47 protein-coding genes (2 of these 47 running past the window's edge) are annotated in these 57,671 nt (G+C 66.8%); 12 read left to right on the forward strand and 35 right to left on the reverse strand.

From position 1 onward, the window contains the following. Nucleotides 1–1,014, reverse strand: partial view of an MFS transporter gene (locus ACQVDU_RS00570; RefSeq protein WP_443476020.1) — the 5' portion only. Its footprint begins 192 nt before the window's first position; only the first 1,014 of its 1,206 coding nucleotides appear in the window; its start codon is at nt 1,012–1,014; its stop codon lies beyond the left edge, outside the window. 401 nt (nt 1,015–1,415) lie between these two features. On the opposite strand from ACQVDU_RS00570, the gene nrdH reads away from it, so the two are divergent. The 6 genes from nrdH to ACQVDU_RS00600 all read left to right on the forward strand — a co-directional run bounded on the left by nrdH (nt 1,416) and on the right by ACQVDU_RS00600 (nt 8,355). Further along, on the forward strand, nt 1,416–1,649 hold the full coding sequence (nrdH, locus tag ACQVDU_RS00575) for a glutaredoxin-like protein NrdH (RefSeq protein WP_292709002.1): 234 nt from the start codon (nt 1,416–1,418) through the stop codon (nt 1,647–1,649). Between the two features lie 3 nt (nt 1,650–1,652). Continuing rightward, a complete protein-coding gene (gene nrdI, locus ACQVDU_RS00580; RefSeq protein WP_292709000.1) occupies nt 1,653–2,090 on the forward strand; it encodes a class Ib ribonucleoside-diphosphate reductase assembly flavoprotein NrdI in 438 nt (145 codons plus the stop codon). Continuing rightward, a complete protein-coding gene (gene nrdE, locus ACQVDU_RS00585; RefSeq protein WP_443476021.1) occupies nt 2,072–4,228 on the forward strand; it encodes a class 1b ribonucleoside-diphosphate reductase subunit alpha in 2,157 nt (718 codons plus the stop codon). Before nrdI ends, nrdE begins: the two co-directional genes overlap by 19 nt. A 34-nt stretch (nt 4,229–4,262) precedes the next feature. Beyond that, on the forward strand, nt 4,263–5,237 hold the full coding sequence (gene nrdF / locus ACQVDU_RS00590) for a class 1b ribonucleoside-diphosphate reductase subunit beta (RefSeq protein ID WP_292708996.1): 975 nt from the start codon (nt 4,263–4,265) through the stop codon (nt 5,235–5,237). 106 nt (nt 5,238–5,343) lie between these two features. Further along, on the forward strand, nt 5,344–5,604 hold the full coding sequence (locus ACQVDU_RS00595; protein WP_363498570.1) for a hypothetical protein: 261 nt from the start codon (nt 5,344–5,346) through the stop codon (nt 5,602–5,604). A 3-nt stretch (nt 5,605–5,607) separates the two neighbouring features. Further along, the gene (locus tag ACQVDU_RS00600; protein ID WP_443476022.1) at nt 5,608–8,355 is read left to right on the forward strand and encodes a DNA methyltransferase; all 2,748 of its coding nucleotides are present in this window, start codon (nt 5,608–5,610) and stop codon (nt 8,353–8,355) included. A 26-nt stretch (nt 8,356–8,381) separates the two neighbouring features. On the opposite strand, the gene ACQVDU_RS00605 is transcribed toward ACQVDU_RS00600, so the two are convergent. Together ACQVDU_RS00605 and ACQVDU_RS00610 are read right to left on the reverse strand one after the other, a co-directional pair. Further along, the gene (locus tag ACQVDU_RS00605; protein ID WP_443476023.1) at nt 8,382–9,512 is read right to left on the reverse strand and encodes a class I SAM-dependent methyltransferase; all 1,131 of its coding nucleotides are present in this window, start codon (nt 9,510–9,512) and stop codon (nt 8,382–8,384) included. A 32-nt stretch (nt 9,513–9,544) separates the two neighbouring features. After that, complete coding sequence (locus ACQVDU_RS00610) at nt 9,545–9,697, reverse strand: DUF4287 domain-containing protein (protein ID WP_443476024.1); 153 nt, start codon at nt 9,695–9,697, stop codon at nt 9,545–9,547. A 185-nt stretch (nt 9,698–9,882) separates the two neighbouring features. Here ACQVDU_RS00610 and ACQVDU_RS00615 point away from each other — a divergent pair, with 185 nt between their 5' ends. After that, entirely contained in the window at nt 9,883–11,199 is a 1,317-nt protein-coding gene (locus ACQVDU_RS00615) for an acetyl-CoA hydrolase/transferase family protein (RefSeq protein ID WP_443476025.1), read from the forward strand. Between the two features lie 24 nt (nt 11,200–11,223). On the opposite strand, the gene ACQVDU_RS00620 is transcribed toward ACQVDU_RS00615, so the two are convergent. Continuing rightward, nucleotides 11,224–11,463, reverse strand: coding sequence for a hypothetical protein (locus tag ACQVDU_RS00620; RefSeq protein ID WP_300590412.1), 240 nt, complete (start codon nt 11,461–11,463; stop codon nt 11,224–11,226). 151 nt (nt 11,464–11,614) lie between these two features. On the opposite strand from ACQVDU_RS00620, the gene ACQVDU_RS00625 reads away from it, so the two are divergent. The 4 genes from ACQVDU_RS00625 to ACQVDU_RS00640 all read left to right on the forward strand — a co-directional run bounded on the left by ACQVDU_RS00625 (nt 11,615) and on the right by ACQVDU_RS00640 (nt 14,266). Next, entirely contained in the window at nt 11,615–12,058 is a 444-nt protein-coding gene (locus ACQVDU_RS00625; RefSeq protein ID WP_443476026.1) for a MarR family winged helix-turn-helix transcriptional regulator, read from the forward strand. Beyond that, a complete protein-coding gene (locus tag ACQVDU_RS00630) occupies nt 12,055–12,441 on the forward strand; it encodes a DoxX family protein (protein ID WP_443476027.1) in 387 nt (128 codons plus the stop codon). The genes ACQVDU_RS00625 and ACQVDU_RS00630 overlap by 4 nt, the downstream gene beginning before the upstream one ends. Before the next feature lie 62 nt (nt 12,442–12,503). Continuing rightward, nucleotides 12,504–12,809, forward strand: a complete 306-nt coding sequence (locus tag ACQVDU_RS00635; protein WP_443476028.1) for a DoxX family protein — start codon at nt 12,504–12,506, stop codon at nt 12,807–12,809. A 65-nt stretch (nt 12,810–12,874) separates the two neighbouring features. After that, on the forward strand, nt 12,875–14,266 hold the full coding sequence (locus ACQVDU_RS00640; RefSeq protein WP_443476029.1) for a DUF222 domain-containing protein: 1,392 nt from the start codon (nt 12,875–12,877) through the stop codon (nt 14,264–14,266). A gap of 35 nt (nt 14,267–14,301) precedes the next feature. Here ACQVDU_RS00640 and ACQVDU_RS00645 read toward each other — a convergent pair whose 3' ends face one another. After that, nucleotides 14,302–15,282, reverse strand: coding sequence for a Gfo/Idh/MocA family protein (locus ACQVDU_RS00645; RefSeq protein WP_443476030.1), 981 nt, complete (start codon nt 15,280–15,282; stop codon nt 14,302–14,304). Nucleotides 15,283–15,329: 47 nt separating this feature from the next. Here ACQVDU_RS00645 and ACQVDU_RS00650 point away from each other — a divergent pair, with 47 nt between their 5' ends. Further along, complete coding sequence (locus ACQVDU_RS00650) at nt 15,330–16,658, forward strand: M20/M25/M40 family metallo-hydrolase (RefSeq protein WP_443476031.1); 1,329 nt, start codon at nt 15,330–15,332, stop codon at nt 16,656–16,658. A gap of 10 nt (nt 16,659–16,668) precedes the next feature. On the opposite strand, the gene ACQVDU_RS00655 is transcribed toward ACQVDU_RS00650, so the two are convergent. From ACQVDU_RS00655 to ACQVDU_RS00800, 30 genes are all read right to left on the reverse strand, one after another. Further along, entirely contained in the window at nt 16,669–17,985 is a 1,317-nt protein-coding gene (locus ACQVDU_RS00655) for an O-acetylhomoserine aminocarboxypropyltransferase/cysteine synthase family protein (protein WP_443476032.1), read from the reverse strand. Nucleotides 17,986–18,061: 76 nt separating this feature from the next. After that, a complete protein-coding gene (gene hrpA / locus ACQVDU_RS00660) occupies nt 18,062–21,925 on the reverse strand; it encodes an ATP-dependent RNA helicase HrpA (protein WP_443476033.1) in 3,864 nt (1,287 codons plus the stop codon). 61 nt (nt 21,926–21,986) lie between these two features. Next, the gene (locus ACQVDU_RS00665; RefSeq protein WP_443476034.1) at nt 21,987–23,636 is read right to left on the reverse strand and encodes a DUF7937 domain-containing protein; all 1,650 of its coding nucleotides are present in this window, start codon (nt 23,634–23,636) and stop codon (nt 21,987–21,989) included. Between the two features lie 25 nt (nt 23,637–23,661). Then, nucleotides 23,662–25,284: a variant leucine-rich repeat-containing protein gene (locus ACQVDU_RS00670; RefSeq protein ID WP_300590405.1), complete on the reverse strand. Its 1,623-nt coding sequence runs from the start codon at nt 25,282–25,284 to the stop codon at nt 23,662–23,664. Nucleotides 25,285–25,384: 100 nt separating this feature from the next. Beyond that, nucleotides 25,385–25,747, reverse strand: coding sequence for an FHA domain-containing protein (locus ACQVDU_RS00675; RefSeq protein WP_300590404.1), 363 nt, complete (start codon nt 25,745–25,747; stop codon nt 25,385–25,387). A 756-nt stretch (nt 25,748–26,503) separates the two neighbouring features. Continuing rightward, entirely contained in the window at nt 26,504–27,160 is a 657-nt protein-coding gene (locus ACQVDU_RS00680; RefSeq protein ID WP_443476035.1) for a 4Fe-4S single cluster domain-containing protein, read from the reverse strand. Next, nucleotides 27,150–28,796: an AAA family ATPase gene (locus ACQVDU_RS00685; protein WP_443476036.1), complete on the reverse strand. Its 1,647-nt coding sequence runs from the start codon at nt 28,794–28,796 to the stop codon at nt 27,150–27,152. Before ACQVDU_RS00685 ends, ACQVDU_RS00680 begins: the two co-directional genes overlap by 11 nt. Next, nucleotides 28,789–29,574 (reverse strand): hypothetical protein, encoded by a 786-nt coding sequence (locus ACQVDU_RS00690; protein ID WP_443476037.1) that lies wholly within the window; start codon nt 29,572–29,574, stop codon nt 28,789–28,791. The genes ACQVDU_RS00685 and ACQVDU_RS00690 overlap by 8 nt, the downstream gene beginning before the upstream one ends. Continuing rightward, on the reverse strand, nt 29,571–30,068 hold the full coding sequence (locus ACQVDU_RS00695) for a hypothetical protein (protein WP_443476038.1): 498 nt from the start codon (nt 30,066–30,068) through the stop codon (nt 29,571–29,573). Before ACQVDU_RS00695 ends, ACQVDU_RS00690 begins: the two co-directional genes overlap by 4 nt. Beyond that, on the reverse strand, nt 30,065–30,280 hold the full coding sequence (locus ACQVDU_RS00700; protein ID WP_443476039.1) for a DUF2997 domain-containing protein: 216 nt from the start codon (nt 30,278–30,280) through the stop codon (nt 30,065–30,067). Before ACQVDU_RS00700 ends, ACQVDU_RS00695 begins: the two co-directional genes overlap by 4 nt. Nucleotides 30,281–30,290: 10 nt before the next feature. Then, on the reverse strand, nt 30,291–31,061 hold the full coding sequence (locus tag ACQVDU_RS00705; RefSeq protein ID WP_443476040.1) for a hypothetical protein: 771 nt from the start codon (nt 31,059–31,061) through the stop codon (nt 30,291–30,293). Further along, nucleotides 31,061–31,774, reverse strand: a complete 714-nt coding sequence (locus ACQVDU_RS00710) for a hypothetical protein (RefSeq protein ID WP_443476041.1) — start codon at nt 31,772–31,774, stop codon at nt 31,061–31,063. The genes ACQVDU_RS00705 and ACQVDU_RS00710 overlap by 1 nt, the downstream gene beginning before the upstream one ends. A gap of 5 nt (nt 31,775–31,779) precedes the next feature. Next, complete coding sequence (locus ACQVDU_RS00715; RefSeq protein ID WP_443476042.1) at nt 31,780–32,517, reverse strand: hypothetical protein; 738 nt, start codon at nt 32,515–32,517, stop codon at nt 31,780–31,782. Between the two features lie 105 nt (nt 32,518–32,622). After that, nucleotides 32,623–32,919 (reverse strand): WXG100 family type VII secretion target, encoded by a 297-nt coding sequence (locus ACQVDU_RS00720; RefSeq protein WP_292725642.1) that lies wholly within the window; start codon nt 32,917–32,919, stop codon nt 32,623–32,625. 116 nt (nt 32,920–33,035) lie between these two features. Then, nucleotides 33,036–33,710 carry a GPP34 family phosphoprotein gene (locus ACQVDU_RS00725; protein ID WP_300591547.1) on the reverse strand — a complete coding sequence of 225 codons (675 nt, stop codon included), beginning with the start codon at nt 33,708–33,710 and terminating at the stop codon, nt 33,036–33,038. 7 nt (nt 33,711–33,717) lie between these two features. After that, the gene (locus tag ACQVDU_RS00730; RefSeq protein WP_292725646.1) at nt 33,718–34,386 is read right to left on the reverse strand and encodes a hypothetical protein; all 669 of its coding nucleotides are present in this window, start codon (nt 34,384–34,386) and stop codon (nt 33,718–33,720) included. Continuing rightward, complete coding sequence (locus tag ACQVDU_RS00735) at nt 34,383–34,802, reverse strand: hypothetical protein (RefSeq protein WP_292725648.1); 420 nt, start codon at nt 34,800–34,802, stop codon at nt 34,383–34,385. The genes ACQVDU_RS00730 and ACQVDU_RS00735 overlap by 4 nt, the downstream gene beginning before the upstream one ends. 140 nt (nt 34,803–34,942) lie before the next feature. Further along, the gene (locus ACQVDU_RS00740) at nt 34,943–35,206 is read right to left on the reverse strand and encodes a hypothetical protein (RefSeq protein ID WP_292725650.1); all 264 of its coding nucleotides are present in this window, start codon (nt 35,204–35,206) and stop codon (nt 34,943–34,945) included. Further along, nucleotides 35,199–36,407, reverse strand: coding sequence for a hypothetical protein (locus tag ACQVDU_RS00745; protein ID WP_300591549.1), 1,209 nt, complete (start codon nt 36,405–36,407; stop codon nt 35,199–35,201). Before ACQVDU_RS00745 ends, ACQVDU_RS00740 begins: the two co-directional genes overlap by 8 nt. 10 nt (nt 36,408–36,417) lie before the next feature. Then, nucleotides 36,418–36,708 (reverse strand): hypothetical protein, encoded by a 291-nt coding sequence (locus ACQVDU_RS00750; protein WP_292725654.1) that lies wholly within the window; start codon nt 36,706–36,708, stop codon nt 36,418–36,420. Nucleotides 36,709–36,750: 42 nt separating this feature from the next. Beyond that, nucleotides 36,751–41,268 (reverse strand): FtsK/SpoIIIE domain-containing protein, encoded by a 4,518-nt coding sequence (locus ACQVDU_RS00755; protein ID WP_300593772.1) that lies wholly within the window; start codon nt 41,266–41,268, stop codon nt 36,751–36,753. Further along, nucleotides 41,265–42,035, reverse strand: a complete 771-nt coding sequence (locus ACQVDU_RS00760) for a hypothetical protein (protein WP_443476043.1) — start codon at nt 42,033–42,035, stop codon at nt 41,265–41,267. The genes ACQVDU_RS00755 and ACQVDU_RS00760 overlap by 4 nt, the downstream gene beginning before the upstream one ends. A 50-nt stretch (nt 42,036–42,085) precedes the next feature. After that, on the reverse strand, nt 42,086–43,633 hold the full coding sequence (locus ACQVDU_RS00765; protein ID WP_443476044.1) for a protein kinase domain-containing protein: 1,548 nt from the start codon (nt 43,631–43,633) through the stop codon (nt 42,086–42,088). Further along, nucleotides 43,630–44,940, reverse strand: a complete 1,311-nt coding sequence (locus tag ACQVDU_RS00770; RefSeq protein ID WP_443476045.1) for an FHA domain-containing protein — start codon at nt 44,938–44,940, stop codon at nt 43,630–43,632. The genes ACQVDU_RS00765 and ACQVDU_RS00770 overlap by 4 nt, the downstream gene beginning before the upstream one ends. Then, complete coding sequence (locus tag ACQVDU_RS00775) at nt 44,937–45,776, reverse strand: PP2C family protein-serine/threonine phosphatase (protein WP_300593760.1); 840 nt, start codon at nt 45,774–45,776, stop codon at nt 44,937–44,939. Before ACQVDU_RS00775 ends, ACQVDU_RS00770 begins: the two co-directional genes overlap by 4 nt. A 14-nt stretch (nt 45,777–45,790) precedes the next feature. Further along, nucleotides 45,791–46,960 carry a DUF5684 domain-containing protein gene (locus tag ACQVDU_RS00780; protein ID WP_443476046.1) on the reverse strand — a complete coding sequence of 390 codons (1,170 nt, stop codon included), beginning with the start codon at nt 46,958–46,960 and terminating at the stop codon, nt 45,791–45,793. After that, nucleotides 46,957–49,512, reverse strand: a complete 2,556-nt coding sequence (locus ACQVDU_RS00785; RefSeq protein WP_443476047.1) for a transglutaminase domain-containing protein — start codon at nt 49,510–49,512, stop codon at nt 46,957–46,959. The genes ACQVDU_RS00780 and ACQVDU_RS00785 overlap by 4 nt, the downstream gene beginning before the upstream one ends. Next, on the reverse strand, nt 49,509–50,864 hold the full coding sequence (locus ACQVDU_RS00790) for a DUF58 domain-containing protein (protein WP_443476048.1): 1,356 nt from the start codon (nt 50,862–50,864) through the stop codon (nt 49,509–49,511). Before ACQVDU_RS00790 ends, ACQVDU_RS00785 begins: the two co-directional genes overlap by 4 nt. Then, nucleotides 50,861–51,826: an AAA family ATPase gene (locus tag ACQVDU_RS00795; protein ID WP_292725671.1), complete on the reverse strand. Its 966-nt coding sequence runs from the start codon at nt 51,824–51,826 to the stop codon at nt 50,861–50,863. Before ACQVDU_RS00795 ends, ACQVDU_RS00790 begins: the two co-directional genes overlap by 4 nt. A gap of 25 nt (nt 51,827–51,851) precedes the next feature. After that, nucleotides 51,852–57,671 carry the 3' portion of an Ig-like domain-containing protein gene (locus ACQVDU_RS00800; RefSeq protein WP_443476049.1) on the reverse strand. It continues 126 nt past the right edge of the window, so only the last 5,820 of its 5,946 coding nucleotides appear in the window; its start codon lies off the right edge, out of view; its stop codon occupies nt 51,852–51,854.

Consider the following 57,671-nt stretch of genomic DNA (forward strand, 5'->3'; position numbering starts at 1 on the left):
ACCGATGAGCTGTCCGGTTCCAATCCAGCCGTAGGCCTCGGCGGTCTCGCTGAACTTGACGCTCGCAGATGTCATCGCGAAGATCACTGCGAGTGCTGGCGCTACACCGAGTCCCGCGACGGCGAGTGTCGCGCCCAGCCACCAGGCGTTGAGCGAGATCATCGTGAGGCTGAGTCCTGCCGCAACGATCAGCATCCGTCTGGCCGTCGCCCATGGTCCGATCGGGATATGCCCGAAGGAGAGACCGCCGGCGAGGCTTCCGATGGCGAAGACGGCAAGCACAAGGCCCGCCTCGATCCCCTCGTGTCCGAAGGTGGCGACCACGCCGACCTCGACGGCGGCACAGGCACCGATCAAGAGGAAGCCGACGACCGTTGCCAGCAGCACCGCGGGCTTGCCGAGCACCTTTCCGAAGCTGCGCCGACTGCGAGGGATGCGCACCCGGCCGACCTCGGGGGAGAGGATGAACCACGCGCCGCCGCCCAGCAGCACGATGACGATGAGCGCGAGGGCTTGGACCGTGCCGATCTGCGTCGCGACGAACGTGATGAGCACGGGAGCGACGACCCAGATGATCTCCTGCAGCGAGGCATCCAGCGAGTACAGGGGAGTCACCTGTCGCGAGTTGACCATCTTCGGGTAGATCGTTCGAACCGCTGCCTGAACCGGCGGTGTTGATAGACCCGCGATGAGCCCCAGCACCATATAGGCGGGCAAGGGGAGGGCGAACGCCGCGATACACGCGATCGCGGCAGCGCAGATGGCGAGGGTCACGGTCAACACCCGCCGCATGCCCCACAGGCCCATCCACCTGCTCGTGATCGGACCCGCGACAGCCTGCCCGACGGAGGTCGCCGCCAGCACGAGCCCAGCGGAGCCGTAAGAGCCCGTGACCTGCTCAATGTGCAGCAGGATCGCCAGGCTCGTCATCCCGTTCGGGAACCGCGCTGTCAGCTGCGCTGCGATGATGCGCGCGACCCCCGGAGTGCGCAGCAGTTCTCCATATCCCGCCACCCTCCTACGGTAGTCGCGCCGAACCGGTTGGGCGATATCGGAGCGCGGACCACGCGGTGCGTGGACGGATGCTGCGACACGCCGCGACACGCCGGAAACGCAATCCACAGGCGAATTCGATGTCGGTGGATCGCCGTAGCGTCGCGCTGTGGAGGGATGACGGATGCAGGCACCCGGACCCGCGTGATTTCAGGCTTCTCCCAGGTTTCGCGGGTTGGTCGATCTGTGGATGAAACGGTGGACAAATCGCGTTGTATCTGAGGAGAGCGGTGGAAAACTACACGAATGTAACTACTACCCCTTGTGGTGCTATCTGATGTCGGCACCCATATGTAGTATTGGACTCCCGGTGGGGGAGCTGCCGGTTCGACGAAGGATTTTGAGGGGACAACGGATCTAACATGGCGATCACGGTCTACACCAAGCCGGCCTGCGTGCAGTGCACTGCGACCTACCGCGCGCTGGATTCCAAGGGCATCGATTACGAAGTTCTCGACCTCTCGCAGGACCCCGCGGCCCTCGAGCAGGTCAAGGCGCTGGGCTACCTGCAGGCCCCCGTCGTCATCACCGACGAGGACCACTGGTCGGGCTTCCGTCCCGACAAGATCGACGAGCTCGCGTCTCGCCTCGCCTGAGCCATGAGCACGGCGATCGCGACAGAGACGCCGTTGCTCGTGTACTTCTCGAGCGTTTCGCAGAACACGGCGCGCTTCATCGAGAAGTTGGGATTGCGCGCTGAGCGCATCCCGCTCTTCGCATCCGAGCCGATGCTCCTGGTCGATGAGCCCTTCGTCCTGGTCACCCCCACCTATGGGGGAGGCCAGGGTCGCGGCGAGGAGCGAGGCGCGGTGCCCAAGCAAGTCATCCGGTTCCTCAACGTCGAGCAGAACCGCACCCTCATCCGCGGCGTCATCGCCGCGGGAAACACCAATTTCGGCGACGCTTTCTGCGCCGCCGGCGACATCATCAGCCGCAAGTGTCACGTGCCGCACTTGTACCGGCTCGAATTGTTCGGCACGTCGGAAGACGTCACACGCGTAAGCGAAGGATTGGAACGATGGTGGAAGCTGCAGTGACAGACACGGCATTCAAGACCGAGGCCCGCTTCGATGGGCTCGACTATCACGCCCTCAACGCCATGTTGAATCTGTATGGGCCCGACGGCAAAATCCAGTTCGACGCCGACAAGCGTGCTGCGCGGGAGTACTTCCTGCAGCACGTCAACCAGAACACCGTCTTCTTCCACTCGCTGAAGGAGAAGCTCGACTACCTGGTCGACAAGCAGTACTACGAGCCCGCCGTGCTCGAGAAGTACTCGTTCGAGTTCATCTCGTCGCTGCACGACCACGCGTTCGAGAAGAAGTTCCGCTTCGAGACCTTCCTCGGCGCCTTCAAGTACTACACGAGCTACACCCTGAAGACCTTCGACGGAAAGCGCTACCTCGAGCGTTTCGAGGACCGCGTCGTGATGACGGCCCTCGGTCTTGCCGACGGTGACGAGGCCCTCGCGACGCAGCTGGTCGACGAGATCATCTCGGGTCGCTTCCAGCCCGCGACCCCGACGTTCCTGAACACCGGCAAGGCCCAGCGCGGGGAACTGGTCTCGTGCTTCCTGCTGCGCATCGAAGACAACATGGAGTCGATCGCCCGTGGCATCAACTCCGCGCTGCAGCTGAGCAAGCGCGGCGGTGGCGTCGCACTCCTCCTGTCGAACATCCGCGAGGCGGGTGCTCCCATCAAGCAGATCGAGAACCAGTCCAGCGGCATCATCCCCGTCATGAAGCTGCTCGAAGACAGCTTCAGCTACGCCAACCAGCTCGGGGCACGTCAGGGAGCGGGCGCCGTCTACCTGTCGGCCCACCACCCCGACATCCTGAAGTTCCTCGACACCAAGCGCGAGAACGCCGACGAGAAGATCCGCATCAAGACCCTCTCGCTCGGGGTCGTGGTTCCCGACATCACGTTCGAGCTGGCCAAGAACGGCGAGGACATGTACCTCTTCTCGCCGTACGACGTCGAGCGCGTCTACGGCGTGCCGTTCGGCGACATCTCGGTCACCGAGAAGTACCGCGAGATGGTCGATGACCCGCGCATCAAGAAGAGCAAGATCAACGCGCGCGAGTTCTTCCAGACCCTCGCCGAGATCCAGTTCGAGTCGGGCTACCCGTACATCATGTTCGAAGACACCGTGAACCGGGCCAACCCCATCAAGGGCCGGATCAACATGTCGAACTTGTGCTCCGAGATTCTGCAGGTCAACACCCCGACGACCTACAACGAGGACCTCTCGTACGACCAGATCGGCAAGGACATCTCCTGCAACCTCGGGTCGATGAACATCGCGCTGGCGATGGATGGCGGCGACCTGGGTCGCACGGTGGACACCGCAATCCGCGCCCTCACCGCGGTGAGCGACCAGAGCCACATCGCCTCGGTCCGCTCGATCGAGGACGGCAACGACCGCTCGCACGCGATCGGCCTCGGCCAGATGAACCTGCACGGCTACCTCGCTCGCGAGCACGTCCACTACGGCTCCGAAGAGGGCATCGACTTCACGAACATCTACTTCTACACGGTGCTGTTCCACGCACTGCGGGCCTCGAACAAGCTCGCCATCGAGCGGGGGACGGCGTTCGAAGGCTTCGCCGACTCGACCTACGCGTCGGGGGAGTTCTTCGACAAGTACACCGAGCAGGAGTGGGTGCCCCAGACCGAGCGGGTGCGCGAGCTGTTCGCCGGCCACCACATTCCCACGCAGGATGACTGGCGTGAGCTGAAGGCGTCGGTGCAGGCGCACGGCATCTACAACCAGAACCTGCAGGCCGTGCCCCCGACAGGCTCGATCTCGTACATCAACAACTCGACGAGCTCGATCCACCCGATCGCCTCGAAGATCGAGATCCGCAAGGAAGGCAAGCTCGGCCGCGTCTACTACCCGGCGCCGTTCATGACCAATGACAACCTGGAGTACTACCAGGATGCCTACGAGATCGGTTACGAGAAGGTCATCGACACCTACGCCGCTGCGACGCAGCACGTCGACCAGGGCCTGTCTCTGACGTTGTTCTTCAAGGACACCGCGACCACTCGTGACATCAACCGGGCACAGATCTACGCCTGGAAGAAGGGCATCAAGACCATTTACTACATCCGTCTGCGTCAGATGGCCCTCGAGGGAACTGACATGACGGAGTGCGTCAGCTGCATGCTCTGAGCACCGCCGATTCGACTCTGCGAGAAAGACGACAATGACCGAGAAGCTCAAGCTGATCGACCACGTACAGGCGATCAACTGGAACCGCATTCAAGACGACAAGGACCTCGAAGTCTGGAACCGTCTCGTGAACAACTTCTGGCTGCCCGAGAAGGTGCCTCTCTCCAACGACGTGCAGTCGTGGAACACCCTCACCCCCGAGGAGCAGACCCTCACGATGCGCGTGTTCACGGGGTTGACGCTCCTGGACACGATCCAGGGCACCGTCGGTGCGGTGTCGTTGATCCCGGACGCGATCACACCGCACGAAGAGGCGGTGTACACGAACATCGCGTTCATGGAGTCGGTGCACGCGAAAAGCTACTCGTCGATCTTCTCGACCCTGTGCTCGACGAAGGAGATCGACGAGGCGTTCCGCTGGTCGGTCGAAAACCCCAACTTGCAGCGCAAGGCGCAGATCGTCATGGAGTACTACCGGGGCGACGAGCCGCTCAAGCGTAAGGTCGCCTCGACCCTGCTGGAGTCGTTCCTCTTCTACTCGGGCTTCTACCTGCCCATGCACTGGTCGAGCCGTGCGAAGCTCACCAACACTGCCGACCTCATCCGCCTCATCATTCGTGACGAGGCAGTGCACGGGTACTACATCGGCTACAAGTTCCAGAAGGGGCTCGAGCGGGTCGATGAAGCCAAGCGTCAGGACATCAAGGACTACACGTTCTCGCTGCTGTACGAGCTCTACGACAACGAGGTGCAGTACACGCAGGACCTCTACGACGGCGTCGGCCTGACCGAAGACGTGAAGAAGTTCCTGCACTACAACGCGAACAAGGCGCTCATGAACCTCGGCTACGAGGCGATGTTCCCCGAGTCGGTCACGAACGTGAACCCCGCGATCCTGTCGGCCCTGTCGCCGAACGCCGACGAGAACCATGACTTCTTCTCGGGGTCGGGCTCCTCGTACGTCATCGGCAAGGCTGTCGCGACCGAGGACGAGGACTGGGACTTCTAGATCCGGTTGTGGAGAAACGGTGATGTCCACAGATCCTGCGTCGGCGTCTGGCGACGTCGCAGGCGGGGCATACCGTGAAGCTCACGCTGCATCGGAAGGGGACGAGATGGCACAGCAGGTGACCGACAGCGTGGCCGCCGAAGAGCGGGCGCGCGAACAGGCCATGGGCGAGGTGTCGGATGTGCTGACGAACCTCGACTACGCACTGGAGCGCGCACGCAAGGCGCTTGAGCGCATCCGCAAGTCGGGCGCTCACCCGAACGCTGAGGCAGCTATGAAGGATCTCGTTGACGCCCTGCAGGCTGAGCGCAAACGGTTCGTGCAGCAGACGTACTTCAGCGTTCCGAACAAGACCCGGATGTTCTGACCGGTGACGGGTGCGGTCCGCAGCGGCGCGGAGCTTCAGCGAGCACTCACCGACTTCGTGCGCCGCTGGTCGGGATACTCCGGCTCGGAGCGGGCAGAGGCTCAGACCTTCCTGAACGAGTTGTTCGCTGCGTACGGCAGTGATCGCCAGTCCGTTGGTGCACGGTTCGAAGATTTTCGCAGTTCTGCGGGCTTCATGGACCTGCACTGGCCGGGCATCATGATCGTCGAGATGAAGGCTCCCGGCATTGCGCTGGAGAAGGCCGCCGATCAACGCGATCGGTACTGGCGCGAGTCGAGTGATCCCGCCACCGACACGCCGGCTGCCCGGTGGGTCGTGCTCTGCAACTTCCAGGAGTTCGAAGTCTGGGAGCCGGGTCGTTTCCCGAACCGACCGCGTTCGCGGTTCACGCTCGCGGAGCTTCCCGAGCACTACGACGCCCTGCTGTTCCTCCAAAACGAGTCGTTGGAGCCGGTCTTCAGCGAGCATCGACGTGAACTGACCGAGGATGCCGCCCGCCACGTCGCAGAGCTCTACCGCTCGATGCTCGACCGATCGGCGGCCCCGGTCGATGAGATCCAGCGCTTCACCATGCAGTTGGTCTGGTGTCTCTTCGCTGAAGATCTCGGGATGCTCGAGGGGTATCCGCTGCAGGCGACCGTCGAGGCGCTGCTCAAGGAAGACGATCCCGACTCCGCGAAGGAGATCGGCTATCTTTTCCAGCTGCTCAATCAAAAAGGCGACCACAACCGGAAGGGTCGCTTCGCGGGTACGCGATACGTCAACGGTGACCTGTTCGCCAGGCCTGCCGCCGTCTACCTTGATCGAGCGGAACTTCTTCACCTGAAGCAGGCCGCCGAGTTCAACTGGCGCGAGGTCAACCCGACAATCTTCGGTTCGCTCCTCGAAGGAGTGCTCGGCGATGACCGCCGCTCCGAGATCGGCGCGCACTACACGCACGAGGCCGACATCATGAAGATCGTTGCGCCGACGATCGTGCGCCCCTGGCGTGAGCGCATCGAGACGACCGGATCGGTCACCGAGGCGGTTGCGCTTCTCGATGAGCTGTGCGCCTTCCGCGTCCTTGACCCCGCCTGCGGGTGCGGCAACTTCCTCTATGTTGCGTATCGCGAGTTGCGCGGGCTCGAGTTCGATCTCAAGCAGCGCATCGATCGCCTCGCCGCCGAAACCGGTTCCCCGCGTCCCACTGGCACGCTTCCCTTCTATCCGCTCTCGAATCTGTTCGGGATCGACATCGAGCGGGTCGCCGTCATGATCGCGAGGGTCACGCTCTGGATGGGGCACCGGCAGATGATCGAACGGTACGGCGAGGCTGAGCCCGTGCTGCCGCTGGTCGACCTCTCCCGCATCGCGCAGGCCGACGCGCTGCAGACCGACTGGCCCGAGGTGGATGCGATCATCGGCAACCCGCCGTTTCTGGGAGCTAAGCTCTTACGCCCCAGCCTTGGTGACGACTACGTGGATTGGCTCGTCCGTCAGTTCGGCGTTGGGGTCAAGGATCTCTGCGTGTACTGGTTCCGGCGCGCTCACGAGCATCTTCAGCCTGAACAGCGGGCGGGACTCGTGGGAACGAACTCGATCAGCCAGACAACCGGACGTCTGGCATCGCTTGCCTACATTGCCTCGACTGGTGGGGTGATCACCGATGCGGTCTCCTCGCAGAAGTGGCCGGGGGACGCGAAAGTCCACGTCAGTATCGTGAATTGGGTGAAATCGCCGTCTCGGAACCCTACAGATTTCACCCTTGACGACCAGGTCGTATCTGGGATCGCACCGAACCTGCGCGCCGGTGACGCGGCAGGTCTCGAGGTCGGCTCGATCGCTGAGAACAGAGGGCGTTGCTTTGCCGGAGTAGTTCCGCAGGGCAAGGGATTCCTCCTTGACGACTCGGTGGCGAGCGCGCTCTTGGCTTCGGATGACGCCGCCTACGAGCAGGTCGTTCGTCGATTCCTTACGGGCGCCGACATCGCGGAAGACGTCAGGCAGGCACCGTCTCGATGGGTCATCGACTTCGGTTCTCTGCCACTCGAGCGCGCTCTCACCTTTCCCGCCGCTGTCGACATCCTCCGCTCGTCGGTCAAGATCGAGCGCGAGACTTCGACAAACCGTGCGGTCGAACGTCGATGGTGGCTCTTTGGTCGACGTGTGGAGGACATGCGGGCGGCGATTGCACCGCTTCGTAGATACGCCGCGGCGGCGGCAACGGGCAAGCGACTGCTGCTTGCCTGGGTAGAACGGACGGTGGTTCCGAACAACGCGGTCGTCGTGTTCGCGTTCGATGATGATTACTCAATGGGCGTCCTGCTATCCAGCGCACACGAAGCATGGGCGAGGGCGCAATCTTCGACACTCGAGACGCGCCTCCGCTACACGAACGCGGCGGTCTTCGACACCTACCCGTGGCCGGATCCCGTCACGCCCGAGCAGCGGGAAGCGATTGCTGCCGCATCCCGGGCGCTCTATGCCCGTCGAAGCGAACTCTGTATCGAGCACAGCATGGGCCTTACGAAGCTGTACAACCTCATGGACGAGGGTGGTTTCGCCGATCTCGCCGCACTGCACCGCCGCCTCGACGAAGCTGTGGCAGCCGCCTACGGCTGGCCGAAGTCGGTGGCGCAGGATCCCGAGCAGATCGTGAGCCGACTCACCGCGCTCAACCGTGAGATCGTCGACGGCGGCCGGGCGTACGATCCGTTCGCGGCGCCGATGCCGACCGAGCGGGAGAGCTGAGGGCTGGAACCTCTTGAGCCGGCCCCTCAGCGACGCGTCGAGGCCGTGACTGTGAACTTTGGGGTGCGGGCGATCTGACGGGTCGGGCCGACGAGCTTCTCGAGCGACGGGCGGTAGCGCAGGGCCGAGTTCCAGACGGTCCATAGTTCGCCGCCGGGGCGCAGCACGCGAGCCGCATCGGCGAACAGGTGCCGGGCGATCGTTTCGTCGATCGCGGCTCCCCGGTGAAACGGTGGGTTCAGGGCGATGAACGACGCACTCGCGTCGGGCAGGGTCGACAGCGCATCATCGCGAGCCACTGTCATCCGGTCGGCGATTCCGTTGGCGGCGGCGGTCGCCCGAGCCGATGCGACGGCGGCGGCCGACTCGTCCGACGCGTAGACACGCAGCCCCGGATGCCGCAGAGCGAGGGTCGCAGCGACGATGCCGTTCCCGCACGCCAGATCAACCGCCGGATCGTCGGCGTGCCCGGGAATCGTGTCTGGCAGGTTATCGATCAACAGGCGCGTTCCGATGTCAAGCGTTGCCCCGGCGAACACGCCGCCGAAGGCGCGGACCTCGACATCCGTGTCACCGATGCGCAGCCGCGCCGCGGACGGCTCGGGATCCCGACCGTCGTGAGGACCGTGCGCGATAAGCACCCGCGACTTCTGGCGGGCGAGCGAGACATCCACGGTGTCGAAGTGCTCCCGCAGCACGTCGTTCATGCCGAGGCTCATGTGTTTGATCCGCCCGCCCGCGAATACAACGACATCGGGCGCGGCGTGCGCGGCGATCAGCCCCGCGATGTCGCGCAGCGCCTCGAGTGACCGGGGGAGCCGGAGGAGAACGACCCGAGCATCGCGCACCAGCTCCGCACCGAGAGCGAGCGACTCGACGGATGCTTCGAGCCCGGTCGAGCGCGCGTTGGCAACCACCGCGCGCTCGCCGCCAAGGGAATCCTGGTGCACGCGGACGACACCATCATCGGCATCGCTCGCGCACGCGAGGGCCAGGGCGCCGAACGTGTCGCCGATGACGGCGATCTCGCGCCGCGCAACGCCTTGTCGCGCCTCCGCTGATTCGTCGAGCAGCAGCCGATCCGCCGCATCGTGTGCGCGGCTATCCGGGTCGCCAGCGTCGGGATACGGGCGAAGAGTGTCGAGGTCGAGAGTCACTGGATCCACGCTATCCCGCACCGCGCCAGCGCTCAGCCCTGCGCGAGCGCCGCCTTCGTGTACGCCACCACAGCGTTCGCGTGGCCGTGTCCCAGCCCATGCTCCGACTTGAGAACCTCGACAACTGCCATGTGCGCGTCGCCGGCATCGAGGCGTTCGACGGCGATGTCGATCCAGTCCTGCACGGGACGACCGTACGTCTTCTCGATACTGGGGAAGCACGCCGGGGGTCCTTTCGGCTTGTCGATGCCGGAAAGGTCGGGGGCGAGCACTCGCGAGGCCGTGACACGACAGTAGCGCCCGCCCTCGACACTCCGGCAGCCCGTCATGCCAGAGTGGATCCGTCGGCGACAGCGCTGGAGGATCACGGATGCCGGTTCAGGATGACTACCGTCGCAAGCTCGTGTCGGCAGCGGATGCCGCGGCATCCGTCCCCTCGGGGACGCAGCTGCTCGTGGCGATGGGCCTCGGGGCGCCGCCGGCAGTGCTCGCAGCTCTCGCCGAACGTATCCGCTCCGACGATCTCGTCGACCTGGATCTCTATTACGGCATGGGCGGTGACGCGATCGGGGACACGATCCTGCAGCCGGGCGTCATCGAGAAGGTGCGTGCCCACACCTTCTTCGTCGCCGGGCGCGATCACCACATCATCGCCGATCCCGCCCGGGCCGACCGCGAAACCCTCGATTTCATTCCGGTCAACTTCTCGAACCTGCCACGGTTGATCCGCGAACGCCTCGATGTCGACACGTTCCTGGTGCAGGTCAGCCCGATGGACGCGAGCGGTCACTTCTCGTTCGGTGTCGTCAACGATTACGCGAGCGTCGCGGCGCGCGCCTGCCGCCGCCTGATCGTCGAGGTGAACCCGAACATGCCCCGGGTCTTCGGCGAGTCCCTGCTCCACATCGATGAAGTGGACGCCATCGTCGAGCATGCCTCGCCCCTCCCCGAGGTCGCCGAGGCGGCTCCGGCGGATGCCGACCTCGCTATCGCGGCGCACGTCGCGGCGCACATTCCCGACGGCGCGACGCTGCAGATCGGTGCCGGCCGGGTTCCCGCCGCGGTCGCTGCGGCCCTGGGGGATCACCGGGACCTCGGTATCCATTCGGCGCTTTTCTCCTCGGCGTTCGTGCCGCTCATCGAGTCGGGCGTCATCACAGGGCGGCGCAAGACCCTGCATCCGCGGCGGCACGTTTGGACCTCGACGGTCGGGGATGCCCACACCTACGCATTTATGAACGACAACCCGTCGATGGTGAGTTTCCCCGCCGACTACGTCAACGATCCGCAGATCATCGCCCGTAACGACGCCATGATTTCGGTGAACGCGGCGATCCAGGTCGATCTCTACGGGCAGGTCAATGCCGAGATGATCGGCGGCGTGCAGTATTCGGGATCCGGCGGTCAGTTCGATTTCGTGACCGGAGCGGCCAAGTCGCGCGGTGGCAAGTCGTTCGTGGTTCTCCCGGCCACAGCGAAGGGCGGGATGATCTCGACGATCGTGCCGCGGGTCGACATCGTCACCGACGAGCGTATGGATGTCGAGCACGTCGTGACCGAGCACGGCATGGTGAATCTTCGGGGGCTCTCGACGCAGGAGCGGGCTCTTGCCCTGATCTCGCTTGCCGACGACGCCCACAAGGATGCTCTGATCGATGCGGCGCGGCGACAACGACTGATCGCCTGAGTCGTCGTCACCGGCTCGTGAGCGCTACCGGTGGTGCCGGTGGCCGGAGCCTGCCGAGACCGGGTGTGGGCCGGTCGAGGTCGGGACGGGCAGCGAGAAGAAAGAGTGAATCTCTTCGAGCACACCGGTGAGGCGCTCTACGGCTGACTGGAGACTGTCGATCGCGTGGAGGGTGGGGTCGTCGGGGTAGCTCTGCTGGGCCTCGTGAAGCTCCGCGAGGGCCCGGCTGAGGTCCTTTCGGATTTCGTACAGCGAGGTGTCCATTTCCCGATGATGACATGACCTACGCGAGATTGCGTAGGGACCTTTTTCCCGGTCATTGCCGCTGACTTCTTTATCCACGACGGTCCGACCGGGGAGTTCGGGAGGGCGCGGGCTACGATGAAGGATCAGGCGCCCCGCAGAAGGAGATCCCGTGGCAGCTCAGCAACGACGGTTCAGCCCGGTCATCGCGCTGCTGACGATGTCGAGCATCTGGGAGGCCCAGCTCGGCGCGGTTCTCAAGGACCTGGGGCTCACCACCCGCAAGTATGCGCTGCTCGGCCACATCTACGGGATGCCGGGTATCTCCTTCAGTGAGCTCGCGCGGCGTTCGCAGATCACCGTCCAGACTGCGCACACCGCCGTGCGCACCCTCGTCGATGAAGGATTCGTGCACGATTCGACAGCTCACGCTGGTTCGGCATCCGAACTGCGGGTTACCGAGAAGGGTGACTGGGCTCTCATGGAGGCCGAGAAGCGACTGCGCTCTCTCGACCGGGAACTGTCGAAGGGCGCGCCGGAACTGTCACAGGCGCTGCGTGGCCTGCACGAGGAACCCGTCGAAGTTCACCCGGCTGCAGGCCGACGCACGGCATGACGCTGCTTCGCTGGCTCCTCGCCGCCCTCCTGGTAGCGGCGGGGGTGTCACACCTGACGTGGGGAAGACGCGGCTACCGCATCGTTGTGCCCGACTGGGCGACACGGATGCTACGCACCGACAAGGATGCGATCGTCGTCGGCTCCGGCGCGGTGGAGATCATGCTCGGCGCAGGTCTCGTCGCCCTGCCGCGCGAACGGGGACGCCTCGGCGCCGCGGTGGCGGCATTCTTCATCGCCGTGTTCCCGGGAAACGTCCACCAGTGGCAGACGGGTCGGTCTGCGCCGCTGCTCGACACGGACACCCGCCGCTTTGTGCGGCTCTTGCTGCAGCCGCTGCTGGTGGTCTGGGCCCTCGCCGTCGCCCTGTCTCCCGAGCGGTAACCCTCCCCGCAGGCTTCGGCCAGGCATCCGTCTGCGACGTTGACTTTCGCAGTCCGGGCGGTTTGGCTGGGCGGGCACAGGTGCCGCCCTGGGCTACGGAGCTCTCACCGCTCGACGAGGATGCGATCGTGGTGGCATCCGGAGTTGTCGAGATCATGCTCGGCACGGCTCTTGTCGCGCTGCCGAAGGAGCGGCGCCGCGTCGGCGCGATCCTCGCGGCGTTCTTCATCGCGATCTTCCCCGGCAACATCTCGCAATACGTCGAGAAGCGTGACGGCTTCGACCTCGACACCGATACAAAGCGCCTCGTTCGACTGTTCTTCCAGCCGGTGCTCGTTGCCTGGGCCTGGTGGTCGACGCGCCGCTGACGGCATCCGCTGCCCGAGACCTCGCGCCGAGGAGCAATGTCGGAACCCCCTCGTAGTGTCGGGGTATGGACGATTTCGGCATCACCGACCCGGGCGAGAGGGCCCTGGGCATGGATGCCGCGTCCTGGGCTGACTCGCACACCGTCGACCCCGATGACTGCTTCGTTCGTGAAGGTGACTTCTGCGACTCCGACGAGGAGCTGGGCTGGGTGCCGGCGCGGCCCGACGCCGTGGCGCTCGTGCTGGAAGTTGCGACGATGGAGGCAGTGTTCGCGGCGGAGCGGCTGGCGCGCATCGACCAGCTGCGTCTCGAGGCGCTCGATGACGTCACGCGATACGGCGGGGGCTCGCGGGAGCTGATCGAGCGCTCGGTGCGGCTTGAGCTCGCCGCAGCCCTCCGGATCACCGAGAACCAGGCGGGCATGCTGATGTACCGGGCCGAGGCTCTCGTGCACCGGTACCCGACAGTTTGGGAGTCGCTGTCTCGCGCCGGGATGACCGAGCGGCACGCCATGATCATTGTTGATGAGCTTGCTCCCCTCGAACTGGAGGTTGCGGCACGGCTCGTCGAGAATGCGCGAGAGCTTGCCGAGTCCCTCGCGGTCGGTCCGTTCCGCCGGGCACTCCGACGCCTCATCGATAAGGAACTGGCACCGACGCTGACGGTTCGGCACGAGCACGCCATCCGACGCCGGCGGGTCTTCGTCGAGCCGGAGGCCGACGGGATGTCGTGGGTGCATGCGCTGGTGCCCACGGTCGAAGCTCACGCCATCCACGGTCGGATAACAGCAAAGGGCAAGGCGTTGCTCGCCGCGCACGTCGGAGGCGAAGGCTGCGGCTCTCAGCCCGATGACCGCACGCTCGACGAGATCCGCGCCGACATCTTGTGCGATCTCCTGCTCGACGGCATTGTTCCGGCTCACCCGAAGGACGTGCAGGGTATCCGCCCGACGGTTGTCGTGACGGTGCCCGCGCTCGCCCTGCTTGGTGCGGATGGCGGTGGCGCCCACGACCCTGCGGTTGTGGAGGGTGTCGGTCCGATCCCGATCGAGAAGGCGCGGGAACTTGCCGGGGCCGCGACGGGGTGGATCCGGGTGCTGACCCACCCCGAGACCGGTGTTGTCCTTTCCGTCGGCAGAACCCGATACCGACCCCCGCCAGACATGGTGGCGCTCACGAAGTGGCGCGCCGATAGATGCATGGCACCGGGGTGCGGGATCCCCGCCTCCCGATGTCAGATCGATCACTCGCTCGCGTGGGAACACGGCGGAGAGACCTCGGTCGTGAATACCGCCCCGCTCTGTCAGGGGCACCATACGGTCAAGCACCATGGTGGGTGGCGCGTCATCCAGACCGGAGACGGGTCGCTGCTGTGGATCTCTCCGAGCGGTCGTCAGTACACCGTTGCACCGGAGCGCCGGCTTCCCGTCTTCCGGGCGGACTCGGTCGCCGCCTGAGCGGACCCGCCCGAGACGAACCCGCCTGAGCGGGCTTATTCGCTGGGGTAACGCACGCCGAGCTGCGCGCGCAGCTCGTCGAGGACGTGCATGATGGCTACCGACTCGTCCAGCGGGAGCAGGTCGCTGTCGGTCTTTCCCTCCGCGATCAGACGCTCGGCGGCAAGCGCCTGATACTGCATGCCCCGGCCCTCCACCTCGCTCTGATACTCCTCGAGAACCTCGCCGTCGGGTGCGACGACGCGGAACGACGTCGGCGAATACCACACGCGATCGATGTCGATCCGCGCGTCAGTGCCCAGCACATGAGCGGTATTGGGGCCCACGGCCCGCGAGGTCGAGATCGAGGTTGAGACCGCGCCACCGGCGTGGGTGAAGATTGTCGCGACCTCGGCATCCGCACCGGTGTCAGCGAGACGGCCGCGAGCGATCACCGTCTCGGGCTTGCCGAGCACATCCCACGCGAACGAGACCGGGTAGATCCCGAGGTCCAGGAGCGATCCGCCGCCGAGTTCGAGAGCGTTCAGACGGTGGCCCGGGTCGGACGAGATCCGCTGAGTGTGATCGGCGAAAACGGTGCGGATCTCACCCAGCGTCCCTGCGGCGATGATCTCGCGGATCCGCACCATGTGCGGGAGATACCGGGTCCACATCGCTTCCATCGCAAGCAGCCCCTGAGTACGAGCGACATCGCGCACCCGCTCGGCCTCGGGGCCGGTCAGCGTGAACGGCTTCTCGATCAGCACGTGCTTGCCGGCTTCGAGCGCGAGCACAGCGTTGTCGGCGTGCATCGGATGCGGCGTCGCGATGTAGACGATGTCGACATCGGGATCGGCGACGAGGTCCTCGTAGGAACCGTGCGCGTGCGGTATGTCGAACTGATCGGCAAAGGCCCGCGAGGCGTCCGCGCGACGAGAGCCCACCGCCGAGACGGTCAGTCCGGCAGTTCGCAGGTCGCTCGTGAAGGCGTGCGCGATACCGCCGGTGGCCAGGATTCCCCATCGCAGTGCAGTCATGCTTCGAGCGTAGCCCGCCCGTGCAGTGCCGCGAGTAGCCTCGAAGCATGAGCACTCCGTTGGATCGCTTCCGAGAACTCCTGGCTATCCCCACCGTGTCGTACGCCGACGAGTCGCGGATGGATGCGTCGGTGTTCGACGAGTTCCACCGTGCGCTGGAGCGCCTCTACCCGAAGACGCATGAGCGCCTCGAGCGTGACGTGATCGCCCGCCACTCCCTGCTCTACCGGTGGCCGGGTGCGTCATCCGAGGATCCGCTCGTCCTCATGGCCCACATGGATGTCGTGCCTGTCGTTGAGGCGGAGTGGCAGCACCCGCCGTTCGGGGCGGAGGTCGTCGGCGAGGGTGAGGATGCCGAGCTCCACGCCCGCGGGGCCATCGACGACAAAGGGTCTCTCGTCGCGATCTTCGAAGCCGTCGAGACCCTCGTCTCCGAAGGCTTCACCCCGGCACGGGACATCTACCTGTCGTTCGGGCACAACGAGGAGACGGCGGGAGACGGGGCGCGGGGGGTCGTCGCCCATCTGGAAGAGCGCGGCATCCATCCGGGACTCGTGCTCGACGAGGGCGGCGCCGTCGTCGAGGGCATCATCCCCGGCGTCGAGGTGCCCACGGCGATGATCGGTGTCGCCGAACGCGGGGTCATGACCCTCGTCATGACCGTCCGTGAGCAGGGCGGCCACGCATCCACGCCGCCGGCGATGCCTGCCACGGCGCGGTTGGCGCGGGCAATCGACCGGCTGCGGCGCAAACCGTTCCCAACGCGGCTCGCACCGCCCGTGCGCGCCATGCTCGCAACGCTTTCGCCCCACACCCCCGAGCCGCTGCGGACCCTCTTCCGCCGCGGTGAGATCACCGGTCCGCTGCTTGCCGGCGCTTTCACGCTCGGCGGACCCGAGACCAACGCGATGGTGCGCACCACCGCGGTCGTGACAGAACTCAGCGGCGCACCCGGCGAAAACGTCCTGGCAACGACCGCGAAGGCGTCCGTCAACATCCGCCTCCTCACCGGCGACACCATCGAGAGCGCGACAGCACACGTTCGCCGGGCGGTGGCCGACGAGAAGGTCGAGCTTGAGATCCGGCACGCCTCCAACCCGTCGCCGGTCTCGCCGTGGCGAGGAGAACCGTGGCGGCGGATCGCAAGCGCCGTCGTCTCCACCCTCGGCGGCGAAATCGTGCCGACGCCCTACGTGCAGCTCGGCGCAAGTGACAGCCGCTGGTTCACGGCGATCAGCGACCACGTCTATCGGTTCACGCCGTTCCACCTGACCCGGGCCGAGCGAGACGCGCTGCACTCGCACAACGAGCGGATCCGGGTCGAGGTCTGGTTACGCGGAATCGGCTTCTACCGCGCTCTCATCCAGGCGTCGTAGCCCAGCTCGGTCAGGCCAGCGCCTGCGCGAGATCCGCGATGAGATCGGCTTCGTCTTCGAGCCCGATCGAGAGGCGGATCGTCCGCGGTGAGATACCGGCCTCGCGCAGCTGCTCTGCGTTCAGGTGCAGGTGCGTCATGGATGCCGGGTGGTTCACCATGCTGCGGGCGTCGCCGATGTTGGCGACCAGTCGGATGACACGCAGAGCGTCGATGACCTTCTCGACGCGTTGGTCGTCGGCATCCGCATCCCCGGTGCCGGCGAGATCGAACGAGAACACCGACGAGGCCCCACGCGGCAGGTAGCGCTGGGCCGTAGCGTGCCACGGGCTCGACGCGAGTCCCGGGTGCCACACCTTCTCGATGGCAGGATGCTGCTCGAGGAACCGCGCGACAGCGAGTGCGCTCGCGGAGTGGCGCTGCATCCGCAGGTCGAGGGTCTCGAGCCCCTGGAGCAGCTGGAACGACGACCAGGCGGGCAGGGTCGTTCCGAAATCGTGGACGAACCGGGTCTTGATGTAGATGACCAGAGCAAGTCCCTGCTCGCCGAACCTGTCCCACAGCACGAGGTCCCCGAACCGAGGGTAGGGCGTCGTGAACTGCGGCCAGCGCTCGGGATCGGCACCGAAGTCGAACGATCCGATATCAACCACGACACCACCGAGTGCAACGCCGTGCCCGCCGATGTACTTCGTGGCGGAGTGGATGACGATGTCCGCACCGTGCTCGCCCGGGCGCACGAGGTACGGCGAGGCGACGGTGTTGTCGACGACCAGTGGCACGCCCGCGGCGTGGGCGATATCGGCAACGGCACGGATGTCGAGCACGGTCGCCAGCGGATTGGTGATCGTCTCGGCGAAGAAGGCTCGCGTGCTCGGGCGAACCGCATCGCGCCAGGCATCCGTGTCGTCCTGATCGACGTAGGTGACCTCGATTCCGAGACTCCCGAGCGAGTCGGAGAGCAGATCGACGGTGCCGCCGTAGAGCTGGCGGGCAGCTACCACGTGGTCGCCGGCCGAGGCCAGCGCGAGAATCGCCGCCGCCGCTGCTGCTTGCCCGGAGGCGACGGCGACAGCTGCGCGCCCACCCTCGAGGGCAGCGATGCGCTGTTCGAAGACCGCCTGGGTGGGGTTCGCGTTGCGGCTGTAGACATTCCCGAGGCTCCGCAGCGCGAAGACGTCGCGCGCATGGGCGAGGGAGGGGAACTCGTATCCGTTGGACTGGTAGATCGGCACGACGGCGGTGTTCTGCGCGACACCCGGCACGTACCCTGCCTGAACCTGGGCGGTCGCGAACGACGCGGTGGGATCGGGCACAGGGGTGGTCACATTTCCATGGTGGCATGCGGTGTCGCCACAGCCCGCGTTGTGTGTCGCTGTGTGACGCCGGGGACAGGGCGCACAATCAGGCGCCGGCCAAGGCCTTCGTCAACCGCTGCAGCGAAACCGGCTCGGCAGTTCCCAGGGTCTGAGCGAACAGGCTTACGCGGTACTCCTCGAGCAGCCAGCGACCGTGCACGAGCGTCACGGGAGCGTCAGCGGCGAGCGGAATCGTGCCGCCGGCATCCCGATAGATCGCCGCGGCGCGCTCGTACTCCGTCAGGCGCTGGCGATCCCGACCGGGGTTGTCGGCGAGGCCGCCGGTGCGTGTGACCAGGGCCGCGAGATATCGCGGATAGTGCGCGAGACGCTCCAGCCCGACCGCCGACACGAAGCCGGGATAGATCAGCCCCGACAGCTGTCCCCGAACATCCGTGAGTGCTGCGAGCAGTGTCATGGCGTTGAGGTTTCGTAGGCCCCGCTCGACCTCGCGCGCCGCGGTGAGGATGCGGGCGGTCAGCGACACGGCCGAGAAGAGCGCGTCGGTCACCTCAGCCGAGAACGCATCCCGCGCTGCCTCGAATTGTGGGCGGGTGCGGATCGGATCGGCAAAGCGGGCGAGGATCGCATCAGCCACGGCGACCCGGCAGTCCTCCACGAGGGCGCGCGCCGACGAGTACGGGGATGCGGCAAGCGCCAGCTTCTCGGCAGCGGTGAGGTGGTCGAGCACGTAGGTGGCGGGGGAAGGGACCGCCAGCAGGAGCAGGCGACGAAGACCGGCCCGAGTGGCTCGTGTGGCGGTCTCCGGAGTCGCGTCGATCCGCAACGCAACGCTGTCTCCCTCATCGACGAGGGCGGGGTACCCGCGCACGACGCCGCCGGCAACGCGCGTGTCGACGACGGCGGGGAGTTCTGAGATCGTCCAGTCGGTGAGCCCCGAGACTTCCGTGAATACCGCGGTGTCGGCATCCGGCTTCGATACACGCTGGGCGGGTGCGGGCGGGCGTTTCGGGGCGGAGAGGGAGGATGCCACGGCACCCCGGGCAGCCCCGGCCAACTCCTGCTGCAGGCGGGTGAGGTCGCGCCCGGAGCCGAGCGTGCGTCCTCGCTGATCGACCACCCGGAACGAGATCCCGAGGTGGGGAGGTACGCGCTCGAGGTCGAAATCGTCTGCCGTGACAGGATGGTGGGCCTCGCGCTGGATCCGCCCCGCGAGCGCTGCCCGAAGGGTCGTCGGCGGGAGTCCGCCGTGATCCTCCGGTCCCTCGCCGGCGAGATCCGCCGAGAATCGCGCTGCCCAGTCGGCAGCAGGCACGACGTGACGGCGAATGGCCTTGGGCAGTGCCCGGATGAGCGCGGCGATCAGCTCGTCGCGCAGTCCCGGCACCTGCCAGTCGAATCCAGTGTCCCGAAGCCCCGCGAGGAGGGCCACCGGCACCACAGCATTGACCCCATCGTCGGGGGCGCCCGGTTCGAAGCGGTAGCTGAGCGAGAGCACCTGATCGCCCTGCGTCCACCGTGAGGGATACTCATCGCTGCGCGCTGCCGCGGCGCCCTCGGCAAGGTCGGATTCGCCCATGTCGAGCAGGCGCGGAGTGCGGTTCGAGGTCTCTTGCCACCACGACTCGAATGAGCGGACGTCGAACACGTCACGCGGAATCCGTGCGTCGTAGAACGCGAACACCGCCTCGTCACCGGCCAGGATGTCGCGACGACGCTCGCGCTCCTCGAGCTTTTCCAGACGTCGTCTCAGATCCGCGTTGCGTCGGTCAAAAGCGGTGAGGCGTTTGTCGAGGTTCGCGGCATCCCACTCGCCCTGGACGAGCGCGTGGCGGATGAAGAGTTCGCGGGCGAGCGGCCTGTCGAACCGGGCAAGTTGCACGCGCCGCTTGGGGATGATCTCCACCCCGAACAGGGTGACCTTCTCGTACGCGGATGCCGCGCCAGCCGAGCGTGACCAGTGCGGCTCGCCCAGCTGGCGGTGGGCGAGGTCGCCGGCGAGTTCCTCGGCCCAGGCGGGGTCGATCGCTGCGACGGTGCGGGCGAAAAGGCGCGAGGTCTCGACGAGCTCTGCCGCCATGACGGCATCCGGACTCTTCTTGCGAAGCCCCGAGCCCGGGAAGATTGCGAAGCGCGCGCCGCGGGCTCCGCGGTATTCGGCGGTCGGGCGGCGAGGCTTGCCGGGAGCTGCGCCCTTGGTTGCGGCCGTCGTCGTTCGGTCATCGCGGATGCCGATCTGCGAGAGCAGCCCTGACAGGATCGCGCGATGGACGGCATCCGGGTCGGCGTCGACCCTCGTCTTCGCGCGCCGCGCGCCCAGGAGATCCGCGAGTTGCCGGTGCACATCCACCCATTCGCGCACGCGCACGTAGTTGAGGAACTCGGCCCGGCACATCCGTCGAAACGCGCTCGAGCCGAGCTCCGCCTGCTTCTCGTGCAGGTAGTTCCACAGACCCAGGAGCGAGAGAAAATCGCTCGTCGGGTCGGTGAACCGCGCATGGAGGCGGTCGGCCTGCTCGCGCTGCTCCTCGGGGCGCTCGCGAACATCCTGAATGGACAGTCCGGCCACGATCGCCAGGACGCTCGGCAGCACATCCCGCTCTCGCGCTTCGATGAGCATTCGGGCCAACCGCGGATCGATGGGGAGCCGGGCAAGCTCCCGGCCGATCTTCGTGAGCCTGCCACCCGAGACCGCGCGGAGTTCGACGAGCAGATCCATGGCAGCCTTGACCCCGCGAGAGTCCGGGGGAGTGAGGAACGGGAAGGCCGTGACATCTCCCATCCCGAGTGCCATCATCTGCAGCACGACGGCGGCGAGATTGGTGCGCAGCACCTCGGGTTCGGTGAACTCGGGGCGAGAGGTGAAGTCGTCCTCGGCGTAGAGCCGAATGGCGATACCCGGCGCCGTGCGCCCCGCGCGGCCCGAGCGCTGCTGCGCCGAGGCCTGCGAGATCGCCTCGATCGGCAGCCGCTGGATCTTGGATCGTGCCGAGTACCGTGAGATGCGCGCCGTGCCGGTATCGATGACGTACCGGATGCCGGGAACGGTCAGGCTGGTTTCGGCCACGTTCGTGGCGAGGATGACGCGGCGGCGCACTCCCGCGCGGGTCGACGGCTCGAACACCCGGTGCTGTTCGGCAGCGCTCAGGCGCCCGTAGAGGGGAAGTACCTCGGTCGGCGCGGCATCCTGGGCATACATGCCGCGAACGGCATCCATCGCGTCTCGGATCTCGGACTCGCCGGGGAGAAACACCAACACATCGCCGCGCTCCTCGCGGTCGAGTTCTCGCAGCGCCGCGACGAGGCCGTCGATGTCGTCGTTGGCGTTCTCGTCGTGGGGTCGATATCGGACCTCCACTGGGTACGTGCGCCCCGACACCTCCACGATCGGGGCAGCCGACTCGGGATCCTCGGGTCGCGGTGAGAAGTGCCGCGCAAAGCTCTCGGGATCGATCGTCGCCGAGGTCACGATGACCTTCAGATCGGGGCGCTTCGGCAGAATGCGGCGGAGGTACCCGAGCAAGAAGTCGATGTTCAGCGATCGCTCGTGCGCCTCGTCGATGATGATCGTGTCATAGCGGCGCAGCAGTCGGTCACGGTGGATCTCGTTGAGCAGGATGCCGTCGGTCATCAGCGTGATGCGCGTGTCGTCGCTCACGGCATCAGTGAACCGCACCCGATAGCCGACCGCGCCGCCGAGGGGCACCTCGAGTTCGCTGGCTATGCGCTCGGCGATTGAGCGCGCCGCGATCCGCCGCGGCTGCGTGTGAGCGATACGACCGCGACCGAGCTCCAAGCAGATCTTTGGAAGCTGGGTCGTCTTGCCCGAGCCTGTCGCCCCCGCCACGATCACGACCTGGTGGTCTTCGATGGCGCGCGCGATCTCATCCCGGGCGGCGCTGACGGGCAGCTCCGGCGGGTAGAGGATGACGGGTTCTGGCGCGGGCATAGCCTTCGATCGTAACCGCTACGGGCGGCGGTTACGCCGGCGGCGGCTCGGCGCGAGAAGCCTAGATCGCGCCGCGGGACCGCAGGACGGCAAGGACGTGGGGATCGCCGGTGCTGGCAAGCCAGGTCACGAGCTCTGGGTAGAGAGCGGGGTTGGCGGCCAGCGACGGCCAGAGTGACGGGTCCGACGTGTACTGGTAGAGCTCTTCTGCAGGTGTCAGCGGGTCAGCGGCGCGCGCAGCGTAATCCGCGGAGCTGGCGGGAGCGGCTGCATCTGTCGCTGGCGGAGCAGGAGCAGTCGGCGCAGCGACACGGTATTGGTCGGCGTCGTACTGGTACGCCGTCGGTGCGGCAGGCGGGGCAAACGTACCGAAATACTCTCGAACCTCTCGCGGCGCCACCAGGGCGTAGGTGACCACCGCGGGCAGTCCCAGCAGAGCGAGATAAAGCACCGGCTCGAGGGCGAGGCCACTGTAGCGGGGGGAGGTCGCGCTCAGAATGAGCGCGACGATCTCTCCGACAGCAGCTCCCGCCATGAGAGACAGAACGATCGTGCGCGACGTCTGAGGTGCGCCGACAAGCTGAATCCGCGCGACAAGCGCGACGCCTACGGCAAGCACCTGAGAGAGCAGGGTGCCCACGGAAAAGCCGATCGCACTCGACGGATCGGTCACGAGCGCGATCACCGCGAACACTGCCAGAATCGTCGAGACGGTTGTGAGCGTGACGAGCGCCTGTCTCGCCGTGAGGAACCAAGTATTCAGGGACGGGAGCGCGGTCATCGATGCGAGCAGTGCGGGGCTCGTCAGCAACGCAGCGTAGGCGCCGAACCACACGAGGATGTACCCGCCGCCGTGCAGCGAGCTGAGGGTACCGCCGAGCTCGAAGCCCGTCAGCGCCGAAATGATGATCCCAGCGACCACGGCGATCCCGACCGAGCCTGCGATTCGAGGTGCCGTCGGGGAGCGTCGAAGGACGAGGACTGCGGGTAGCGCGAGCGCGACATCCTGGAGGATGAGGACGACGATCGCGGCAGCGGCGTCCCAGCCCGAAATCGCCTGCCACGGCATCGCGAGCAGGAGCAGGATGAACCCTACGAGCATCGTGAGTGCCATGACAGCCAGGACGGCGAATGTGCCTACGACGCCGCCGCGCGCGAGGCGCCCGCCGCTGAGCGGATCGCGGATCTCGTGCAGCCGCGGTGTCGCAGCGAAGAGTGCCCCGGCCAAGCCGACTGTGACAGCCGCGCCGAGTCCGGAACCGACGCCGAGGTATTCGGCAACCTCTCCGGCGCCAACGGCGTCAAGAACCATATAGACGACCACGAGGATGGCGTACGGCGCGTTCAGTGCAGCACGGAGGGCGGCGGTTCGGCCCGGGGTGAGCCCTGTCCCGAGTGCACCGGCTCGCGCGAGGACGGTGACGGCGACCGACAGGACCGAAAGGATCGTGATCAGCAGCACATCGACCCTCGTCGCCGCTGTCGAGGTGAACGAGTCACCCAGGAGCCCGTCGGTTGAGAACGAGAGAGACCAGGGCAGCGCGAGGGAGACGAGCAAGAGGGCGACGGCTGCTGCATCGCGCACCCAGTCCGAGACTGGGATCGACGAAAGAGGCGATGGTCCTCGTGTGACCGGTGCGGCGGGATAGGGGACGTACTGCCCCTGATACGCGGCGGCAGAGGAGGGCTGCTCGGGTGCAGGGTAGGTCATCTGGTGTGCGTCTTTCCAGGATGCGTCAGCGGAAGAGTTCGTCGAGAGCGCCGGACTCGTAGTACGGAATGAAGCTATCGACCGCGATGGAGGCTGCGTCGGCGATCGTCGCGATGGGGCTGACGAGCCACCCACCGCCCTCGCGCACGGCGATGAGATCGACATCGCCCGCGCCGAGTCTGTCGGTCCATGCGGGGTCATCGAGGCAGAAGCTCCCCGTGCGCTGGTCGGTCCAGTATGTGTATTCGTCCCACCAGGACGAATAGCTGGAATCGACGTATTCATCGCTCCAGTTCGCACAGATGTCCCCGATGTCATACCGATCGTGGAGTTCGTATCCGTTGGACCACTCGGTGAAGTCGACGAGGAGCTCTTCGATGCTCAATCGGGCGCGGTCACCGCTCGTCGTCGCCGAGAAATCAGCTGTCTCGACGCTCGGGGAGTATTCGTTGACGACGTAATCAAGGTTGACGACGTCGCCGTACAGGGACAGAACGCGCCGCTCAGCCAGGGGCAACGTCGCCGCGACCCGTTCGATGCGTCCGGATTCCAGCGCGGCGGTAAGCTCCTCGGCCGCAACCTCAGGAGTCTCGAACACCTCGGCCTCGATGATCGCGTCCCCCAGATCGCGGGAATCGACGTAGCCCTGTTCCTCGGACTGCCGCCACTGCAGATCATAGAAGCTGAGCAGTGGGCTGATGTACCAGCCGTTGCCCTCATCGACGGCGACGAGTGAGATCGGCCCCGCTCCGTACCAATCCGCAGCGTCGCGCGCATCCCAGCTCTGATCCAGGTCGACGTTCGATGACCAGCCATCGACCATGGCGTCGATCGCTTCGTCAATCTCGGCGTCCGAGTAGCCGTAGATCGCGGACTGTTGCGCTCGAAGCAGAGGCTCGTAGAGGGCTGTCACCGATCGCGCGAGCTCCCTCTCATCACCGGACAGGCGCATCTCACCGTCCGTCCACGAGACGCGCACGACCCCGTCCGCGAGTTGCTCAGTCTCGTATGCCATCGCTGTGGAGCTCAGCTCCGCAGACGCACGCACATCAGCCAGCAACTGTGCCATGTCAGCTCCGCCATCCTCGCCGGGGGCCGCGGAGGCCAGACGCTGGAGTGGTTCGACAAACCCGCCGAACTCGCTTGGCGCGAGGGATGTGGCGACCGAGAGCGGGTCGACGTTTTCAACGCCCGAGAGCAGGCGGGCAACGGCTCCTTCAGGGCTCGACGCACCCCGGGTCAGTCCCGAGATCGCCCACCAAGCACCACCGATTCCGACGAGCATGATTGCAGCGATCCCGATGGATCCTCCGATAAGGATGCCGCGGCGGCGGAAGAAGGGTCCGCGAGACCGCGCCGGTTGCGTGCCGGACGCAGACCCGAACGGTGTTGCGGGGCGCGACAAAAGGGGAGGCTCGATGGCTCGCGCGAACGGGTCGCTGGACGCCGTCGTGGAGAAGACGTCGCCAGCTGCCGTGGCAGGCCCGGCTGGGGGCGTCGCATAGGCGGCGATCCACTCCCGCAGTGCGTCATAGCAGTTTGGGTGTTGGAGTACCCAGGGCGCCAGCTCTGGGTGAGTAGCGACGATCTCTGCAAGCCGCTCGGGCGTCGTGGCAGGGTCCTGGATCTCGCGATATACGTCGGTCACCGGGGCTCCGATCCTCGTAGGGATGTGTCAGGGTGATCATTCCAGCCAGGTCTCGGGGTACGCGATGGGGACTTCTCCCCGTCATCCAGGGCGCACGGCTTCACGGCCTGTCGACCCGAACAGGCAGCTCCCCGAACGACACGGTCTGGCCGGACAGCACGCGGCATCGCTCACGTGGCGCGATGGTGATCGCGGTGCCGTCGCCGGAAATGATGTCGGTGCCGTTCGTGGAGTCGAGGTCGGTGACCCAGATCGCATCCGCTTCGACCTCGATGAGTGCGTGTGTCTTGGACAGCATCTTCTGCGGGTCTGGGAGCGCGAGCGTGGCCGCATCGGCGTGCAGAGCCGGGGGCGTGGGGCGTCGTCCGATGACCGTTGCGCCGGTGACGGCGAATGTCGTGCCATCGGGAAGCGTCAGCGTCCAGGACGGAGCGCGAGCGGCCCGCGAGCGTGGTGTGAGCACCGTTGCTTCGGCTTCGGCTTCGGCTTCGGCTTCGGCTTCGGCTTCGGCGGAGTCACGAGAAGTGGGAGGAGGAGGCGAGGGCGCCCACGCCGCTGGTCGCGGCGTCGGTATCGCAGCTGGCGGCGGAGCGAACGCCGGAGCTACCTGATGCTGTGGGAGTGGCGCGGCCGGCGCCGGTGGCGGCGGTGGCGCCGGTATCGCTGCGAAGGCCTGCGCGACATTCGGTTGGGGAGGGGGAGGCGGCGGAGGAGGCGGCGGAGGAGGCGGCGGGAACGAGGGCAGTCGCTGTGCAGGCGCAGCGGTCGCAGGAGGCCCCGGCAGGGGTGGCGGGGGCGGGGGTAGAGGATGGGTACTGCTGGGTGGTCCGGCGATCTGACGCAGGGATGGATCGGTGGCACGCACGACGTCAGCGAATGCCGCCGCGAATGCGCCTACTCCCGAGCTGACCTCGGGGTCGGACATGTCGCCGGACACCTCCACCAGCGCCGACCACCGTGCGCCGGCAACTCGGCACCGGACGCCGATTTCACCGATTGTGTGCCCGTTGAGCGACACGGCGAACCGCGTGTGGTTTGGCGTGGACGGGCTCGGAAGGAGCGCCCAGCGCCGGCTTGTGACGCGACTGGCGCTGATGTGCGCGGCTCCCGATATTCGATCGGGCGTACTGGCCGTGTCGAACGCGACGAGTACCGCAGGTGGAGCGCCGGTCATCTTGTCCCCCCGGGTGATGAAGAGCGGTGCAGCGGCACTCCGCTCTTAGGACAGGACATTAGCGGTCCTGCCGGTCGGCGTGCCAATCCGGCCGTTCAGCCGCAGGCCGTGAAGTAGATCCTCAATGTCGCGGGTCTCAGCCCACCCGTTGATCTCGACCTGGCCGTTGGGCTGGACGCGAACCTCGAGTAGATCGGGAGACTCGTGCCAGCGGTTCACCAGAGCGTCGTAGCGAGACGACAACGCGTGGAATCCTTGGTTACGCGAACCCACCCACGGTCGTTCTCGGTCGATCTGGTTCCGGTCGAAGGGGCCGTCCACGAGGAGGTCTGTCGCTGCAAGCAGCCGCGCCACAGCCGCGTCGGTCCGGGCGCGGGACTGCAACTGGGCCACGGTATAGCCGCTGAAGGTCATGACGCTCTGGCCGCGGGCGCGAACCTGCTCGGCGAAGACGCCCAGGGCGCCTGGCTGCTCGAACGGCTCTCCACCGAGCAGCGTCACGCCCTCGACATCCACGGGTACCGCGTCGAGCAGATCGTGCACGGTCTGCTCGGTTCCCCCGCGGGCACCCCAGAACTGGGGATTGAAGCATCCTGGGCACCGGATCGAGCAACCCTGCACCCAGATCGCGAAGCGCTCGCCGGGGCCCTCCACGATCGTGCGCGGCACGATGCGCGCCACCCGCACGACGTCAGAAGTCAACGAGTCGACCCCCACGGGCTTCTCCGGATGTGGCGTCTGCCTCGGCATCCGAACTCGACGGTGCGTAGCCTGCCCTGTCTTCGGACGCTGTCGCGGCAACGGCGCGAACGCTCGCCCACGAACGGATGCCCGCGATCTGGGGTGCCATCGTGATGCTGAGGGGAACCATGGTCGCCACCGCACGGAGAAGATCGGGCGCGATGAGGGGTCGCTGCTCGCCGTAGGCGTCGAAGAGCGCAGCGACGACGGCCTGTTCGATCTCGGCTCCCGAATATCCCTCACTCGCATCGGCGAGGGAAGCGAGGGTGGGCTCGTCGAGGGTGATGGCCCCCGCTACGGCGGGCCGGCTCAGGGCTTTTGCGAGGTGTACCTGCCAGATCTGGCGGCGCTCTGGGTCGGTGGGAAGATCGACGAAGAAGATCTCGTCGAAGCGACCCTTGCGCAAGAACTCCGGTGGGAGTGCATCGATGTTGTTGGCTGTCGCGATGACGAAGACGGGCGCGGTTTTGTCCTGCATCCAACTGAGGAATGAGCCGAACACGCGGCTCGAGGTGCCGGAGTCATTGCCGCCTCCCGCGCCGGAGAACCCCTTCTCGATCTCATCGATCCAGAGCACGCAGGGCGCGATCGCCTCTGCCGCGCGTAGGGCGGTGCGCATGTTCTGCTCGCTGGAACCAACCAAACCCGAGAAGACGCGTCCCACGTCCAGCCGCAGCAGGGGAAGCTGCCAGGCGGCAGCGATGGCTTTCGCGGTCAGTGACTTGCCACAGCCAGGCACACCGGTGATGAGCACCCCTCGCGGGGCCGGCAGGCCCCATACCGAAGCCTCGGCCAGCCATGAGTTGTTCCGCTTCGTGAGCCAGCGCTTCAGATTCTGCAGGCCGCCGACATCGTCCAAGTCGAGGTCCGCCGAAACGTATTCGAGAACCCCGGACTTGCGGATGGTCTGGCGCTTCTCATCGGTGACGATCCGCACGTCGTCGGCGCTGAGGCTCCCGTCCTGCACGATGGCGCGGGCGAACGCGTTCTCGGCCTCTTGGAGGGTCAGCCCGCGGGCCGCACTGACGAGCCGCTCGCGGCCCTGTTCGTCGAGGTCAACACGGATGCGGCCGCTCTGTGTGTTCGCTGCGATCATCGCCTCGAGCGTGTCGCGGATCTCCTCGGAAGTCGGCAGCGCGAAATCGACGATCGTCACGTCCTTGCTGAGGTCGGTGGGAATGCACAGCTCCGGGGCGACGATGACCAGCGTCCGTGCGAGGGCACCCGTCTGGAACAGCGCGGCCGTCTCGCGCAGGCGCCGCACCACGGCCGGGTCTGCGGGACGCTGACCGGCGCCGAGTGAGGCGTGCAAGTCGCAGAAGACGAACACCGCGGGGTCATCGTGGCCAGCCACATGATCGAGGGCGCGACCCGGGTCGGTGGATGCGGCGACCGCGGAGCCGTCCGGCCCAACCAGGCCCGAGGTCGTCGACCACACCCACACCGGGCGCGGCGTGCGGATGCGCTCCGGGTCTGCGGCTACCGCGCGGATCTCCGCGAGCACCCGCCCCTCCTCGTAGGACTCGACGTACAGCAGCGGGAAGCGCGCCTTCAGCAGAAGGGCGAGCTCGTCACGGAATGCGCGGGGTTCAGACATCCAAGATCCTTCCCCCGGCAGCGGGCGACTGTCGGGTCACGGCCGGCGTCGACGCGAAGGTGAGCGAGCCGCGCATCGCGGCCGCCTCATGGGGCTGCAGGGCGAGGAGCGCGATTAGCTCATCGAGCGTGCGCACGGGGTACGCGGCGCGATGAGCCACGACGTACTGCGCGCGGGGTTGTCCCATGAAGGGCAGCGCAGCGAGCTCGTCGACCGTGGCGGTCTGCGGATCGAGCTGCGTGCTCACCGCCGGGACCGGCCCCGAGTGTGTCGCCGTGGCGGCGGCTGCCGACATGATTGCGGGGGCGGGCGTGGGCGCCAGGTAGTCGGCGGTACTGACGCCGAAGACGCCCGCGTCGGCATCCACGGCGCGGGGGCCCGACGGTTGCGTCGGCATGGGTGGCGAGGGACGGGATGCCCTCGGGGTGGGGCGGAACCAGGGGAGGCCGTTCTGTCTGCGTCGCCAGGCCTCGTGCAGCCAGGAGGGGCTGACAATGAGCGCGTGGATGATGCCGACGATCCACAGGGCGGGGTAGCCCCACGTGACGGCCTCGCTCCACGGCAGGAAGGGGATCGCGGCAGCGGCGAGCGCATAGATGACTGAGGTGACGATCCAAGACGTGCGTACGGTGAGGGCGCCGATCACCGCGAACCCGAGCCAGGTGAACCGACCGAATCCGCCGAGGATCGGCAGGAGCCACAGGCTCATCAGCACCAGCCATCCGATCGACGGGGCGGCGCTGATGCGGGCCGCCGCGGGCCGCCAGTCGGCGCTCATGATCCCCCTGCCGAGGTGGTTGCCTGCAGAACGAGGCGCACGCTGGCGTCCGCCTCGACCGTGTCCGAGATCACGTGGAAGCCGGCGGCATCCGCGTTCTGCCGGATGCGTTCGGCAACGGCCTGCTGCACGCGCGCGAGATAGGCGCGGTCCAGGGCGAGCATGAGGGTGTTCGCCTCCTCGACATCGACCTTGCGGACCGCGTCGATGTGGGCGGCCCAGATGCCGTCTGCCCCACGCGTCATGTCCAGTCGCAGGTCACCGACGATCGCCGACAGGTGCCCGTCGTCGGCGACGGCGACAGTGCCGTGGATGTCGACCACGGCCTGGCTGAGCAGACCCAGATCGCGCATGCGCGTGGCGACGACGAGAGAGCGGTCGCTCTGGGCGGCAGAACTCGAGGCGAGTGCGCCGATCGCGCCGGCAGCGCCGGCCGCGGTGGAGCCTGCGACAGCGGCGATCACCGCGGGCACGAGCAGCAGTGAGACGCTCACGCGCTCACCTCGTCGGTCGTCGCGGTGTGAACGGATGTCGTCGTCGAGGTTGCGTGGTAGTCCTCGGTGAAGCGCGACGCGACCGTGTCCGCGTCAATGAGGTCTTCGAGTCGGGCGATGTAGTCGAGACACGCGGCGCCGGTCACCCCCTGCGTCTCGGCCTCGATCGTCCCGTCGACGCGGACGGTCACGACGATGCGTGCGGCATCCATGCTCTTCCCCCTACTCACCGGCACCGGCGGCAGCGGAGCCGACCGTGACGGTCCACGATGCCGTGGTGCTCTCCGATCGTATGCGCAGGACCACGCTCTCACCCGGTGACCACGCCACCGTGAGTGTGGATGTATCTACCGCGGTGAGCACCTCGGGCTCCGTGGTCGGGGTGATGACCTCGACGGCCAGTAGTCCGGTCCCGGTCTGCGTGAGCGTCGCGGTCGTGGCGGAGCCGCTGTAGCGCAGGTCAACGTTGCCGGAGCCTGCAGTTTCTCCGTCGTCGAGGTCGGTGACCGGGAGTGGGGTGAGCGTGACCGTCCAGGGACCCTCAGCGCCGGAGGAGAGCTCGGATGTCACCCACAGCCGGCTGCCGGGCGTGCTTGCCACGGGAACGCCGTCCTCGCCGATGGCCAATACCGCGACCAGCGGCGGGTAGCCGTCGGCCGTCGTCGCCCCCGGTCCGCTGAGGCCCACCGTCGCATACGGACCGCCCGCCGTCAACGTGATCACGAGGGGAGCGTCGCCGAGGGATGCCGGAACCTCGATATAGGCGGAGTCCTCGGCGCTCCAGGTCGTTCCCCCGTCCGTCGTGGTGGCCGCAAGCGGGCTGTCCGACTCCCACGCGTAGACCGAGTCGCCGCCGGCGGCGAGCGCGATGGAGAAGGCGGTGAGGCCGATGATGGCGCCGATTGCAAGGACGCCGACCGCCCAGAGGGCCATGCTGTAGCCACGGATGCGCGCTGCCGCGGGGCCGGCAGCGGCAGCGGCAAATATGGTCATCAGGGGGTCCCCTCATCGACGGAGAGACTCCAGACGGCTCCGGGTTCGGCGATGATGTGGAAGACGACCTCCGGCGACGATGCCCAGGTAAGTTGCTGGTCGATCACGCCGAGTGAGATGACGGCCGCTTCCCGCTGGGCGGCGGTGAGTACTTCGACAGTTATCGTGCCTTCGCCCTCGTGGCGGAACGTGGCCGTGCTCGACGGTCCGTCGTAGCGCACGTAGCGGGTTCCCGTGCCCGAGACGGCGCTGTCGACCGTCTCGGCCTGCAGCGGCTCGATGACGAGGGTCCACGGGCCGTCGGTGCGCACCCACAGCACGGTACCGGGAGATGCGAACGTCGCGGTGTCGGTGTTCACAGCATCCAGGATGCCGAGACTCTGTGGGAGCTCGTCGCGTGCCGCCTCGGCGGAGGGGCTTTGCCCGAGAAAGAGGAGCTCACCCTGCCCGGAGGTGCGGCGCACCTCGATGGCGCTGCCGGTGGTGAGCTCGTCGGGGAGGACGATCATCGCGTTCCCCGGCGCGGACCAGGTCGACCCGTTCTGCGCGGCGATGGCCGGGGAATCCTGCTCCCAGGGGAAGTCCGTGAGCCATCGCGGCGGGCCGGACAGCGCGGAAACGACGGTGGCCGTCGCAATGGCCCCGATGACCACGGCGCCGACGATCCAGAGGACTGCCGAGTAGATGCGGATACGGGGAGGGACAGCTGTCACGAGACCTACTTGGAGACCGCTGGTGTGTCGAAGTCGATCGTCCACGGAGTCGAGGAGTGCTCGGTGCGTACCCACATGACGATGCGAGGGTTCGGATCCCACGAGAACCGGGTCTGCACGGAGTCGCTGTCGTTCACGACCCACTCGTAGCCCTCGTCGCTGAAGACCTCGATATTGAAGGTCCCGTCGCCGTCCGAGGTCGCCGTCGCGCTCGCGGCGGGTCCCTCATACATGAGGAACTGCGAACCGCTGCCGCTGTACGAACCGTCGACGCGTATCGGATCAAGCTGGTCGAAGGTCAATGTCCAGTTCCCCTGGCCCGCGGTCCACAGCAGCGAGTCGGGAGCCATCATCAGCACGGTGGTTCGTCGGTAGGCGTCCACAAAGCCGGCGGCATGCGCCGCGCCGGGTTCTGCCGCGGGCGATGGTCCGGTGACGTAGAAGCGCAGATAGTCGACCTCTTCGTCCGCAGTGACGATGAGGGGACTGCGGGAGACCAGACTCTCCGGCAGGGGGACGAGCATCGCGCCGCTCCCTGCGTACATTGACGCGTCGGTTTCTGCTGCCACACGCGGTTCCGTCTGCATCCATGCATAGGTGTTCACGCGCATAGCGTCGCCGAGCATGTACGTGAAGGTGGTCGATGTGACGATGGCGGTGATGGCGAGGATGCCGATCGCCCACAGCACGCGCGAGAATCGTACGATCCGCTGCTGCGTCGGGACGGAATCGGCGATTGTCATTGTGTCGTGAACCTACTGCGGGTTGTTGCCCGAGTGGACGGTCTGACGGCGGGGTGGGGTGCGAAGTGCCCCCACCCCGCCGTCAGACGTCGTCGGGCGGTGCTGTCAGCTGTTGATCGCGTTGGCCAGTGAAGAGTCCGTCTCCTCCAGCGTCTGCGCAGCGACTTCGAGGTACTGCGCGAGTCCGTCGAGAGCGTCAACCGCCTGCTTGGTGCCGGTGGTGAAGCTGTCGTAGGTGTCGCGGAACGCCGGGCTCGACAGATCGGTCGAGTACCCGCTGCTCACGAGGTTGTCCACGAGAGCCTTCAGCTCGCCGAGGGTGTTGTGAATGTCATCCTTGCCCTGGCGCAGGCGCCCCGCGGCCTGACGCATTTCGTCATATGTGACATTGAGGTTGGCCACTGCTGTCTCCGATTCTTTCGATCACTCCGCCCCCGGAATGATGCTCACCCGTGGGTTGTGAGTCGAGAGTATCCAGAGGCTGAGGAACTTCCAATGGGGAGAACTCCCCACGGAGCTTACGCGCGGCTTGGGCTCCAGCGCGTGTACTGGGCGATGCCGGACAACGCGGCGCGAACGGCGCCGGCAGTCTCGAGGGACTCCCAGGTCGGCGCGGCAACGCGATACGCCCGTTTCCACCAGTGGGGGTCGTCGTGCGAGAGGGGATCTCTCGAAAAGACGGAGTCCGCGTTCAGTCCGTCAAGCGTCAATATCCACAGGATCAGTGCGGTCTCGCTGTCCGCCGGGATGTCATCGAGCAGAGCTGCGCGCACCGCTGCCCAGCCGGCCACGTCAGTGGCAGACGAGGGCGGAAGATAGCCACCGGCCCATGTCGTTCGCCCGATGCCCTGCGCCGCGAGACCTCGTCCCACTGATCGGGCGATGAGGGTGCAGTCCCGCATCCACCGTTCGGGCCGATCCCGGTCCGCGCGAGGTAGCGAGTCGCGCTGGATCACCTTGAGCACTTCCTGCCTGCCGTTGTGCTGCGTGGCAGATCTCGGCACGAGGCGGCCACCGCCACTGGGTGAGACAAGCCCGTGGAGGGCGAGATCGACGATAGCGCCACCCGCGATCGCAGCAGCAACGCCTGCCCATTTGAGCCGTGCTACCTTTCCGCCGTTGGGTCGGAAGCTGAACAGCAGGAGGCGTTCTCCGAGAGTGAGGGCCCTGCCCGTGTCGAAGGCGACCGTCATCCCTTGATTATCGCTCACCGTCGAGCGGGAGCGTGTCCGGCTGCGTTTCGGAGTGGGGGAAACGTACGCTCGACACGACCGCATCGAACAGCTCAAGTAGGCTTGATCGGAGCGTGGGCTGCGTTGTTCCGAAGGCGAGGGTCGCGATCCGTGACTCGTGCGGCACCGTCAACCAATACATCACCGTATAGGTCGGCGATGTCGGCAGTGTCGTGAGATCGCTGACTTCGGAGGTAGGCGCGGTGGTCTTGGCGCGACGCGCCACAACCGAGCCGCCGATTTCGTCGTGCCAGGGATCTTCAACCCATCCGGACTTCTCGAAATGGCTCATTGTCGTCTGGAGCAGCAGGAGGTTGCGCTCATTGTTTCGCGAGAGCGCGATGATCGGCTCCGAGAGTGTGACGGTGAGAGTCGCCGGCAGCGGGACGCCTTCGATGATTTGCGAGGCTATGTACCAGCCGGAGGCTCCGGCATCTGCGGAGGCCACCGCGGCTCGGGTGAGTTCTTGCCGAAACGCTTGCCGGAGGCTGGCGTGTTCATCGGAGCGCCCAAAGGCGACCAAGGCAGCGCGTGAGATTGCTTCCTTGCGCGCGTCCGGCTCCGCGAGCGGGATTCGCAGCCAAGACCCGGGAAGAATGAAGGTGAGTACGTCCTCACCGGCATGAGTGGTCGTCACGATACCCCCAGGTAGGTTTCCGCGAGCCTGGCCAGGGAAGCGAGGCCAGCTTCGGCGATCTGTTCTTCGCGGTCCAGATGGGGCGTAGACACTCGCATGTTCCAGACTTCGCCCGGCGTCGAATCATCGAAAAGCCACGCACTGAAACAGGCAACGAGCCGATGAGGCGGCGTCGGACCCGCGATGATCTCCCGACCGTAAGCGACGCTCACGCCTGGAGCCACGTTAATGCTCCGCGTCGAGACGAGCTGACGCCGATACCCGACAGGCTGGCTCAGTGCAAGGGACTCCACGAGTGCCGCAGCGGAGGGAGCCGAGGCGGGGCGAAGCGCGAGTTCGGCGATCGCGACCGCACCACCGTCGACAACCTGCAGCCAGACGCTCGCCGCGGCCGTGTCGGAAGCCCAGGCCTGCATGGCTGAGACTTCACGTTTTAGCCTGCGCTGTCTCGCGGGGGATACATGCGAGTCGCCGGTCGAGAGCAGATTCACGTCGCGGATCGACGCGAGTTGAATCCACTCTCCTGGCAGGCTGAAGACGAAAGGACGTGGCAGGTTCACAGCTCTTCCTCCGCCATCGAGGCCAGTGTGCGCCCTTCGGCCACGGAACGCGCGATGATCGGCTCGAGGACATCGACGATTCTGTCGACGTCAACAGAGCCGGCCCGATCGAGCGACTCCAAGGATTCTCTTGGTCCGCGGTACTGCGCTGAGAACTCATCCGCGATGACCGCCGTTGCCCAGGCTTCGGGTGTGTAGTGTTCGGACAGCCAGAACAGGCCGAGTACGTCATCGGCATGTTGTGATGCGGTCTCAGACATTCTCGAACACCCCCACTATCATGTCCGTCCACCCCGAACTCACGTTCTCGATCGCCTTGGTTACAACGTAGTCGTGGACGATCCCGCCAGCGGCGTCCTTGAGGCCATCGGCGAGCGCTTCGCGCCCTGCCGAATCGATGATCGCCTGCATCGTGTCGTGCGTAAGCACGTTCCGAGCCCCGCTGCTCGCGAGCTCGCTCGCAGCGTGCAGCCCCTCCAGCTGAAACACTGTGCGGAAGGCAAGCTGCGGCTGCGCGAGTGTCGACCAGCTCGCCGGGCTGGTAACGAAACGAAAGTCCGCGGTCACGTTACGCAAGCCGTTGGCGAATGCGCCCTTCCCGATGGTTCCCGTGAATGCAAGAGCGAGGCCGATGCTCGCGCCGATGAGATCACCCAGCGACTTCCGCCCGGACAAAGTGAGGGCAAGCGTCGCAACGAATGCAAGTGCGTTGACCGCGAGGGAGATGAGACGCAGAGCCGCGTAGACGACCGCGAGAGCCGGGAAGAAGACTGCGGCGATCGTAAAGATCGTTGCCAGGACGTCGAGAATCCAGCCGTACTCGTCGATGAAGGCGACGATCGCTTCGAGCGCGGGGATTACGACGGTCACCCAGAATTCGACTATTCCGTCCCAGACTGCGGCCAGATGGTCCCACAGAGTGTCGTTGAGCCCCGAGGCCTCCATGGCCGTGACGATGGAGCTCATGGCAACCAGCGCGGCGGAATCCCGTTCCTCGTAGGCGGCTGCCGCCTGCTGGTGCGCGACATCGACGTCGTGTTGAGCGTTTTCTGCCTTTTCGCGCCAGTGCCGATACTTCTCGATCATCTCGAGCTGTTCGGGACCAGGTGTCTCCGCCAGCTCGCGGTAGTAGTCGCGGTAGTACGAGGCGTTGTCAAGATCGGAACTGCCGCTTCGAGCGCTCGCCATCGCGCTATCGTGCTTCCGCTGTGCTTCCTGTAGCGCCACCGCGTAGGTGTGCAGTGCGTCGCCTGTCCCGCGGTAGCGAGTCTCGGCGCGTTCGATCACGCCGGCCAGTTCGGCCGACTGGCTGCGTACCTGGTCGACAGCCAGGCTGATGGTTCGGATCTCGTTGGCGACACGGAGCAGTTCTCTGGCAGCCTCATCGATGCTGTCGGCCGTGCTCAGGTAACGTGCTGCCGCGTTCTTCACGCCTGCGGGATCTCCCGGGATGGGGCTCATCCATGACATGTCAGCTGCCGTCCCCGTTCAAGTTCGACGCGAGCTCGCGGTCCACAGCCGCGAATTCATCGTGAACTTTCCTCACCGTCTTGCGGACGGCCCGCACACCGGTGAGCATGTCGTCGCGGTGGAGGTCCCAGGCGTTGGAGAATTCGCTGAGCTTGCCTGCCAGCCCCGAGTGCCCGACGAGGTCGGCGACTCCGGCGGCGATCGAGTCCGAGTGCTCGAAGGCGCGCTCGACTCGCCCGAGTTGCACGTCCGCTGATTCCAGACCGTCGAGATCGATTCTCAGATCCGCCACGTCGTCTCCCTAAGCTGCTGTCCCCGGTGTCTGTCCCTCACGCTAGCGACGTCCTCCGCCTTTGGTCGATGGGGAGTCCTCCCCATCGACCAAAGGCATCTGAACCCGCGTCACTCGTCCGCCCCGGACGAGGTAGCCGCGGCCGGGCGGGAACTCCGCGCGAGAGACCTTTGGGAACGGCGTGCGCATGATCTGGTCGCCATCCATCGGGTCGGGCTGGAGGACGATGCCGCGTCGGGCGGATTTCACTTCTCCGAGAAGTGGCCAGGAGGAGCCCCAGCCCGCAGTCTCTGCCTCGGCGACGAAGAAGTGGTCGGAGCGCTTGATCAGTTTGATGAGTTCGACGAGAGCTGCGTCGGCGGGCGTCGAGAGGAAGTCTGAGAACCCCTCAACAAAGACTGCGATGTGCGGGACAGGCTCGCCACCGACCCGAGCTGAGAGCTCTCTGGCAAGCGAGGTCGTTTCATCAATGTCGAGTGCTGTCTGAGTCCAGAGGGCCAGACCAGCGAGCCGAGATCTTTTACCGCCGATGAAGTACAGTTCAGACTCCGGCTGAGCTCGGCTCAGTGCCGAGGCCAGTGAAAGCAGCGCGTTCGTCCGACCGCTCGAAGGCGCCCCGGCGATGAGCATTGCGCCAGCTGGCTCGAATCCCACCGGTTCGAGCGTCTCATCCGAGATCCCGAGAACCGGCTCTCCTTCCACTGCTGTCGGGAGTTCCGAGAGCAGAACCTTTCTCGGCAGGGCGCGCACCTGCTCGGCGGGTCGTCGCCGCGCGGCGATCGTCGCGCCGAGGTCGGCGATCGCACGTACCTGATCAACCGTGCTCCGAGAGCCTCCGAGCACTGCGATCTGCGTCTCCCACCCGTCGATGATCGCTCTGCCTGACGGCGAGGTCGGAGAAAGGATGTCGTCCTCCACGTTCAGAAGGGTGTATCCAGTCTCCTCGGCCAGGCGGAGTACGACCCGACGAGAGATGGACGCCCCCACAGCTGACGGCACGCTCGCTGCACGGTCGGCAGTCAGTGCGATATGGATGCCGAAAGGCCGCCCATCCGAGAGTAACTGGAGGAAGGCGGCATACCACTCTGCGCGCCCCGCTCCCACCTCGTATTCGGCACGGAAGGCAGGGAATCCATCGACGAGGAGCAAGATTCGCGCGAGGTCTTCGCTGCCCATGGATGCGCGATAGTCGTCGATCGTCGACGCGCGTGCTTCGCCGAAGAGCGCTGCCCGCCGGGTCAGTTCCGCTTGGAGCATTCGGAACAGGCGCACAACGCGCTCGGAGTCGTCACCTGCGATCACTGCGCCGACATGGGGGAGCGGTTCCAACATGCGTAGGCCGCCAGATCCGAAGTCAAGACCGTAGACATCGACGATCCCGCCTCTTGGAGTGATGCCTGCGGAGATCGCGAGCGTGCGTAGAGCTGTGGACTTTCCTGAGCCGCCCGTGCCGTAGATCGCGAGATGGCCGTCGATGTCCGGCAGGAAAGAGACCGGCTCCTGAGCCTGGCGGTGGGGGAGGTCGGCCACGCCGAGGACCAGCTTTGTGTCCGTTCGCTGGGGGAGTCGTGCCAGATCGTAGATCTGCGCCAACTCGGGCATCCACGGACGCCGGGGCGATGGTAGGCGGGCGCCGATGAACGCTTCGCCGATGCTACGTACCAGTCGCGTCTGATCAGTCGGGCCAGGGTCGGAGACGCGTGGAGCGTCTTCCGTGTCGGGCGCTTCCCACAGCACGGGTGAGCCGAAGCGCAACTCGGCCACGTCTATCGACGGAGCGGGCTTCTCGCCGGTTGTCCACCCTCCCGCGTAGGCGGCCTGAAAGGGCGTGAGCCGTCCGGGGCCCGTCTTCGCGCTCGCGCGGCCGGGAATACTCGGGTCGAAGTGAGCTGCGGCTGGCGTGCCGAGCACATCGACAGAATCTGCCTCGTCGGCCATGCGCAAAGCGATGCGCAAGTTCGTGTTCGCACGCAGATTGTCTCGGATCACTCCGGCAGGGCGTTGCGTCGCGAGAATGAGATGGATGCCGAGTGAACGACCTCGCTGGGCGATGTCGACCACACCGTCCACGAACTCTGGAACGTCGCTTACGAGTGCCGCGAACTCATCGATGACGATGACGAGCGCTGGCGGGGTCTCGGAGTCACGAAGGCTCTCCATCTCGAGGATGTCCTTGACCTTCTTGCGGTTGAACAAATGCTCGCGATAGTGCAGTTCTGCGCGCAGACTTGTCAGGGCGCGTCGGACGAGATGCGGGCTGAGATCAGTAACAAGGCCGACCGAGTGCGGCAGGGACACGCAGTCGGCGAACGCTGAACCGCCCTTGTAATCGACGAAGAGGAAGGTCACGCGATCGGGGCTGTACTCGGCAGCCATGGCGAGCACCCACGTCTGCAGGAACTCGCTCTTTCCGGATCCGGTGGTCCCCCCCACGAGTGCGTGAGGGCCCTGGGCCCTGAGATCGAGGTGCATGGCATCCGTCCCGCCTTGCCCGATGATCGCGCGTAGCCTGCCGGGACGATGGCGACCGGAGGGCGCTGCCGAGCGATCGATCAGCGACTCGTTCTGAGCCCATCGGTCGATCACTGCGGCGGTGGACGTGAGTAGCTCTGAGTCCAGAAGGGTTACGAGAGACACCGACCTCGGAACGTCGGACTCCTCGGCTGAGTAGGCGCCAGCATCCGTGACGGGCGCGAGCGAACGCGCGAATGCTGCGCACCGTTCATGGTCGATCCGCTCGGGTTGGACAGGGGTGAACTGCTCTCCCTGGCGCACGTGGCCGATTCGCGCGTCGAGGGACCCAATGGTGGAGAACTCGAGAAACGTGCGACACACCGCTGGTAACTGAGCCGACGAGGCTTCGAGCCAGATCCCGTAGACACCCGCATCCGGCGCACGCTCCATCAACTGGACGAGACGGCCACGGTCCGCGATGCAATCGTGCGCGATCAACACAACGATCGCAGGTAGGGGTATCGACGGTGGTAGCGCCGCCGAGTCGTCCTCGCCGACCTGTGCCGCGCGCGCAACCGCGGAGTCCGACACAGCCATGGCGCGCCTGGCGTACGGGTCCCGCTTGGACTCCGGTGCACGTGCATCGACGAGCTCTTCGAGCGCGGCGATGAGAACACGCGTACTCGATTCGCTGTCGGTCAGATGCGGGATAGCGTTGAGCGGGCTGCTAGGCGAGGATGTGTGGGGAAGCCATCGCATCCACTCGAAGGAGTTCCCCGTACTTGGACCGACGATTGCCGAGACGACCAGCTCATCCGGGGAGTGGAGTCCGGTGAGCTGAGTGATCAGGGCGGCAGCGGCTTCCTCCGCCGCTCCGAGTGGTCCCGCGACACCAATGCTGCCGGAGTCGTGCAGGTTCTCGAACACAGGAACTGCGGGTACGAGTGCGAATTCGTCGGCCAGGGAACGGAGCTCGTCCACGTACTCGGGTAGCGCGCGTTCCTGACCGGGTATGTCGGCGATGCGTGATCGGCTGGCGAGGGTCCCCGTTCCGATCCGAACGTTTAGAAACGACCAGTGCTCCGGTCGGCGTGTCCACAGCAGTTCGGTCCGGCCGAGGGCCGCGGCGACGACCTCGTCAGTCGAGGGGGCCTCTTTGAGGCGGATCTGGTGCTCGAGAGTGAGCGACGTGGCGAGTTTGGTGCGAAGAGATTCCATCTGTGCACCGAATCGGCGGATCTGGTCGCGCATGCGTCGGCGCCGTGTTCCACGAGTGGTCAACCAGTTTGCGAGCATCAGGACCGGGGAGAGCGCGACGAAAGCAATCGATAGCGGCGACTGCGTGATCGAGAACAAGACGGCACCCATGATGAGCGGCGCGATCATGATGAGCCAGGGGAACGGCTGGCGGTCCTGCTCGATGGGTGGCTCCGGGGAGGGGAACTCCGTTCCCGGAAACCGTGCCTCGACGCGTGGTGACCGGTTGAACGGAATCGACGCTGGTTCGCGCGGGGTGCGTCCGGGCACGCCGACGACGTCGATGAGTGTGAGCGTCACGTCGCCGAGCGCGACGCTCCAACCCGGCCGCAACGTCGCGCGCGAGAGCATGCCTCCGTCGATGACAAGACCGTTTGCCGATTGCTGATCGATGATCGTGACGGCGTCATCGAGGATGTCGATGACGGCGTGGGACTTTGAGACCGATGGGTCAGTCAGAGCGATGCCGTTTGCCTCACCGCGACCGATCGAGGTCGTTCGACCGGTGACGGTGAATACTCGCGCGTCGTCTGTGCCGCCTGATGCCCGGAACCGAGCGGTCGGTTGCCCGGCCGCCATCGCAAGACGTGCGGGTTCTGAGCCGGCGTCGATCAGGCTGATGTGAGATCCCGAGATAATGCCCGCATCTTGAAAGGGCATCGTGGGATCGATGGCGTTCCACGTTCCGCTTCTGTTGACCGTGATCGTCTGCGGGCCAAGGGTCGAGTGCTGCGGGTCTCGGGAGGCGATTGCGTCAGCGACGTCTGCCACATGTGCGCCCGCGTCGACGAATATGGTCAGGTCGGTGTAGGTGGCGTCCGGGCGGATCAGTGTCAACTTCGTTCTCATCGCGTGCTCCCGCCACTAGCCGTCTGTGGGAAATCCCTCGGCTGACCGGCATCCAACAGCGCCAGGTCTGTCGGTGTCACCAGCCGTGCCATGATCGCGTGTTCGACCAGGCGTGACTTGCGGTTGCGGGCGAGCTTCCCGACCCCGCCACGCAGACCGGGGACGCCGTCGCGGTCGAGTTTGTCGCAGACGTTGTCGAGTTTGCGGTTGAAGGTCGTGATCGGCCATCCGAGACGCTCTGCGGCCTCGGCGGAGGAGGGAATGCGGCTTGCGCCTGCCATCCCGTCGCGAAGCATCGGTTCGCACAGCGCGATGATCAGCAGCCGCTGGCTCGGGGTGAAAGTGGTGGCGCCGAGCGTCGACGACAGTGCGGTGTCGTCTCCGGTGGAGGCCGGCAAGACGGTATCCGGCGCCGTATTTGCCGAGGCGCCGTCAAGGATGACCCCGAGTTCATACGTGAACGGGCCCGCGCTGAACACGACGCTCAGCGGCGATGACACGAGTGGCATGCGGCCGGCCGGACCCAGCATGGCCTGGTAGGTGCCGTCCGCCGTTGCCACCCCGACAGTGATCGACTGGCCGCAGTTCGTCATCCACCACATTCCCGAGGCCCGCTCGAATTCCAGCAGTCGCCTGTGCAGGTAGCGGTTGTCGTCGATGCAGAGATCGGCATCGCGGCCGACGCTGAAGGTCGATCCCGGCGGGCACACGTGGCGCTCGCCGCAGAAGTCGATCGTCAGCGCCGACGCTGTCGAGTCGTCATTCATCGTGTTCCCCCCGAGTCGCGTCCCCCGCCGCATCCGGTTTCCGTTGTTCATCAGCCAGCACCAAGCAGCAGTGCCACAGCGACAGCCGCGGCGGACAGTACGAGCAGCGCTCCGGCGCCGATGATGATCAGCCGCCATGTCGTCCGCCGTCGACGGGTGCGACGTGCGGCGGCGGAGCCTCCCGTGGGGGCGACCTGCGGCGCGGGCGCAGCGCGACGGGTGATCGCCGGTGTCGGTAGCGACTCCCGGATGCCGTACGTAGTCCGGGCAGCGGACTCCGCGCCTGGGTCATAGGCGATTCGCGCTCCCGGGGGCGGCGTCCACGCCTGAGCTTGCGGAGCAGCCGGACTGGCGGGGGAGCGCAGGATCGTCTGATCTGCGGGATCGACGCGCTGCCCGGCGAGCGCAGTGCGATCCGGATCGGACGTCCGTGGTGACGCGAGTGCTGTGTGCTCGGCGTCGATGTCCCGGGTGGGGGCAATCGCCGTTGGGTCATCGATCGGCTCGGAGAGCGCCCGTGGTGGCGCGATCGCTGTTGCCTCGTCCGGCACAGCCGGCGTCCGCGGGCGTGCGATCGTGGGCTCGGCGAGCTCGAGGTCAGGGATCGTTGCCCGCGCCTGGGCGATAGCGGTCCGGTCGTCCACCGGAGGCGTAGGGGACGGCGCGACGATGCCCGCGACAACCGCTGTCTCGCGCGGAGAGAGCCGGGTGCGCTCGGCGCTGTCGTCGGGCAGGTCCTGCGCGCTCGGAATGTCGAGGTGCGTCGTCGGCAGTCCCATGTCTTGCTCGATGCGCTGGAGTCCGCGCGCGAACTCCGAGGCCGACCGCGGGCGCTCGGTCGGATGCTTGGCGAGCGCGATCGCCAGAAGCTGCTGCACCGCCTCGGGCACATCTTCACGAGGGATTCTCGGCGCGGGAGTGGACATGATGTGAGTCATAAGGGCCGGGACATCACGCGCTCCGGTGAGCTCGAACGGCGAGGCGCCCGCGAGGAGCGTGTACGCCGTGGCCGCCAGCCCGTACACATCGGCTGCTGGCTCGAACGAGTGTCCTGCGACGACCTCGGGTGCCGCCCACGGCAGCGACATCGCGCCGCCGCTGTTGGTCGGGTGCCCCGCCACGACAGAGATCCCGAAGTCTCCGAGGGCGGGCCACCCGTAGTCGGTGGTCAGGACGTTCGCGGGCTTGAGATCGCGGTGCAGGATCCCGTGGCGGTGCGCGGTCTCGACCGCGCCCGAGAGGCGGATCATCGTCTGCAGCATCTCCGGGACGCTCAGCGGCCGGTCGCGGATGCGTTCGGCCAGCCCCGGGCGCGAGCAGTACTCCATCACCAGGTACGGGCGGCCGGTTGTCGTGATCGCTGCGTGATACACCGTGACGATCGAGGGGTGGGTCGACACGGTTGCAAGCAGATTCGCCTCGCTCTCGAACGAGGCCTGCGTGCGGGGATCGGTGACCGCTTCGCGCATGACCTTGACAGCGACCCGGCGACGGGGGAACTCCTGCTGGAAGAGCAGTACGTCTGCGAACGCGCCGGCACCCAGGTGCCGCTCGAACGTCAGCCCCGGGATGTCCACCCCGCCGTAGCCGGGAGTCACGGTACATCCTCCACGTGGATGCGCACGCCTCCCAGGTCCACCACGACTCCAGCGGTCAGCAGCGCGGTCTCGCCGCCGCGCAGGCGCCGGAGCGTTCCATCCGTCGCGAGGATCACCGTTCCGTTGGTGGATCCCAGATCCTCGATGACGACGTTCCACCCCTCCACACCGATGCGCGCGTGGTTGCGCGAGACGTCGGTCGAGGCGCCTTCGATCTTCACCAAGGTCGGAAGAGTGCGACTATCCGACCGCTCTGCGCGGGGGCTGCGGCCGATGATCATCTGCGCGTCGATGGGAAGGCGGCGTCCGTCCGGGAGGCGCAGCATCCCCTGAGGTCGACTCGTGCGCGCCGGCTGGGCGCCCGTCAGCGGAATCGCGCACACGACGCAGGTCGCCCGCGTGGGCGGGTTCGGGTGGCCGGTCGCGCAGACAAGGCCCGACACCTCGGCCGACATCTCGTCCGGCGCTGAGGGTGACGTCGTGTGTCCTCGAAGCGTGGGAGACGGAGTCGAGAGAATGGGGGAGGGCGAGGATGCGATCTCGCCCTCCCCCTCTTCTGCCCGAACCGCGGCCGCCTCGACGCCGAAGAATCTCGTGGACCCGAAGAGATCGTCGAACCGGTAGCGGTCCGTCTCGGCCTCCTCTTGCGATTGCGGTGGAGAGGCCGGTTCAGGGCTGCCTGCGGGGGTTGGCGCCGGCGCCGCGCTCTGCTGCGCCACAGTCGCAGGTCGCTCGGTCGGGGTAGATGCGCTGGATCCGTCGTCGAAGAGGTGCGGGGGGAAGTCTTCGGTCTCGGCGCTGAGTCCTCCCCGTGCTGCACCTATGACCGTCATAAGCCGCAGCGGGGCATCCGGCCGGCGAAACACGATCTCGCTGATCGCCAGGGCACCCGGGCGGGCCGTGCGCTCATCGTCCGGGGCCTTGCGCAGATCTGTGCGGACCAGCTGCCTGTCGAAACAGACGGCCAGGCGTGTGACACCGTCGAACGCTACTTCGCGCCACGTCCGTGCGCCGAGGCCGTCAACGGTGGAGCGGCGCCACCGATCATCCTCGATTGTGAGGAGCGCCGCGCCGCGCAGCATGGCCGTCAGCGTGCCGTCTTCTACCCTGCCGACGAAGAAGTCCGGCAGTGCGCCGATTCCGGTCTGGAGCACGACATCCAGCAGATCCTCAAGGGGCGTGTCGGCCGTCATCATGGGGAGCACCGCGCGGGCGCGATCCTCACCGTAAACACCGCCGAATGCGACGCAGGTCGATCCCTGGATGATCGCGGGATGATCGCCCCGCATGTACGTCCAGCCTGTCATCCGCGCGCCCGCGGCTTACTGGAGGGGACTGTGTCCTCGTCGGGGAGCAAATCGGCGACGACCGCGCTGGTCGTGCCGATGCCGCCGGTGACGTCGTCGGAGTCGGGGCTCGCGCCGCCGGCGACGACATCCACCACGATCGCCGTCACGTTGTCGCGCCCGCCGCGCTCGACCGCCTGCATAACCAGAGTGGTCGCCGTCTGCTGGGTACTGCCACCGAGAGCGAGGCCGGCGCGCAAACTCTCGTCGGGGAGCTCTCCGGTCAGCCCGTCGGAGCAGATCAGCAGCCGTTCGCCTGTGACGATGGGCAGCAACCAGTACTCGGCCTCACTGTCGGGGGCTCCCACGGCCCGAGTGATGACATTGCGGCCGCTGTAGGTCGCCATATCCTCGCGGCGGAGCTTGCCTCCGTCGACGAGTTCCTGCGCGACCGAGTGGTCGACTGTCACCTGTTGGAGCGTGTTGCCGATCAGCCGGTACACACGCGAATCGCCGATGTTCAGCACCAGCCACCAGCGGTTGTCGTTCTGGGTGACGACGACGATTCCTGTGAGTGTGGACCCGGCTCCGTTGGGGAGAGTGTCGGCGATCGTCGCGACACTGTGGTGGGCGCGCCGGACCGCGGCCATGACATCGTGGGGTGCAAGATCGTCGACCCCCACGAGGGGCTGGAAGGCTTCGATGACCGCGGCGCTCGCGCGATCGCCGGCGTCGTGGCCGCCCATGCCGTCGGCGACGATGAACACCGGGTATGCGGCGAGGAGCGAGTCCTCGTTCATCGTGCGGCGTCGACCGGTATCGGTCTGCGCCCCGGTGGTGATCGTCAGCGTCGTCATGCGTGTGGTGGCCTTCAACTCTTGCGGATGCGGAATGTCGCGTCCCCGAGCTGGAACGTCCCGATGAGAGTGTGCGTCGCGGTGACCTCTATCTCGGCGCCGGATTCGTCGAGCACGATCGAGCCGTTGGTCGAACCCGAATCTTCGATGACCCAGGTGTCACCGATCAGACGCAGCACAGCGTGCGACTTCGAGACCGTCTTGGTGCCGTCTGCCACCGCGATGACCTGGGCATCCGACCCAGCCGGGGCCGACGGTGAGCGCCCGAGGATGACGGTGCTTGCGGTGATGGTCACATCACTGCCGTCGGGCAGAGTCAGCAGCCACGAGGGACGCTTGGAGCGCGAGATCACGGTGCGCTCGTCATCCTCGTCAATGTGCACGGGAGATGGGGCGGCGGGCACAGGGGCCGCAGGAGCGACGTCCGGTGCCGTTGCCGGCGCGGGAGCCCACAGGCTGCTGGGCTGCTGGGCAGGGTTCGGGGCGGGCGGCGGCGGCGGGATGAAGGCGGTCGGCGCCGCAGCGGGAGCGGCTGGCGCCGGGGCGGGAGGTGCGGGCCATGGGGTCGCAGGGCGAGCGTCGAAGGGCGATGAAGAGCTCGGGGGTGGGGGCGGGGGCGGGGCGAGCGCGGGTCCACGCGGGGGTGCCGGAGGCGCCGGAGGTACGGGGGGTGCCGGAGGGGCCGCGGTAACCGCCGCGCCGCCCGCAAGTGAGAACGGACTGGTCGGCGGCGCGGGGGGTGCCGCCGGTGTGTCGAATGGCATCTGACCCGTCGGGTATGCCGGGCGCAGCGGCCCTGAGAGCAGCCGCGAGCTTCCCCACCCGAGGATGCTGGCCCAGATGGGAAAAAAGAACACAGCGAGGACGGTCAGCCCCGATCCCCGTCCGAACCGCTTGTTCACGGTATCGATCGAGATGATGAGGAAGACGAAAGCGACGATGTCAACGATTGGCAGGAACGCCAACAGCGCCCAGAACCCGGGCTTGCCCCCGAGCTCGTACAGCGTCCACGTGTTGACGACAGGGACCCACGCCTTCCAGACGGGCTCGCCGGCCTTCTTGAAGACAGCGCCGAGTGCCAGCGCCGTCCAGATATAGATGCCGAGAGCGATCAGTATCACGACGAGGATCACGACGATCCCCGCTCCCAACAGCCCGGCGGCTGCTCCGGATCCATCGTTCATGAACGTTGCTCCTTCCGCGACGCCGTGCGCGTCATCCGGGTGGTGTGGGTTTCAGCGGTGCGGGGGCGGGCGGCGCGCTCTGCTCTTGCCTGGGCGGTTGCCGTCTGGATGCCGCGGCGGAAGGATCGCAGCGAGATGCGAGCACGCAGGCTGGCCCACCAACCGAGCCCCGTTCGCAGATGCGCACGCTCTGCGTCGACGAGGCTCCAGAACGCGTCGCTCTCGGCTTCGGTGGGCTGCTCGAAAGCGAAGGCCGACCGATCGGCCCACGAGGCCAGCGCGACCGCGGCGCCGGTGCCTTCCGCGTCGTACAGCGCAGCGAGCTCGGAGCGCGTCTGCGCGTGCGGCAGCGGCAGCCCACGGTCGACCGCGGCATCAACATACTCGTCCCAGCCGGCGATCACCCGGTCTGCGGGGTCGGCTGCGCGACGGCGGGAGCGCCGCCGCACCGTCTTGGCCGTAATGATCGCCAGCAGGGGGCCCAGCAGGATGAAGAGGACTAGCAGGACGCTTCCCGACACGCGCAGCGCGGCCCAGAGGTCTGAGAGGTCCACGCTCTCTGGCACGGCCGTGTCGTCGGCGGTGCCGGCATCCGCGGGGGACGCATCCGGTGGTGGGACGGCATCCGCCTGCTGCGGGCGCACGTCGGTGGGGATCGGGGGGTCGTTGCGCTGATCGATCTCGGGCGCGATCGGGTTCGCGTGCTGGGGCGTCGTGTCGATCGGGATCCAGCCGCCTGCGGTGTCGCGGATCTCGATCCAGGCGGCGATGTCACCGCCGACGCAGCTGCCGTCTTCGCAGACACTCAGCGTGTCGTCCTCGCTGTGAAGCCGGGCGCCCAGGACGACACGGCTCTCGAAGCCGAGTCGATCGGCGATGAGGGCCGCGGCTACCGCGAACTGCTCGTCGTCACCGACAGCGGCAACCAGCAAAGCGTCGTCGCCGCCGCCGACGTCATTCTGGCGCTCATTCAGGGCGCTGAACAGCGACCCGATCCGATCTGTCGAATGCCCGGCCCGGCTGGGCTCGAACGAGTAGTCGTCCAGCTGGGTCATCCACAACGGCGGGACGTCCTCATCGATCGTGAGTGCGTGGCTGAGATACCCGCGGGCGCGCAGGCGTTCGATGAGAGTCACCAGCCCGTCGTAGCCATCGGCGACGTCTTGGAGCTCGAGCCACTGGGTAAGCGAATCCGGGATGACATCCTCGTCGAGTCGGGGCTCGCCGACGAGCGGATCCTGCACGTCGGCGGCGGCCAGTGTGGCGGTCTGGGAGATCGACACGCCCGGGGCAAGGCCCGGATCCGACAGCTGCACGCCCATGTCGGCGTTAGGGCTGAAGAAGAAGCCGTCCGCGAGCAGGTTCCGATCTTCGCCGGAGAATCCCACGGAGGCGAGCCCGGCGGTGATCGGCACCCAGATCCCCGAGTAGGCGCCGATCTCGATCACCGAGCGGACGGTCCCCGCACCAGACGATGTCGGAAGTCGCACGAACGCGGTGGCCAGCGGATCCAGCCCGTCCGGGGCGAGGACACGCGCGACGACCCCGTCGTAGAAGCTGAGGGTGGCAAGGCGCACGCGGTCCACCGACGGATCCGTGGTGATGCGGAAGAGCTCGGTGTCCACGATGTCGTCATCGAAGTTCTCGCGGTAGGTGATGAGGGGGCTGAGTTCGGAGCGGATCCGCAACTCCGGGGCGATGACGGTGCGGGGAACCTCGCGCACCTGCCCCGCCACGGCCAGCGGCGCAACGACTAGCCCGACGACGGTCGCGACGGTCGCCATCGCGCCGGCGAGCAGCCACTTGCCGGTCGCGGCGCCGCGGGGGCGCTTGGCGCGCACGCCGGTCGCTGTTTCGGCCGTGCGCAGCTCGAGGGAGCGCGCGGCGTTGGTACGCCACACGAACCAGCCGACGCATGCGAGCAGGCAGAACAGGCCCGTTGACAGCTCCACCACTCCGGGAACGGTGACGGGTCCGATTTCCAGGATGCCGCGCACCGCGCTTGAGCCGAAGACGATGCCGAAGACCGGCATCGTCAGTGCGAGCGGCGCGGCGAACACCCAGTGACGTGTGCGCCACGCCGTGCTCAGAGCGATCACAGGCGCGAGGAGACAGACCAGCAGGAGCGGTGCGAGCACTGCCTGGTAGGTGCCGAGAGGCACGTCGAGGGTGAGGATGTTCTTCCACCCGGTAACCGGCGCGGTGGCGATATCGACGACTGCGGCGGGAAGTTCGCTGAGATCCGTGAGTGCCCGCGGCGCCCCGAGGGGGATACCGAGGACGAGGTAGGCGGCGACGGTAGCGAGGGCGACGATCCACCACGACCACCGGCTGCGGGCAGCCAGGACGGCGATCGCGACCCCCGTCACAACCCCGATTCCGACGGTGAGATACATCCAAGGGTCGCGGTAGATCGGCCACGCGGCCACAGCGGCGACGCCCCCGAGTGCGACGACCAGCCCCACGTCGATGCCCCACAGTCCTCGTGGCAGGCCGGAGGTGCGCGCGCTGCGGCGCGCACGGTCGCGGATCGGGGCGGCAGGCGCGCTCATGCCGCGGACCGCCGGGCAAGGACGTGGCGAAGGTCGTCGAGGAGTCCGATCGTGATCACGGCGATCTCGCCCAGTTTCCGATAGCCGGGCTCGGCGGTCGGATCGCAGACGATCACGATCACACTGACGTTGAGGGGAAAGGCGACGGCCGCGGATTGGATGGTATGCGCGGTGACTGTCGAGCCGCACACGAGGAATCCGACCGAGACATCGCGATGGGCCTCGACAGCGAAGGTGGCGACATCCAGGAGGGGGTTTACGGAAGCGCGCTCGGCGACCTCGCACAGGGCGTCCAGCAGCGTTCGGGCGCTCACCGTCGGCAGTTCGTGCACGGCGCGGGTGATGCGTCTGGCGAACTCGGGTATTTCCTGCCCGACGACGACGTCGACGTCACGGCCGTCGCGGATGCCGCGCACACCGAGCGAGCCGACGGCGCTGACCGCGAGCTCGAACTCGTCTTCGTTAGCGAACTCCGTCTCGGCTGTGGCGAGTGCGATCAGCATGCGCGAGCGCCGGGATTCCTCGTACTGGCGCACCATGAGCGTGCCGGTCTTGGCAGTCGACTTCCAGTGCACCTGGCGGCGGGAATCGCCGGGGACGTATTCGCGGATGGCATGGAAGGAGATGTCGGAGTCGACGATGAGAGACGAGGGATTGCCCTCGAGATCGCGGACGAAGCCTGTGGCGGTGCTGGGGATCACCGTGGTCACCGGGTGCACGTACAGGGTGTGGTGGTCCTGCCACGCTGTCTCACGTCGCAGCAGTCCGAGCGGGTCCCCGCGGACCGTGCGGGCTGGGCCGATCGCGATGACACCGCGGCGGTGGGTGGGAATGGCGACCTGTTCGCTGAAGACCGCCCCGGGACGGAGCAGGGGCACGGCGATTTCGACAAGACCTTCACCGACGGGGACGTCGACGACCCCTGGGAGGGCGAGTCGACGCCCGATGTTGGTCACGGTGATCGCGCCGCTGACCTCGGCGCCGGCGACGACCCGGTCATGGGCGAGCGTGAGGTCCACCTCGTAGGCCCGCGCGCCGAAGAGGAACACCGAGGCGAGCAGCAGAAGACTGAGAGCGATGGTCCCGGCGGCGACGAACTCGATCCAGCCGAGGATGAGTCCGGCCGTGAGCCCGACCACGGCGGCGGCCACCAGCATCCACCCGCCAGCGGTGACCGTTTCGGTCACCGCCCGTGTCGCGCGCGTGATCGTCTGCCTCAGCCGCCGCCAGAACTTGATTCCCTGGACGACGACGACCGTCGTGGCTCCCCCCGTTGCATAGCGCGTTCGAGTGGTGGACCGGCCGGTCGATCCACTCGTTCGCGTGATCCGGGAGTCGGTGTGTGAGCTCACGCGGACTCGCGCTGGCTGGGCGGCACGGTGTCCAGAAGCACCTGTCCGATGACGGCGTTCGCGGTGACCCCGTCGAATTCCGCCTCGGGGTCGAGGATGAGGCGGTGGGCGAGGACCGGCTCGGCCAGCGCCTTCACGTCGTCGGGGGTGACGTACGAGCGGCCGTGGGCTGCGGCCCAGGTCTTGGAGGCCTTTGTCAGCGCGAGCGCGCCGCGCACACTCACGCCCAGGCGCACCTGCGTCGCGTTTCGGGTGGCTTCGACCAGGCGCGAGATGTAGTCGAGCACGAGCGGGTTGAGGTAGACCTCGCGGGCGATGTCGGCCATCGTCACCACACCCTGGGGGGTGATCACGGGGGCGACTTCGCGCTTCGCTGTTGCCGTCCCCTCGAGGATCTTGAGAGTGGCGGCGTGATCGGGGTAGCCGAGCGAGGTCTTGAGCAGGAAGCGGTCGAGCTGCGCCTCGGGCAGTCGGTAGGTGCCGGCCTGCTCGACCGGGTTCTGGGTGGCCACGACCAAGAAGGGGGTGCCGACCGGGCGGGTCACGCCGTCGACGGTGACCTGGCCCTCTTCCATGACCTCGAGCAGGGCCGACTGGGTCTTGGGGCTTGCGCGGTTGATCTCGTCGGCGAGGACGACGTTGGCGAAGATCGGTCCCATGTGGAACTCGAACTCCCCCTTCTTCTGGTCGTACACCGTGATACCGGTGACATCGCCGGGAAGCAGATCGGGGGTGAACTGGATGCGGCTGCTCGTGCCCTGAACGGTGCGCCCCATGGCGCGGGCAAGCGACGTCTTGCCTGTCCCCGGGTAATCCTCCAGCAGCAGGTGGCCCTCGGAGATCATCGCCGTGAAGGCCAGTTCGATGACGTGGCGCTTTCCGAGCACGACCTGTTCGACGTTGGCGACCAGGCTGTCAAAGGACTCCTGGAACCAGTTGGTCTGTTCGGCGGAGAGGGTCATGCGGATCCTTTCGGGCGTGCGGTGCTCACGGGGTGGTGCTCCCCTCTGTTCCGGAGTCAGCGGGCGGCGGATCCGGGGCGGTGCAGGTGAGGCTGTATGACTGCGTGCCGAGCGCTGACAGGGCAGCGGTGAACGCGACCGAGTAGGTCGCTCCCGTCGAGCCATCCTCTGACGTGGACGTCGAGTATTGACCTGCCTCAGCTGCAACGACGATCTGACCGGGCGAGACGTCGCCGCTGACGCAGGTCTGGGGGAACTCGATCCGCACCAGGTAGGCCGGCGATCCAGTAGCGGGGGAGATCGTCACGGGTTCGGAACACGTCTCGGTGCTACCCGCGAGACAGGCCTTCGCGGTCAGCGGCGCCGGCGCCACACCGTATCGGAAGGCATCGTCGAACGAGGCGATGGGAGTGCCGCCCGTGAAGAAGACGACCTCGTAGCTGCCGGTGGCGGCCAGCGCCGGGGCGCTGATGACACTCCATTCACGTACCCGCGCGTTGGCGACAGTGGAGTCGGCCGTGGCAGTGATCGAGTAGGTCGTATCTCCGGTCGGGGGAGGGATCGTCTCGCTGGGACGGACGGTGCCGCTGGTCCAGCTTGTCGTGCCGAACGACACTCCGTCGTACCAGGTCTCGGCACAGATATTGACCGTCGTCGCCTCCCATACCGTGCCGGCGAGCGTCGTCGAGAACGAGGATCCTGTCACCGACCCCGAGGGAGTGCATGTCGTGCCGGCCAGAACGGCCCGAGCCTTCACGGTGGCGCCCGTGCCGTTGGGCGTGACCGTCGCGGCGACCTGGATCTGCCCGCTGCCGTCGGTGCTCGCGGTGGCCGTCGGGTCGGTGATCAGCGGCGCACCGATGCCCCAGGCTTCGCCCGAGACCGAGGTCCCGTCCGAGCTGCCGCCGGCGACGACGGATTCGGGCGGCACCTCGAACCGGGTGACCGGGGTCGCAGTGACAGTGGTGGGGGTGTTCGACCCAACAAGGAACGCGGGGAACTCGACGCTGTTCTGTCCAGACGGGACAGAAACGGTGACGGTCTCGCCGACAGGGCTTGTCAGACGGATGGCGCCCGTGGTCGGACCGATCCCGGTCACGGTGATCTTCGCGATGAGACCATCGGGTGGGTTCGGCACAGGAGCCGCCTCGATCCCGCCGGGGGCGACGGGGGCCTGATACGCCCAGGCCACGATGCTCGAGCTGGTTCGCGATTCACCCGTGGAATTGACCGCCCACGCCTGGTACGTGACCTTCTCACCGTTGGTCGCCGAGATCGGGGCGCACTCGCCTGTGGCAGAGCAGGTCGTTTCAACACCGTTGCTCCCCGAGACTCGGTAGCCGCTCACCGCCGGGTACGACGTGGATTCGGACACCACCCGCAGGGTCACTGTGTCACCGGTGTAGTTGGTCCAGTTGATGCGTGCGGGATCTGCCGGCAGTCCCTGGAGGTCGAGGATCACGGTGCCGTCGCGATCCCCACTGGATACGCGCTGTTGCGCATCCTGCACTGAGAAGCTTCCGGTGCAGTCGGCCGCGCCTGGCGCATCGGAGGCCCAGCTCGCGGTCACCGCGGTGGCGCTGGCCTTTGTGAAGGTGACGTCGGGGCAGTTCTCGGGGTTTGTCACCGAGACCAGCGTCAGCGGCGTGCCGGGAAGCGGATTGACCTCGCCGGCCACGCCGATCACCTGGATCGTGCAGGATGTCGTGCCACCGCTCTGGGAGCACTGCTGCGTCGCCGTCCCGCCCTTCGGGAGGGTCGAAGGTGCAGGCCCGACCGTGAGTGCCAGGGTCGCTGCCGCGGCATCCGGGTGGCTGAGGATGCGCACGGTCACCGGCTCCTCACGGGCGGGCCGAGATGCGTCCTTCGCAACGATGGTCAGCGAGGAGCCGGACTGCGTCACCTCGAACTGATCGCCGGAGTACTCGATGCCGTACTCGACCGAGGCCCAGTCGGGTTCCCCGTTCCAGGTTGTCATCGACTGCAGGTCGTACACGGCTTCGGCGCCGGGGCTGACGCTGAGGGATGCGGCGCGCAGCTCCGGCTGCGGTGCCTTCGCAATGATCGAGACCCGCAGCGCGAGATAGGTGGGATCCTCCTGCGAGGCGAGTCGCACCGGCACGGTACAGGTGTCGGTCCAGGGGCCGCCGACGCCCGCGTCATAGCGAATCGTCGTGCCGCGCTCGAGGGAGCACTGCCCAGCCCGGGAACCGGTCGAGGTGACGCCGGCGCCGTCAACGACAAGCTCCTCTCCCTGGGGGACTGCCACGGCCTGCGCCATGTCTACGTCGACCGAACCCTCTTCGTTGACCTCGATCTGTGCGAACCCGGCACGAAGCGCCAGTTCGATGTCGTTGTCGCCGGGGATGCGGAGGAACCCGTAGGTGACAACCTCGGTCCCGTTGAAGGCGGTGCCCGAGAGCTGGAAGGGCACGAGTGTGGAGTCCTCGGGAATCTCTCCTGAGATCGACCAGCCCTGCGCGGTGAAGGCCGCCGAGTCGTCCCAGAGAGCCATCGTGAGGTTCGAGATGTCGCCACCGCTCCAGGTCACCCGGCCTGTGACGACATCGATCCCAGCGGGCAGATCTTCACGGGACTCGGCGGTCAGGATGGTGTCCTGCACGACCGGATAGTCGGGTACCGGAGTACGCACGACCTTGAGGACGATCAGTCCTTGCGCTGTGTCACCGCTGCGATTTCGTACGGTGTAGAAGAAGGAGTAGGTGCCCAGTTCCGTCCCCGCCGCGAGCACGACCTGCCCCGTCTCGGTATCCACTGAGGTCAGCATCGCCTCGAGCTTCGCGTATTCGTCGGTGTCAGGTTGGGCGTTGGGACGCACATCGACCAGTTGCAGCTCGCTCCCGGTGGGATCGACGTCATTGTCGGTCGGGAACAGCACGACCGTGTTGGACGCACCGGCCTGCGCCTGGGCGTAGTCGCTGTAGGTCACCGGGCTCGGGTCGGAGGCCTCGTCCAGGATGCCGATGCGGACCGTGGCGACGGCGGTCTCGCCACGGGAGTCTCGCACCTGGTAGGTGAAGGCATCCTGGCCGCGGGCGCCTGGGCTGCTCGTGTAGACGATCGCATTCGACTCGGCCGAGATCGCCGCCGAGCCCTGCGCGGGCTGCGTGACGATGCGGTCGAGAACCACGCTGTCGCCGTCGGGGTCGACACCGAAGCTGTCGAACGGGATCGACACCGCGCGACCGCTCAGCACCCGTCCCGAAAGGTCGGTGGGAAGGGGAGCGGTGTTCGTATCAGAGGGCAGCACCGTGATGAAGATGCGCGCACTGTCGGTCATCTCGGGGAACCCGAGGCGGAAGATCGTATACGCCACGGAATAGATGCCCGGCTCGGAGGGGGCCAGGTAACGCACCACCCGCGGTGTCGCGAAGGCGAGTCCGGCATCGGATTCGTTCACAACCTGGGATGGATCGATCGAGACAAGTGCGCCGGCGGGAGCGGTGTCGTTGGCCAGAACCGGGATGTCGATGAGGGAGCCGACGCGCACGGTGACAGTGTCATCGGTCGCGATCGGCGGCTTGGCGCTCGGGGACGGCAGCAGGATGACGGTCAGCTCGCCCGTTGCGGTGGCGTTCGGATCCCCGGTCCCGTCCGAGACCGTGTACCGGACTGTACCCAACTGCCCGGGCTGCCCGTCGGCGGTGGTACCGGACACGCGGATCAGGCTCTGTGCGACGACGTCCACGCTCAGCGAGGCGCCAGCGGCGGGCTCCGGGCGAAGATCGCTGACCAGCAGGACGCGCCCCGACGGGTTCTCGACCGCGGTGAGCACGTCGATCGAGGCATCCTCGTTCGGTCGGACGAAGGCGGTCAGCGGCGGCGTCGAGATGCGGACTTCCGCGGGATCGAGCACGGTAATCCGCACGGTCGCCGATATCTCGCCGGTGTCATCGCGCACGGTGTATTGCACGACATGCGAGCCCGGCTGGTCAGCGGTGAAGGTGAAGGAGAGCCCGGAGGAGTTCGGGACGACGGTGGCCGTCGAACCGTTGAGCGTCTTGACGGCGGTCAACGACACCGCGCCCTTCGTGCCGTGCACGCGGTCGTCCAGGGTGACCGACATCGGCAGACCGAGTTCCCCGGTCAACGCGAACGAGTCGGCGGACAGCTGTGGCGACGGGGTGACGGAGATGAACAGGGGCTGGCTCGATGACGCGCCACGGGAATCCGAGATGGTGACATCGACCTGCACGCTCAGCGCCGTCGTGGTGTTGGGATCCGGGTGCTGGTAGGTGACCGTGCCCGCAGGGTCGGCGGCGACCGTTCCCACGCCGGTGCCGTTGGTGGCGTCCGAGAGATAGACGGGGTCGCCGTCCGGGTCGACCCAGGCCTCCATCACGTCCACCGATACGGTACCGCCGGGCAGGACATCGGGCGAGGGCCACGTGGCCAGACATCCCGGGTCGCCACCGCACCAGATCGGCGCGTTGTTGACATCCTCCGGGACGACGCTGACGGTCACGCTGGCTGGCTCGGAGTTGAGACCGTCGGCCGTGGTCCCATCCGTCACCCGGTACGAGAAGGTCGCGGAGCCGGAGGCTCCCGCTGCGACCTCGATGACCAGCTGCTGACTCTCATTGGCAACACGGACGGTGCCGAAGGCCGGATCAAGCCCCGTCACCGACGAGCCGATGATGCTCAGGACATCCTCGTTGGGGTCGTGGTCGTTCAGGAGCACGGGCAGGACGACGTCCCGCCCCGCACGGACGCCGAAGGAGTCGGGCTCGGCGACCGGAGGTCGCGGGTCGAGGACTCGGTCGGGCGTCACATTCTGGTCCTGCTCCTGTTGACGGGCGGCCTCTTCGCTGCGCCAGGACTGCGACGAGGCGACCAGCGCACCATCGGGCAGCGTCCACACCCAGCCGGAGGTGGTCTCGTTGAGGATCGCCTGTCCGGAGTTGGCCGCGATGACCGGCGTCAGCTGCTCGTCCAGCGCGGCTCCGGCGTAGTCGAGGTCGGTGGCTCCGGACTCCGAGGACCACAGCGTGCCAGCTTCGGCGGTGAGCCATGCGCCGAACAGGACACCCCCGACGGAGGTCGGCTGCGCGGGCGCACCCTGGGCCTCGACAGTGCGCTGCGTGTTCTGACCGTCGAGGGCGACCGTCACCAGGCCGCTTCCGTCGGCGATCGAGATCTCGGCTGCGGACGGGTCTGGACTCTGAAGACGTGCGTTCTCATCGACATCGAGGAAGACCGGACCGTCGACGCCCTGGATCCACAGTGTTCCGCTGGCGGGCTCCAAGACGGCCCACCGCCCGCCGACCCGACTGAGCTGCACGTCGTCGGTGGCCGGGATCTCGACCTCCTCCTCGTCGGTGATCTCGCCCGTGGCGGCGTCCGCGGTGAACATCCTCCCGCTCGCGAGCGAGAGCGCCAGCACCGTTCCGGTGTCGGTCACGGTCACCGCATCAGCACCGATGCGCGGACGCGTCTGCCCCTGTTCGACCACGACGTCGGCGTAGGGGTCGATGATCGTCGCGGCACCGCCGGTCGACAGGCGGGCGGCGTAGACGTCGCCCGTGTCGGTCAGATAGGCGAGATAATCGCCCGCCGAAGACAGGTCGCTGGTTCCGGACGGGGTCGGCTGGAGGACGTCGGCGGCATCGGCGTCGATGTCGGGAGGTGAGGGGAGCGAGACATCCGCGTACTTGCTGTCGCCATCGGTGAAGACGAACAGATGCCCTTGCGTCTGGGCGAGTCTGCTGGGGTTCTCGACCTGCTTGACCGTGACGAGTTCGCCCAGTGCCGTGTTCACCCGTGCATAGTTCCGCCCGTCGCCGGTCTGCAGCGCCCACACGGACGAATCCTGCAGCGGCGTCTC

Origin of the sequence: Microbacterium sp. F2, assembly GCF_052274505.1 — a bacterium.
In the GTDB taxonomy this organism is placed as follows: domain Bacteria; phylum Actinomycetota; class Actinomycetes; order Actinomycetales; family Microbacteriaceae; genus Microbacterium.

Coding starts and splice junctions, on each gene's coding strand:
- nrdH (WP_292709002.1), top strand. CDS start 1,416: ATGGCGATCACGGTCTACACCAAGCCGGCCTGCGTGCAGTGCACTGCG.
- nrdI (WP_292709000.1), top strand. CDS start 1,653: ATGAGCACGGCGATCGCGACAGAGACGCCGTTGCTCGTGTACTTCTCG.
- nrdE (WP_443476021.1), top strand. CDS start 2,072: ATGGTGGAAGCTGCAGTGACAGACACGGCATTCAAGACCGAGGCCCGC.
- nrdF (WP_292708996.1), top strand. CDS start 4,263: ATGACCGAGAAGCTCAAGCTGATCGACCACGTACAGGCGATCAACTGG.
- ACQVDU_RS00595 (WP_363498570.1), top strand. CDS start 5,344: ATGGCACAGCAGGTGACCGACAGCGTGGCCGCCGAAGAGCGGGCGCGC.
- ACQVDU_RS00615 (WP_443476025.1), top strand. CDS start 9,883: ATGCCGGTTCAGGATGACTACCGTCGCAAGCTCGTGTCGGCAGCGGAT.
- ACQVDU_RS00620 (WP_300590412.1), bottom strand. CDS start 11,463: ATGGACACCTCGCTGTACGAAATCCGAAAGGACCTCAGCCGGGCCCTC.
- ACQVDU_RS00630 (WP_443476027.1), top strand. CDS start 12,055: ATGACGCTGCTTCGCTGGCTCCTCGCCGCCCTCCTGGTAGCGGCGGGG.
- ACQVDU_RS00640 (WP_443476029.1), top strand. CDS start 12,875: ATGGACGATTTCGGCATCACCGACCCGGGCGAGAGGGCCCTGGGCATG.
- ACQVDU_RS00645 (WP_443476030.1), bottom strand. CDS start 15,282: ATGACTGCACTGCGATGGGGAATCCTGGCCACCGGCGGTATCGCGCAC.
- ACQVDU_RS00650 (WP_443476031.1), top strand. CDS start 15,330: ATGAGCACTCCGTTGGATCGCTTCCGAGAACTCCTGGCTATCCCCACC.
- hrpA (WP_443476033.1), bottom strand. CDS start 21,925: ATGCCCGCGCCAGAACCCGTCATCCTCTACCCGCCGGAGCTGCCCGTC.
- ACQVDU_RS00665 (WP_443476034.1), bottom strand. CDS start 23,636: ATGACCTACCCTGCACCCGAGCAGCCCTCCTCTGCCGCCGCGTATCAG.
- ACQVDU_RS00685 (WP_443476036.1), bottom strand. CDS start 28,796: ATGTCTGAACCCCGCGCATTCCGTGACGAGCTCGCCCTTCTGCTGAAG.
- ACQVDU_RS00690 (WP_443476037.1), bottom strand. CDS start 29,574: ATGAGCGCCGACTGGCGGCCCGCGGCGGCCCGCATCAGCGCCGCCCCG.
- ACQVDU_RS00700 (WP_443476039.1), bottom strand. CDS start 30,280: ATGGATGCCGCACGCATCGTCGTGACCGTCCGCGTCGACGGGACGATC.
- ACQVDU_RS00705 (WP_443476040.1), bottom strand. CDS start 31,061: ATGACCATATTTGCCGCTGCCGCTGCCGGCCCCGCGGCAGCGCGCATC.
- ACQVDU_RS00715 (WP_443476042.1), bottom strand. CDS start 32,517: ATGACAATCGCCGATTCCGTCCCGACGCAGCAGCGGATCGTACGATTC.
- ACQVDU_RS00725 (WP_300591547.1), bottom strand. CDS start 33,710: ATGACGGTCGCCTTCGACACGGGCAGGGCCCTCACTCTCGGAGAACGC.
- ACQVDU_RS00735 (WP_292725648.1), bottom strand. CDS start 34,802: ATGCAGGCCTGGGCTTCCGACACGGCCGCGGCGAGCGTCTGGCTGCAG.
- ACQVDU_RS00740 (WP_292725650.1), bottom strand. CDS start 35,206: ATGTCTGAGACCGCATCACAACATGCCGATGACGTACTCGGCCTGTTC.
- ACQVDU_RS00745 (WP_300591549.1), bottom strand. CDS start 36,407: ATGAGCCCCATCCCGGGAGATCCCGCAGGCGTGAAGAACGCGGCAGCA.
- ACQVDU_RS00755 (WP_300593772.1), bottom strand. CDS start 41,268: ATGAGAACGAAGTTGACACTGATCCGCCCGGACGCCACCTACACCGAC.
- ACQVDU_RS00760 (WP_443476043.1), bottom strand. CDS start 42,035: ATGAATGACGACTCGACAGCGTCGGCGCTGACGATCGACTTCTGCGGC.
- ACQVDU_RS00770 (WP_443476045.1), bottom strand. CDS start 44,940: ATGACAGGCTGGACGTACATGCGGGGCGATCATCCCGCGATCATCCAG.
- ACQVDU_RS00775 (WP_300593760.1), bottom strand. CDS start 45,776: ATGACGACGCTGACGATCACCACCGGGGCGCAGACCGATACCGGTCGA.
- ACQVDU_RS00780 (WP_443476046.1), bottom strand. CDS start 46,960: ATGAACGATGGATCCGGAGCAGCCGCCGGGCTGTTGGGAGCGGGGATC.
- ACQVDU_RS00785 (WP_443476047.1), bottom strand. CDS start 49,512: ATGAGCGCGCCTGCCGCCCCGATCCGCGACCGTGCGCGCCGCAGCGCG.
- ACQVDU_RS00795 (WP_292725671.1), bottom strand. CDS start 51,826: ATGACCCTCTCCGCCGAACAGACCAACTGGTTCCAGGAGTCCTTTGAC.